This window comes from Vibrio astriarenae (genome assembly GCF_010587385.1).
GTDB classification, from domain to species: Bacteria; Pseudomonadota; Gammaproteobacteria; order Enterobacterales; family Vibrionaceae; genus Vibrio; species Vibrio astriarenae.
The window spans coordinates 461,371-519,041 of record NZ_CP047476.1 but is presented as its reverse complement, the minus strand read 5'-3'; the positions used below and the strand labels follow the sequence as shown (position 1 = coordinate 519,041).

The 57,671-nt window shown below is 46.5% G+C and carries 15 protein-coding genes (2 of these 15 only partly in view); 6 read left to right on the top strand and 9 right to left on the bottom strand.

From position 1 onward, the window contains the following. The 8 genes from katG to GT360_RS16600 form a co-directional block, all read right to left on the bottom strand. On the bottom strand, window positions 1-1,584 hold the 5' portion of the coding sequence (gene katG, locus GT360_RS16635; RefSeq protein WP_164650084.1) for a catalase/peroxidase HPI. 597 nt of this gene lie to the left of the window's left edge; the window shows 1,584 of its 2,181 coding nt (coding positions 1-1,584); the start codon lies at window positions 1,582-1,584; the stop codon falls past the left edge of the window. Window positions 1,585-1,746: 162 nt separating this feature from the next. Continuing rightward, entirely contained in the window at window positions 1,747-2,400 is a 654-nt protein-coding gene (gene nfsB, locus GT360_RS16630) for an oxygen-insensitive NAD(P)H nitroreductase (protein WP_164650083.1), read from the bottom strand. A 113-nt stretch (window positions 2,401-2,513) separates the two neighbouring features. Continuing rightward, a complete protein-coding gene (locus tag GT360_RS16625) occupies window positions 2,514-5,612 on the bottom strand; it encodes an efflux RND transporter permease subunit (RefSeq protein ID WP_164650082.1) in 3,099 nt (1,032 codons plus the stop codon). A 2-nt stretch (window positions 5,613-5,614) separates the two neighbouring features. Then, entirely contained in the window at window positions 5,615-6,676 is a 1,062-nt protein-coding gene (locus GT360_RS16620; protein WP_164650081.1) for an efflux RND transporter periplasmic adaptor subunit, read from the bottom strand. Window positions 6,677-6,859: 183 nt separating this feature from the next. Further along, window positions 6,860-7,246, bottom strand: a complete 387-nt coding sequence (locus tag GT360_RS16615; RefSeq protein ID WP_164650080.1) for a hypothetical protein — start codon at window positions 7,244-7,246, stop codon at window positions 6,860-6,862. A 146-nt stretch (window positions 7,247-7,392) separates the two neighbouring features. Further along, window positions 7,393-8,880 (bottom strand): EAL domain-containing protein, encoded by a 1,488-nt coding sequence (locus GT360_RS16610; protein ID WP_164650079.1) that lies wholly within the window; start codon window positions 8,878-8,880, stop codon window positions 7,393-7,395. A gap of 212 nt (window positions 8,881-9,092) precedes the next feature. Further along, entirely contained in the window at window positions 9,093-9,665 is a 573-nt protein-coding gene (locus tag GT360_RS16605) for a lipid-binding SYLF domain-containing protein (protein ID WP_164650078.1), read from the bottom strand. A gap of 103 nt (window positions 9,666-9,768) precedes the next feature. Continuing rightward, a complete protein-coding gene (locus GT360_RS16600; RefSeq protein ID WP_164650077.1) occupies window positions 9,769-11,763 on the bottom strand; it encodes a peptidase U32 family protein in 1,995 nt (664 codons plus the stop codon). Window positions 11,764-12,010: 247 nt separating this feature from the next. Here GT360_RS16600 and GT360_RS16595 point away from each other — a divergent pair, with 247 nt between their 5' ends. Further along, window positions 12,011-14,299, top strand: a complete 2,289-nt coding sequence (locus GT360_RS16595; protein WP_164650076.1) for a glycoside hydrolase family 9 protein — start codon at window positions 12,011-12,013, stop codon at window positions 14,297-14,299. 145 nt (window positions 14,300-14,444) lie between these two features. Here GT360_RS16595 and GT360_RS22020 read toward each other — a convergent pair whose 3' ends face one another. Continuing rightward, entirely contained in the window at window positions 14,445-50,675 is a 36,231-nt protein-coding gene (locus GT360_RS22020; protein ID WP_420825461.1) for a tandem-95 repeat protein, read from the bottom strand. A 157-nt stretch (window positions 50,676-50,832) separates the two neighbouring features. Here GT360_RS22020 and GT360_RS16585 point away from each other — a divergent pair, with 157 nt between their 5' ends. From GT360_RS16585 to GT360_RS16565, 5 genes are all read left to right on the top strand, one after another. Next, entirely contained in the window at window positions 50,833-51,159 is a 327-nt protein-coding gene (locus GT360_RS16585) for a hypothetical protein (protein WP_164650075.1), read from the top strand. A 19-nt stretch (window positions 51,160-51,178) separates the two neighbouring features. Further along, the gene (locus GT360_RS16580; protein ID WP_164650074.1) at window positions 51,179-52,528 is read left to right on the top strand and encodes an HlyD family type I secretion periplasmic adaptor subunit; all 1,350 of its coding nucleotides are present in this window, start codon (window positions 51,179-51,181) and stop codon (window positions 52,526-52,528) included. 113 nt (window positions 52,529-52,641) lie between these two features. After that, the gene (locus GT360_RS16575; protein ID WP_239502683.1) at window positions 52,642-54,768 is read left to right on the top strand and encodes an ATP-binding response regulator; all 2,127 of its coding nucleotides are present in this window, start codon (window positions 52,642-52,644) and stop codon (window positions 54,766-54,768) included. Further along, complete coding sequence (locus tag GT360_RS16570; RefSeq protein WP_164650073.1) at window positions 54,743-56,131, top strand: TolC family protein; 1,389 nt, start codon at window positions 54,743-54,745, stop codon at window positions 56,129-56,131. Before GT360_RS16575 ends, GT360_RS16570 begins: the two co-directional genes overlap by 26 nt. A 22-nt stretch (window positions 56,132-56,153) precedes the next feature. Continuing rightward, a protein-coding gene (locus tag GT360_RS16565) for an ATP-binding cassette domain-containing protein (RefSeq protein ID WP_164650072.1) crosses the window boundary here: on the top strand, window positions 56,154-57,671 show its 5' portion. 117 nt of this gene lie beyond the right edge of the window; only the first 1,518 of its 1,635 coding nucleotides appear in the window; the start codon lies at window positions 56,154-56,156; its stop codon lies beyond the right edge, outside the window.

Below are 57,671 nucleotides of genomic sequence, written 5' to 3'. Positions count from 1 at the left end.
ATCCGCCATACTCATAGATGTGCCTGTAGACTGTTTAATAGATTCTAATTCAGTGAGAACTCGGGCCAACCGTTCGGGCTCGTTACCTACCCATTGATTTTGGGGAGCAAATCGAATTCGCGCACCATTTGCGCCACCACGACGATCAGAGTTTCGATAGGTACGTGCGCTATCCCACGCCGTCGCGATAAACTCGCTATCAGGGATGTCTGACTCTGCAATCCTCTTCTTCAACTGTTCAATATCATCATCGGTTAGACGACACTCCGCTGACGGCACAGGATCTTGCCAAATCAAATCTTCTTCTGGAATCTCTGGGCCCAAGTAACGCGCTTTCGGCCCTAAGTCGCGGTGGGTGAGCTTGAACCACGCTCTTGCAAATACCTCAGAGAAATAGTCAGGGTCTTTGTAGAACTTGTCAGCGATTTTTCTGAACTGCGGATCGAACTTAAGAGCCATATCCGCATCGGTCATAATTGGATTGTGACGCTTACTGCTATCTTCTGCATCAAGGGGTTTGTCTTTTTCATCAATGACTACGGGTTCCCACTGCCAAGCGCCAGCAGGGCTCTTCGTCGTCCACCAATCATGATTCAACAATAGTTCAAAGTATCCGTTATCCCACTGCGTCGGATTGGTTGTCCATGCCCCTTCCAATCCACTGGTGACAGCGTCACTACCTACACCTCGTTTGGATTTATTTAGCCAACCTAACCCTTGGTCTTCGATGTCAGCCCCTTCAGGTTCTGGGCCTAAAAGACTCGCATCACCATTACCGTGACACTTACCCACCGTATGTCCACCCGCTGTCAGAGCCACGGTTTCCTCATCATCCATCGCCATACGTTGGAAGGTTGCACGCATGTCGCGCGCCGTTTTAATCGGATCAGGTTTGCCATCGACCCCCTCAGGGTTCACATAGATCAACCCCATCATCACTGCAGCAAGTGGGTTTTCAAGGTCACGCTCTCCAGAATAACGCGTTCCCTCTCCCCCACTTGGTGCCAGCCATTCTTTCTCTGAACCCCAATAGATGTCTTTTTCCGGATGCCAGATATCTTCTCGCCCAGCCGCAAAACCAAACGTTTTGAATCCCATTGACTCATAAGCCACGTTGCCAGCTAATATCATCAAATCGGCCCATGAAATTCCATTGCCAAATTTTTGCTTAATTGGCCAAAGTAATCGTCTTGCCTTATCTAAGTTGCCATTATCAGGCCAGCTATTTAAAGGCGCAAAACGCTGATTGCCACGACTAGAGCCTCCGCGCCCGTCGGCGATTCTGTATGTACCTGCAGAATGCCAAGCCATGCGGATCATCAAACCACCATAATGCCCCCAGTCTGCTGGCCACCAATCTTGGCTCGAAGTCATTAGGTCTGTAAGGTCTTGCTTTAGCGCTGAATAATCGATGGCATTAAATGCGGTGACATAATCAAAATCACCGCCCATTGGATCGGGTTTGGTGTCATGTTGGTGCAGAATATCGAGATTGAGGGTTTTGGGCCACCAGTCAAACTCTGTTCGGTCACTTGTGGTATGCGCACCGTGTGCGATGGGACATTGAGATTTTCTATCGGTCATGGCTTACGTCCTTATCTGAACTAACTCAATCAGTCTAGACAAGAGTTGACCATTACCATGTGGAATATGTCTCGATTTTGCGTCAATTTTTGTAAATTATACTGCCTATACATAGATAATTTGGCTCTGTTGAACTCTCAACAAAGCCAAATGTTCACTCGATTAGCACTCGGTGAATACGCGCTCTTCAGCCCAACGAGCTTTTGGAAGTTTAGCGTTAAAGTCTTCTTCCGAGCGATGGCCTAAAGCGACTAAAACCACAGATGTGTAACCTTGCTCTTTTAGACCAAATTCCGCATCCAATTTTTCAGCGTCGAAACCCTCAATAGGCACCGCATCAAGACCTAGCGTCTTAGCGCCCAATAGCAGCGTACCTACATTCAAATACACCTGTTTTTGCATCCAATGTTCTGCATCATTAAGTGTCTCACGATGAAGTCCAACGAAGAAACTGCGCCCAGCATTCACCGTTTTCTTCACGTCTTCGTTTGGATAGCGCCCTGCCTGATCCTCTAGCTCCGCGAGTGCGGCGAGATATTCATCGTCAATCGAGGTTTTTGCGCAGAATACAACGACATGAGAGGCATTCTTTACTTTCGTGTCGTTAAATGCAAAACCGTCTTGTGTCCCTTTGGATACACGCGCCTTGCCCTCTTCCGTCCCGGCAATGATAAAGTGCCAAGGCTGAGAGTTTACACTCGAGGCACTGTGACGAATCAACTCTTTTACTGCCGTAACTTGTTCTTCTGTCAGTTTTTTAGAGCTATCAAACGCTTTGGTTGAATAGCGAGACTTAGCTGCTTCTACAATATGCACGACCTTCTCCTAATTAGTAAACGTATGTATTCAGTCGATGATGAAAAATCACTCTACCCCTTGTTAGCACAGAGATAAAGTGACCTATCAACAAAGTTATAGCTTACCCACAGTTATGACTCTGCATGTTGGGCCAACACCTCATTGACTTCGCTCACTCTCGCTTCTGGTGAACGACTGTGACCACCAATCAACAGATAAAGACTTGGTATCACATATAACGTGACCACCGTCGTTAACAGCATGCCGCTGAATATCACAACCCCCACTGCAAACCGCGTCTCTGAGCCTGCACCGGTCGCGATTAACATCGGAATCGAGCCAAGCAAGGTTGTCATGGCAGTCATCACGATTGGGCGCAAACGCTGCTCTGCCGCGTTAACAATGGCTTGCTTAACTTCTTGTCCTTGGTCGCGCAGCTGATTGGCAAACTCGACAATCAAAATACCATTCTTAGTGGCCATACCGATGAGCATTAACATACCGAGCTGTGAATAGAGGTTGAAACTTTCTCCCGCAATCAGAATGCCTGCCAAGCCTCCAAGTAGACCAATCGGCACCGTTAACATAACAATGGTTGGACTAACAAAACTTTCGAACTGGGCTGCCAACACGAGATAAGAGACAAACAGAGCGAGTACAAAGATCAACCAAACCTCTCGTTGGTTGTCGTAGTAGTCTTTCGATTCACCTGCGTAATCATAGGTGTAGCCAGGTGGTAACATCGGCTGAACCGCCTCTTCTAAGTAACTTAACGCCTCTCCAAGCGTTACGCCTTCAACCAGATTCGCTTTAAGGTTAATCGACTTCTTACGTTGATAATGGAACAAGCCACGCGCTGAGGCGACATCGTTCACGGAAACCAAAGTATCTAGAGAAATCAGCGCGCCGCCGTTTGAGCGCAAGTAGACTTTGCTTAAGTCAGCTGCAGAGTTGAAATGCTCTTCATTGGCTTTCAAATAAACATCATACTCTTCACCAGCCTCTTCAAAACGCGTCTCTGTCGCGCCACCCAGCAGAACTTCAAGTGTTGAGGCAATATCATTGACACTCACTCCTAAGTCTCTCGCTACCTCACGATTGACGGTGAGCAGCATTTCCGGTGTTGTTGGGTTGTAATCAAGCTTCGCACCGTCCATTTTGCCACTCGCTTCAGCAAGCTGCTCTAACTCTTTCGCAATCTCATAAATGACATCATAGTCTTCCCCTTGGAGTACAAACTGTACAGGCTCTCCCATTCCACCACCAAAGCCCGGTTGATATGGGAACACTTGTACGTCGGTCACGTCTCGCGTCAACTCTTTAATGAGATTCACAACTTGCGTCGCGTTCATATCACGGTCGTCCCAGTGTTTCAGGCGGATAATAAAGAAGCCTTGGTGATCAGCCCATGTTCCGAAAGCAGGTGTTGAATAGTTGAGAGAGGCGACAGGTCCATCTTCATCGGCAAGCGGCATTAAACGATGATTGATTTGCTCCATACTACGAACCATACGCTCATAGCTGGTCGCCTCGATACCACCGACATACACGTTGACTGCGCCTCTATCTTCCACCGGAGCGAACGCTCGTTGTTGTGCACCGTACGAAAAGTAGAGTCCAACCGAACAGAGGGCCAATACAAATAGTGAGAAGGTTTTCCACTTGAGGACACCCTCAAGTGTCTGCCTATAACCCATTTGAGTGCGTACCACACTGGCATCTACCCACTGACATACTTTGCTTGGGGTTTCCAACTCATTCCTAAATAGGCGTTCACTTAATACTGGTCCGAGGGTTAGCGCGGCGATTGATGAGAATCCAACGGCCGCGGACAAGATAACAGCGAACTCAGCAAACATGTTACCAAGTTTCCCTTCCAAAAAGATCAATGGAAGGAAAGTCATGATGAGCACTAGAGTCGTTGCGATGACGGCAAAGTTGAGTTCTTTCGTCCCTCTAAAAGCAGCCACCATTGCAGGTAAACCATTTCGACGGTGACGTACAATGTTCTCAACCACCACGATGGCATCATCTACCACTAATCCGATAGCGAGAATAAGTGCCATCAGAGTCACTAAGTTGATTGAGTAACCACATAGATATGCTACAGAAAATGCTGAAATGAGTGACACAGGCACGGTAATAGCAGGTACAATTGTAGTAGACAGTCGCCCAAGGAACAGATACAAAACAGAAATCACCAACACCGCTGTGATCGCAAGCGTTATGTAAACCTCTTTGATTGCTTCTCTGATAAAAACGGTACTGTCGTAATCGACTTCAAGCTGAACACCCTCTGGGAGAAAGTGTTGCAACTGTTCAAGTTCACGCTGAACGGCATCAGATACGGTTAACGGGTTAGCTTGTGACATTGCAACGATGCCAAGTCCCATACTGTCGACATTGTTTGCCTTGAAGGTCGTTGTCTCTTTCTTTGCCCCAACGTAAACTTTCGCAATATCCTTTAACAGCACAGATTCACCATCTTTCTCAACGATCTGCAGCTGCTCAAAGTCATCGACTTTTTGATACAAACGCTCTAATCGAACCACGACATTAAGTGACTCATTTCGAACGTATCCAGCAGGAAGCTGTAAGTTCTCAGCTCTGAGTGCACGAGTCACGTCTGTCGTTGTGAGTTCTCGTGCTGCAAGTTCTATCGGGTCTATTTCAACATAGAGCACACGCTCGATAACACCGGATGTGTTAATCGAACTCACACCAGGTAACAAGCTTAGACGTTCAATCAAAATGCGTTGCGCATAGTCGCTGAGCTCAACACGATCGTGTTTGGTACTCGTTAGATTGAGCCACATGAAGGGGTCACCTTCACTACTATTCTTACGCACAACAGGCTCATCAACATCATCGGGCAGTCTTCCCCTTGCACGTCCAACGGCGTCGCGAACATCACTGACCGCCTGGATCATGTCGTAGCCCGGCTTAAAGGTGATATTGACACCAGACCAACCATCCCAAGAAGATGACCAGATATAGTCTATGCCATCAATGCCACTTAATTGATCTTCGATCGGTTTAGTGATCTGACTTTCAACAATGGATGAAGCACTGCCTCGATAGGGCGTGCCTACCGAAACAACACTACTTTCGACATCTGGCATCTCGCGAACCGCAAGCATGCTTGCGCCGACTAAACCAAAAACAATAAAGAGTATATTAAGGACAACCGCCGACGTTGGGCGGTACATAGCAAAATCTGACAGCTTCATTGTTACTGCTTACCTTGTGTTGATTCAGTATCAATGGTTTCAATTACTTCGATTTCTGCGCCGTCACGTAACTTCACTGTTCCACGATAGACGATCTCTTCGCCAAGATCCAATCCAGACAAGACTTGAACCTGCTCGCCAGTGCGCTCCCCGAGGCTAACAGGTCTTTGCTCGACGACAGAATCATGAACTACGTAGACGTAGCGCTGATGGCCCCGATAGACCACAGACTGCAGCGGGATCGTTACTTCAACTTGAGAAGGTAACGTCAACTCACCCATAACTAAGCTACCCGGTGTTAGACCCGCTTTATGGTTATCAATTAAGAATTGCGCCTGAATACTCTGAGTTTGATTACTCACACGTCCATCTAAACTGGTTAGGGTAGCGGTCACTTTGGCACTGTCTTCAACACTGGAAAGATCAGTGGACTGGCCAATGGATAGCTGACGTAAATAAGAAGCTGGTATCGCTACGTTCAATCTCAGCTTGCTTGGGTCATCGAGTGTGGTCAGCACGGTATCTGAGTCGACATTTTGACCGACACTGACATCCACCAAACCAAGGCGACCACTAAATGGCGCTGTGACTTGCTTGTCTTGTAGATTTGCCGTTGCAATATCGAGTTCTGCCTGCTGCATTTCGACGAGTGCTTGTGCTGCATCGACATCCGCTTGTGTGACGGCACCATTTGGCAACAAACGCACTAAATTATTGTATTGTCTCTCGATTTCTTTGAGGTTGGCTTGCTCTCGCTGAACGACAGCGCGTTGATGACGGTCGTCTAGGCTAAACAGAAGTTCTCCTTTCGCTACTAACTGGCCGGAACTCACCAAAACTTGAGTAATTCGACCTTTTTCTTCTGGTTTTATCTCTATCGATTGGTGTGCGAACGTATTACCCAACATATGGACACTACGTTGTAGGGTCTGCTGATGACTAAAGGTCGTATCGACGGTTAACGTTGTAGATACTGAAGGCTCTTCATTTTCAGAAGTATGGAGTGAGAATGCGGTGAAGCCTGCTAGAGCGGTGACACCGGCGAAAAGCGCATATTTTTTCATTGCTGACGAAAACGGTTACAAGAAGCAAAAAGAGAACGCCATTTTACCCGGAGTGCAAGCCAGAAGACCTAGCAGGCTTCAAACTATCGGCATTTGTAATAAATATTTATGAACAAATAATGCTACAGAATGTAAACAAGAGGATTCAAGAGCAAAAATCGATTCATAATTTATTGCAGTTTATTAGAAATAGACACGCAGTCCCGCGCGTGCTTCCCAGTCAAATTCCATTTCATCCAAGTAAAAACTTGGACCTAAGTCAATATAAAAGCCCAGTGGGTTTGCGTTGATTTCGACACCAATGCCTGGGGTCAGAGCAATATTGTGCTTATCTCGATCGACGTAATGACCTCCCGCAAACACGTAAAAAGGAGTATTGTTAATACCGAAAACTTTGTTTACCCCGACACCAAAGTTGTCATCAAGGCTCACATTCATTCGTAATGAATTGTGTTTTAACTCAAGTCCCCAATACGGATTACCAACCATCACACCAACGCCCGTTTGTGCGATGGCAGGCTTGATAGACAGAACTGAAATGAGTAAAGCGAGAGAAGTGATTAAACGCATAGTGTACCTTAGTTCATCGTAAAGACGCGCAAACTAACAGATAACGATACGAATAGAATGTGGCGTTCGTGAGTTTGACGAAACACTCACATAACTGGCTATCTAATCAACTATGTCTGTGAAAAACCAAACATAGCTGATTGTAATCACAACACTTTTCTAAGCTGAGTTAAATTTAAAGGTTTGTAAAAGTAGTACCCTTGCAGATATTGAACACTCGCAGCATCTAGATAGTCGACCTGCTCTTTAGTCTCAACTCCCTCCGCAACAATATCGACACCCAATCGGTGCCCTAGCTCTATGATGGTTTGCAATACGGGAGTGTTGACTGAATCGATACCAATGGTGTCTACAAAGCACTTATCGACTTTTAACACGTCAAAACTAGTTTGCTGCAATACAGCCAGTGAAGTGTGCCCCGTACCAAAATCATCGATTGATACTTTGATGCCGATATCTCTTAATTTGGTTAGCGATTGACGCGCATTTTCATCTAGCAATTGACGTTCCGTGACTTCAACACACAAGGTAACGCCTAACTCTTTGAGTCCATTTTGAATTTCTCTAAGGTGGTCTAAATGTTGTGATTTGTGTAAATACTGAGGTGGTACGTTAACACCAATATATTCGACGCCCACTTCTTCCATGCCACACAAGTCTCTGTACACACGGTCCAACACATAGGTTGTGAGTTTATTAATCAAACCATGTTCTTCGGCCAAAGGAATGAATACATTGGGACCTATGAGGCCCATCTTCACATGCTCCCAGCGGGCTAAAGCTTCTAGTGCAATGATCTTTTTAGCTTCAGAAGCGATGACAGGTTGGTAAACCAAAAACAATTCATCTCTATCAAGGCCACGTTTCAAGTCTTCGACAAGAGAATCGCGTTTAGTGAAATAGCGCCTAAATGCGACGAACGATGATGACAACAATAAAGAAAGAACAATTCCTTGAAGAATGACATAGCTAATCATGTGTTGAACAAACGAAGTTTTTGCTTCTACAATAATTTCATAGCTATATTTGTTGGATTTTGCTTCAACATGGTGTTTGTCTGACGTAAAAGCATCGTATTCTGGATAGGTTTGTTTACCAACACGAAACTTCAACTGCCCGACTCTGTCACTCACCTGCCTGCCAATATTCGCTTGCAAATACTCGCGATCAATGACCGAAAATACACCGGAAAACGCATCATTTTCATCAACAGTGGCAACGACCAACGAACGCTTTGATGGGTCACCAGCTCTGTTATAGAGATACTCGCCTGTCTTGACCCCTTTAGACCCGAATAGATGGCGAAGATCGACGTGAGCAGAACCTACGCGAGACGAACAAATGACAATTCCATCTTGAACAAAAAACATCTCACGATAAGTACTGTCAAAAAACAGCTCATCAGTAAAATCCTCACAATTAAAACTAACACCCTTAACTTGCTCATGTTCGAAGTAGAGCTCTTCGACAATACCGTCCACTCGACGAACAAAGCTATCTGCATATTGCTCTAAGGAGTCCGTCACTCGACCTAGTGCAATAGCAACCGAACCAGGGACTATGATAAGCAGCGGGAATATCAGGATAACGAGCCAGGATTTGAGTTCTAAAGTGAATTGTCTATCTGGATTCATAACTGTCGAACACCAATGTCGTTAAAATAATAACTAGGCGAAATATTGTCTTACAAAGTAACTGGAATAGAAAGGCTTGAACTATTTATTTTTCAGTGTTTTAACAAAAATATTAGTACAGTAAGAGTGTTCTACTTAGATTCGGGTAAAATTGAGCCAAAGTCCATGCTTTAAAATATTAGAGGCCTCGTTGATGAGGCCTCTAATGATAATTACTCTGAATTTTCTATCACATCATCAGTAAAGTCTGTTTGCCAAAACTTGTAACCCTGAACGGTAGCTTGTGCGGCGGCACCCCATAACGCGCTTTGATATATCTTCACACCTTCAACATCGAATGAAGTGTTTGCGGCTGCTTGCCCGCCCTCACCTTCGGCTTGTGCTGTCGCATCTGCTTTGGCACCTGCATCCCACCCGGTCTCTTCAAAGCGTTTCATAGCTGCAGCATCATGATAGGCATAAACGAACGCAATCTTCTTAAAGCCGATCCCAACGCCTGCCCCCAGTGATGCAAAGCGGTAATAGTCGATACTTCCACCTTTGTGGTAAGTACAAATACCACCACCTGATGCAGCAGCAAACAAGTAGCTATCTGAACCCGTGCACACTAAATATGAAAGCGCTCCTGAAACTGCCGCTTGAGCACCATCATGTTCAGCATAAATCTCTTGAAGGGCTGACTGCGTCTCAGCACGGGCATTCTTTTTTTTGGCTTCTGGAGTATCCCCAGTCGCACAGCCCGCAACAACAGTCAGTATACTTATTGCCAACAACGCTCTCTTCATGTTCCCTCCTTGGGAAAGGTGATAAGACTCAATAACATAGTAGTACATGCTATGAAGAGTGCGAGTTATATGACGTTATTTACAACATTCGGCGGTCTTAATACTACGAGACACCTTTCTCGTATTGTTTATTGGTCGTGTTCAGCAATACATCCGTAACCGCCTGTTCATCGCACTCTCCTTTTAGCAGCGATGTAAACAGTTCAATTAGACGAGCTTCGTCAACCAATATGTTGGTTTCTGTCTTTATTTTCCTCAAATCGATGTTGAAGTGAGTAAAGGTAGAACGTAGGTCTTCAAGTGCCGCTAAATTCAATGTGTTTTTATCACTGTAAAGACTATTAAATGAACCCGCTTTTTTATCGATAATATAAGGGTTATCTTTGAGGTTTAAAATTGAGGCATGTTTTGAACAACGCTTCATACACCCGCGGTTCATTCTCTGCTTCTTGCACCCGACACTCTGAATAAACAAACACTGACGGCTAGTCAGTAGGGTCAAAGGTTGATAGAGCGTGTAGTACAACTGGAAATTTTCAGGTCGATATAAACGCTTCATCTGATTTTTATTGAGTTCAGATGATACATAGGCTCCAGCACCGTGTAGCTCATCATTAATACACTTGAATGCAAATGAGTTGGTGAGATTAAGCTGTGGACCTGCCACCCATTCGATATTTAACTCAATGGCCAGCTGAGCAACACCAAGGTTGTTAGTCACAATTTTATCCGGACGCGCACTTGATAAAAGTTCCCTCGCCGCTTCAAAGTGCTGGCTAATCAGTACAGCTGGGAATACTGGAACCATACGAGGGTGTCGTTTCAATTGACGTTTGGTCACATCGACAAAGTCAGCCAGAGCGTCAGGCAGTTGATACATAAACTCTACGTCTGGGAACTGGTCGATGAGTTCACACTGGTGAACATCGGAGATCAAAACAGATAAAGTGTGTGTTTGGTCCGTGTATTTGTCGCTGCACGGAGATGGCATTTCAAAACCATCAATTTCAATCGCACCTTTTAGGCTACGCCTACTGGCCGTGGTAATTTCCATCTCCGCCGTCGCTCTATCTACTGCATTGATGATGTCGGTTTTTTTGTCATACAAGGCCTGCTTAACCGATTTTATTTCCAACGGAGTGTCGGCTTTAGCCAGACGGCTAAAGTGTGTCGGTGCAAAATCTCTCGGGTTATCGATGTACATATCACGATGGATATCGCCCTTGAGGTAGCCATTAGTAAAGTCACGGTTAAATACCGTATACAACTCTTGAGTGTCTTCTGATAACGATTTGTCACTACAGAGTGCATCGATCTGTTGGCGCCAATTATCGACCACTGTATAAACGTAGTGTGACTTCTTGATACGACCTTCCACTTTAAGAGAGTACACACCTGCTGCAGCCAGTACCTCAAGGTCTCCGAACGCAGAATTGTCTTTCATATTTAACGGGTAATCTTTACCCATTTCTGTTTGTTGATATTGCTCACGACAAGGTTGACTGCAACGACCACGATTCCCAGATGCTCCATTTCGCGCTGAACTGATGTAACACAAACCTGAAAAACCAATACAGTAAGAGCCGTGAACAAACACTTCCATTAACACGTTATGCTCACGCCCAAACGTTGCTAGTTGTGCAATTTCATCAATGTTTAACTCACGAGATAGGTTAACGCGGCTAGCACCTAGCTTACCCAATAGAGCAATTTGACCTTCGTTATGCGTGTTCATCTGCGTGGATACATGCATATCTAATGCTGGGAAATGGTGCTTCAAGATATACGCCAAGCCTAAATCCTGCACAATCACGCCATCAATCTTTGTGTCGAGAAGTTGCTGTAGCAAACGAACGATCGCTGGTATTTCGCTTTCCAATACCACAATATTGAGAGTGAGGAAGATTTTGCAGTCATATTGATGAGCAAGCTCGAGTACGCTATCAAGTACATCAAGCGTTATATTTGCGGCACGGTTACGCGCATTGAAACGATCTAGACCGCAATATATAGCATCCGCACCAGCGGCAATTGCCGCTTTAATGGATTCTAAATCACCACCAGGGGCCAGAAGTTCAAATTGCTTTTTGTCGTACACAAGGCTTACCTACTAAAGAGAACTGCAAAAGTTCGGTATTGTAGCGATCTAGTTCACATATTTCGACCCTATCACCCAAATATAGCCCGTGAAACTTCACCATGAAATTAATGAGATTTGTTCAGGTAGTCACGATTCCCTATTCATGTAAGGGCTTTCATCACACTTCATTCTTTCGTCCGCTATTCGGTATGAACCTATGCACAGTACATTATTTAGGTTAATGGATAAGTACCAAGGAACAGATATGAAGAAGAGTAAACTGCACCTGTGTATCCTCACGAGCATTTTGATTTCGAGTGGTCATGCGTTCGCCGATGAGATGATCCGCAATGGGCAATTTAATGGCATTGATGGATGGTGGACTGCCGGTGGACAAGTGAGTACAGACGATAACCAAGCTTGTATGAAAATAACTAACCCTGGTAGTGACCCGTGGAGTGTTATCTTAGGTCATGGCGGCGTGGGATTAGCGGAAGGCGAGACCTATACCATCTCATTCAATGCTTATGCGGATGTTAACACTCAGGTCAAGACTCTGATTCAACATGAAGGTCCTCCCTACACTCACTACTTTATCAATGACACAAAAATTAGCACCGAAAAGCAAAAGTTCACCTTTGAGTTTACACAAGATAAACCAAGTGATGCCGGGGGTGAGTTTCAATTCCAAATGGGCGCACAAAAACCCGCTACCGTTTGTATCAGCGACATGTCTATACAAGGTAAGCCTTATGTTGAAGTCGTTGAAAACTCGCCTATTCGACACAATCAGCTAGGCTTCCTCCCTCAAGCCGATAAGTTTATCTTCATTGCGAGCGACTCCAAAGAACCGTTGCGCTGGACCCTAAGCAACGCTGAAGGTATCAATGTTGACATGGGGCGCACGGAACCTTTTGGCACGAATAAAGCTTCAGGTGAGGGGCTTCACCGAATCAACCTAAGTCACTATAAATCTGAAATGAGTGGACTGACCGTTGCGATAGAAGATGATAAAGGTGTTCCTTTTGACATTTCTAGTCAAATTTACAATCGCTTAAAATACGATGCCCTCTCCTATTTCTATCAAAATCGAAGTGGTATTGAAATCAAACCCGAGTTTGTACAACGCGACGATTTGGCTCGCCCTGCTGGACATCCTTCTGATGTCGTCACCTGTTTTGACAAACAAGACTCTTGGGGTAATGACTGGCCGGGCTGTGATTTTACAATCGATACAACCGGCGGCTGGTATGATGCTGGCGATCATGGCAAATATGTCGTTAACAGCGGCATCTCAACTTGGACATTGTTAAACCTATATGAACGCGGGCTGTGGTTAGACAATGCCCAAACACCATTTAACAGCGGTAATGTCACCATCCCGGAACAAGGTAACGGTGTAAACCCACTCCTTAGTGAAGCTCGCTGGAACATCGAGTTTATGCTTGCGATGCAAATACCTGAAGGAAAGCGTGTTTATGCGCCTATTGGTAACCAATCGAGTGACCAAAGCTTGAAACTCACCGAGATAGACGCATCAAACCTCGCATTCCATAAAATCGCTGATGAAGCATGGACTGGAATGCCACTGCCACCACATATGGACACACAGAAGCGTTATGTTGGGCAACCAAGTACTGCTGCAACTTTAAACCTAGCTGCAATCGGCGCACAATGTGCCCGCATCTGGAAAGAGATAGATCCAGAGTTTTCTAAGCAATGCTTGAACGCTGCTGAAAAAGCTTGGCAAGCAGCTGAAAAACACCCTGAGATTTATGCCTATGATAATTTCAACGGTTCGGGCCCTTATGGTGACTTCGAACTCGCTGATGAGATTTACTGGGCAGCGAGTGAACTGTTTATCACAACAGGAAAAGACAGTTATAAACAGGTCGTTGTAGACTCGCCTCTCTATTTAGATACACCTAAAGCAAATCTTGAGGCGGATGGAGACATCTTTTGGCAATACACTGCACCCCTTGGCACGATCAGTCTTGCGGTCGTTGAATCCAAACTCGACAAAAAAGAAGTCGAAAAAGCGCGTAAAGCGATCATAGAGACCTCTGATAACTATGTGAGCCAGTTAGCAAACGAAGGGTATCACATACCCTATACCGTAGAGGAGTACCCTTGGGGTTCCAATTCAAACCTTGTCAATCGCGGTATTTTCTTAATCTATGCGAATGACTTTACTGGTGATACGAAATATATCAAGGCAGCAGCTAACGCAATGGACTATGTGCTGGGTGCTAACCCGATGAACATCTCCTACATCACTGGTCACGGTACGAATGCAGCTCAAAATCCACACCACCGATTCTGGGCAAAAGCTGCTGATGAAAACTACCCCGCTCCAGCACCAGGAGCACTCATAGGTGGGCCAAACTCCATCAGCTTTAGTGACCCAGTCGCCGCACCTTTGAAGGGAAATTGTATTGGGCAAACCTGTTATCGTGACAACATCAACGCATGGACGTTGAATGAAATCACTATCAACTGGAATGCACCTTTGGTTTGGGTAGCCAGCGCTTTGGATGAAGGGAAACTCAACTGATTTTCAACTTTCAAACGTTGTACCAAAAAAAACGCCCCATATTAGGGGCGTTTTTGTGTCGCATAGGTAACTTGTGCTGGAAACTGGGAACAACTTCCAGCCGCTTAGAGAGGAGCGAAAAGTAATGCTCCTCTCTATTGGTGCTTTAGAACGAGTTACTATCTATGTCGTTTTCGTAGTGACCACCTCCAGATTGGTCATTGTCAAAGCTGCCTGAGTCATCATTGAAATCAACACCCGCATCTTGACCACCAGATGATGTCCAGTCGCCGCCAGCACCATCTCCTGAATCCATCTGATTCGCATTTGGATCTTGGTTTTGACTTGCCGACATCGCGTGTTGGTCATCCACCTCAACAGATACTGAGGCTTGCGCTCCATCAACTTGACTGCCTAACTCGTCATAGCCTTGGAAGCCGACATCCATATCCCCTTCGAAGCCCTCCGGTAGCTCGATAGAAACGGGTTGCGATAAATCACCACTAATCGTGTAATTTCCATCACCACTATCTAGCGCACCGCTAACGTTCGCACCGTCAGGAAGACCACTCATTTCAACATGGTCAACGCCTTCAGCTTGAGTTACGTCATCCGGAATCGAGATATTGATTGTGTCACCCGGTGCCGCTGTCATATCTGCATCAGCTTCTGCGTCTTCGGATGATTCATCCGCAACCACTTCTTCTTGAGCTGGCGCTGCTTGCTCTTGGCTTTCAGCTGCTATTTCTTGCTCTTGAGTCTGAGTTGCTTCCGTATCAGCAGGTTCAGTTTGCGCTTGGACTGTTAACGAATGCTCTTCTACGTTGCCATTATCGTTGACTTCAACTTTCATTGGTACTTCACCGCTAAAGTCGTCGTTTGGCCAGAAGGTCCATTCGTTTTCACCAGAGTCTACGAAGAAGCCAACATCACCTGTGTCCGTTACATCCAACACTTCAGCTGATGGACTCAAATCAAGTTCATTCAGAAGCTGCTCTTCCGCAAAGACGATTGAGCCATCTTCACCTTGAACATATTCGTCACTCACTTCACTAGAGCCCTGTAGGTTGACATTAAACTGGCTTTCTATGCGGTTTTCACCGTCTGTCGCAATAAAGCCAATTTCAACGGGACCCTCATATCCTTCTGCCGGAGTAAATTGATAGTTGCCTGCACCATCCGATTCAACGATACCTTGGCCTTCCATCATGCTCACCGATTCAATGGATAATGAATCACCGTCAGCATCAGACAAGTTAGCCAGCATATCTGCATCGGTAAACTCAAGTGTTGAGCCAGCCTCTAGGTCAGTTGTTGCAATGGACTCAACCTCAGGGGCTGCATTTTCAGCCTCTCCAGGTTCATTAACAACAATGCCTGTTTGCTCATCGTGTAGTACACCATCTTTGTCTATCACATAAGCAATATCCACCTCACCCGTAAAGCCTGGAGCAGGATTGAACGTCCAAGTACCATCACCATTATCGACAATTTCACCTTGGCTTCTATCAGTTAGGTGAACCATCTTGACCTCATCGCCTGCGTCAACATCTACGTTCTCAGCAATCGCCATTAAGTCATCGGCACTCAGGATAACCGACTCTCCCGCCACTGTTTCAAAGTCACCTGAATCAATACCATCTTCAAATGCTTCTGGCTCATCACCGTAGTCGACGGTTGTCGCTGATACGGTCACGTTGAAACTACCAGTGAAGTCTTGCGGTGGAGTAAGTTGTAGATCATCCATGTTCCACTCTGTGATATCAATGTACTGGTCAGGTGACGTAACGATAATTGTATTCACGCCATCAGATACTTCGAAACCAACTGGGAAACCAGTCATCACCAGATTACTCAATGTTTCAGAGTCATCAATTAGGTCAACATTCAAGCCTAAATGACCAGTGCTGTCCTCGCCAATAACGAGTGGACCATCATGTTCAGTTGTAATTACAGCACCATCAGCAACAGGTCGTACGTAAACAGGTACATCCAATGCCGTCTCAAACTCACCATCACTAACAACCACTTGTAGGTCAGCGAGACCTGCAAAGTCTTCGGTCGGTGTAAACGTCCAAGTTCCGTCACCGTTATCAGTAATCTCACCGCCGTCTTCACCTTCTGGGGTGATGATTCTCGATACCACAAGGTTCTCAGTATCAATATCATCGAACAGGTTCATCAGGTCGCCAGCATCAAAGGTAAACGCTCCATCCTCATCGGTGGTCATGAATGCGTTGCCTGTATTGAATGGTGCATCATTGACTGGAATGACATCTACATTCAGCGATCCATCTACCGACTCTGTGCCATCTGTGACCGTGTAACCAAGCTCTACTAAACCATTAAAGTCTTGTGCTGTCACCAAATGGTACATGCCATCTGGTTGCTGCGTAATGGTCGCATTAGCAGGTGCTCGTACTGAGATATTCTCTAGGGAAATCTCATCGCCATCCAAATCATTGATTTGATTTGTGATGAAGCTCGGGTCAATAACCATGACCTGGTCTTCTTCACCTTGCATCTGAATTGATGGTGCATCAGGTGCATCGTTGACGGCTGCAATATCGATGTTGCCCGATACCGTTGTAGTCAATTCTCCATCATCTACTTCAAACTCCATCGGTACATCACCGTTAAAGTTTTCTGCTGGAGTAAATGACCAGGTGCCATCCTGATTATCAACTAAATCACCAAACTGCTCGTCGATTCTTAGACCAGTAGCACTCAACTCATCATGCGTGTTGTCAACGTCAGTAGCATTAGCCAGTAACATCTCTTGCGTGATTAGGACAGACGTATCTTCAGTGCCTTGAAGTTCAACATCGTCAGACTCCGGAGCATCATTCACAGGAATAAACTCTAGATTTGCCGATGTGTCTACGACATCCGTTCCATCCGTTACTTGGTAATCAAGTGTGACATCACCGTTAAAGTTTTCATCTGGTGTAAACTCGAAGAAGCGATCTACTTCAGCTGAGCCCGAGACGTCGACATCAACGTTACCAGATACGTCTTGAATTTCTCCATTTTGAACCTGGATGTCTAAAGCAATATCGTCTGATGCTTCACTCAATGGTGTACCAGCGGCTATCACCTCATCGTCAACTTTTTCATAGGCCATTGCAAAACCGGAAAGCTCAACATTTTCTAGTCCGGATTGACCATCAAGTGCGTCTGATGCCTGACCTATTGTCGGTTGAATGCCCTCTGGCATAATGATGCCTGGCTCTACATTCTCAGTTGCAACTAGCTCTCCATTGTCGAAGACGCTAACGGTTCCCTCTTCGCTGCTCCAAGTTAGAGTGATGTTATGCTCACCACCATCGTTCAAGTCAACACCATCAAACATAACGTTGTCTTGACCGTTCAAGTCTAAGCCTAAGCCACCATCTTCATTGCGAACATAGATAGATAAACCAGAACCGTCTTCGCCACCAAGCAAGATAGACTCAACGTTACCATCATGTTCACCTGTCGATGTATAGCCGAACTGAACAGTAAATTCATCATGCTCTTCTAGCGGTTCATCAATCTGTATTTCACCACTGCCATCAGCACCAAATTGAATCGTTCCAGTGTCAGCAATAGAACCATCATCACCAGAGTATTGGACATTGAGTACTTCTAGATTATCACCATCAATGTCACTTGCATTTTCAAGCAATTGTTCCGGTGTAATGCGCATCACTGTGTCTTCAAGTTCTGTGAACTCGGTCGAACCAGCGACTGGTGTGTCATTGACAGGGTCAACGGTGAGATCAACACCAACTTGAACGGTCGCGCCATCATTATCAATCAGATCAAACTGTAGGTCGATTTGACCATTGAAGTCAGCATCCGGTGTAATAGTGAAACTGCCGTCTTGGTTCTCAACAACCGTTGCATTATCCATTGCGGTCAAGTTAAGAGCTTCAAGATCGGTACTATCAATATCCGACGCTTGTGCTAGGAGCTGATCTTGGCTCAGCGTGATAGACCCGTCTTCAGCCACACTGTACGACAAGTTACCCGAGACTGGCGGATCATTGATTGGTAACACATCGATACTTGCTGTAGCAGTATCAGTTGCACCATCTTCATCTACGACAACCACATCCAGAGCCACTTCACCATTGAAGTTTTCGTTTGGTGCGAAGCTGAACGTGCCATCACCGTTATCCGTCAAGATACCATCAGCACCTGAGTAACTGACGCTGTCGAGTGCTACCTCTCCTTCAATGTCACTCGATTGTGCTAGCAACTGCTCAGCGCTGAACGTTAATACTTCGTCCTCGTTAACACTGTACGCTGTGTCACCCGCTACCGGTGGGTCATTAACTTCAATAACCTCTATGCCAGCGGTGGTATCAGCGGTTGCACCGTCTTCATCGACAACTGTGACATCTAGACTTATATCACCGTTAAAGTTTTCATTTGGTGAGAAGGTATAAGTGCCGTTTCCATTATCAACAAATACCCCATCGGTACCTGAATAGCTTACCGAATCAACGGCCACCTCACCTTCAATATCGGATGAGTTTGCAAGAAGCTGCTCATCACTGATTGTAATTGAGTTGTCTTCTTGAACCGTGTATGCCGTTGAGCCTGCGACAGGTGGATCGTTCACTTCGGTAACTTGAACATCAATGCTTGCTGTTACGGTATCGGTACCGTCTGTCACATCAAAGCTAAACTCAACATCACCAGAGAAGTTCTCGTTTGGAGCAAAGCTGTATGTACCATCACCGTTATCCGTTAAGACACCGTCAGCACCAGTGTAAGACACACCGTCAACAGATAGCTCATCGCCATCAATATCAGTCGCATTTTCAAGTAGCTGCTCGTCCGTAAACGTCAGCGTACCATCCTCTTCAACTGTGTAGGCTTTATCTTCTGGTTGTGGTAAGTCATTAACTGGGTTAACCGTTAAGTCAGCCGTTGCCTGAATCGTATCTGTGCCATCAGTAATATCGAAATGCATGTCGATATCACCATTGAAGTCGGCATCAGGCGTAATAGTGAAGCTACCATCATCGTTCACTGTTACTTCTGCATTACCATCTACCGTCAGGTTCGATGCCGTTAGCTCATCACCCTCTACATCCGATGCTTGCGACAGCAATTGCTCTTGGCTAATCGTAATCGAGCCATCTTCATTGACTTGATAAGACGTTGAACCTGACACTGGTGCATCGTTGATTGGCAGTACGTCAATGCTAGCTATCGCTGTATCTGTTGCACCATCTTCATCGACGACAACGACATCAAGCGCGACTTCACCGTTAAAGTTCTCATTTGGTGCAAAGCTGAATGTGCCATCACCATTGTCAGTTAAGATACCGTCAGCACCGGTGTAATTGACGCTATCAAGTGCTACTTCTCCCTCGATATCACCAGATTGTGCAAGTAACTGCTCTGCACTAAACGTCAATACTTCATCCTCGTCCATGCTGTAAGCAGTATCACCAGCTACTGGTGGATCGTTGACTTCAATAACCTCTATGCCTGCTGTGGTATCAGCAGTTGCACCGTCTTCGTCTACAACCGTCACATCCAGATTGATATCACCAGTGAAGTTCTCATTTGGTGAGAAGGTGTAGGTACCATTACCGTTGTCAACAAACACGCCATCAGTGCCTGAGTAGCTCACCGAATCGACGGCAACCTCTCCCTCGATGTCGGATGAGTTAGCCAGAAGCTGCTCATCACTTATCGTGATTGAGTTATCTTCTTGAACCGTGTAAGCGGTCGTGCCAGCAATCGGAGGATCGTTCACTTCTGTTACTTGAACATCAATGTTGGCGGTAACTGTATCGGTTCCATCAGATACATCGAACGTAAATTCTACGTCACCGTTGAAGTTCTCGTTCGGTGCGAAACTATAGGTACCATTGCCGTTATCCGTCAAGATACCATCGGTGCCTTCGTAGCTGATGCCTTCAACCGTTAGGTTATCTCCTTCAATATCTGTGGCACCTTGAAGCAGGTGTGCGTCAGTGAAGGTCAATACACCATCTTCTTGGATGGTGAACTCTTGGTCTTGTAGTTGCGGCAAGTCGTTAACTGGGTTAACCGTTAGGTCAGCACCTGAAGCCACTATGTTTTCGCCGTCAGAGACATCGAAACTGATATCAATGTCGCCATTCCAGTCCGCATCTGGGGTAATAGTGAATGAGCCATCGTCATTCACTGTCACTTCAGCATTGCCGTCAACCGATAGGTTCGATGCCGTTAGGTTATCGCCTTCTACATCAGAGACATTCGATAGAAGCTGTTCTTGGCTTAGGGTAATTTCACCGTCTTCATTGACTGTGTAAGACAGGCTACCTTCAACCGTTGGCGCATCATCGACCGGAGTTACCGACACATCAATATTAGCCGTGACAGTGTCAGTACCATCCGATACATCAAACGTGAACTCTACGTCACCGTTGAAGTTCTCGTTAGGTGCAAAGCTATAGGTACCGTTACCGTTATCCGTCAAGATACCATCTGTGCCTTCGTAGCTAATGCCTTCAACCGTTAGGTTATCTCCTTCGATATCCGTTGCACCTTGAAGCAAGTGCGCGTCAGTGAAGGTTAAGATGCCATCTTCTTGGATGGTAAACTCTTGGTCTTGAGGCTGTGGCAAGTCGTTAACTGGGTTAACGGTTAGATCCGCGCCCGAAGCCACAATGTTCTCACCATCAGACACATCGAAGCTGATGTCGATATCACCGTTCCAATCCGCATCTGGCGTGATGGTGAATGATCCATCGTCATTCACTGTCACTTCAGCATTGCCGTCAACCGATAGATTCGATGCCGTTAAGTTATCGCCTTCTACATCTGAAACATTCGACAGAAGCTGCTCTTGGCTTAGGGTAATTTCACCGTCTTCGTTTACTGTGTAAGACAGGCTGCCTTCAACCGTTGGCGCGTCATCGACCGGAGTTACCGACACATCGATATTAGCCGTGACAGTGTCAGTACCATCCGATACATCAAATGTGAACTCGACGTCACCGTTGAAGTTCTCGTTCGGTGCGAAGCTATAGGTACCGTTACCGTTATCCGTCAAGATACCATCGGTGCCTTCATAGCTAATGCCTTCAACGGTTAGGTTATCTCCTTCAATATCCGTTGCACCTTGAATCAGGTGTGCATCAGTGAAGGTTAAGATGCCGTCTTCTTGAACAGTGAACTCTTGATCTTGAGGCTGCGGTAAGTCGTTAACAGGATTAACGGTTAGATCCGCGCCCGAAGCAACAATGTTCTCACCATCAGACACATCGAAACTGATGTCGATATCACCGTTCCAATCGGCATCTGGGGTAATGGTGAATGAGCCATCGTCATTCACTGTCACTTCAGCATTGCCATCAACCGATAGGTTCGATGCGGTTAGGTTATCGCCCTCCACATCAGACACATTCGACAGAAGTTGCTCTTGGCTTAGAGTAATTTCGCCGTCTTCGTTTACTGTGTAAGACAGATTACCTTCTACCGTTGGTGCATCATCAACCGGGGTCACTGAAACGTCAATGTTGGCCGTGACTGTGTCCGTACCATCACTCACATCAAACGTGAACTCAACATCACCATTGAAGTTCTCATTTGGTGCAAAGCTATAGGTGCCGTTACCGTTATCCGTCAGAATACCATCAGTGCCTGTATAGGATATTCCTTCTACCGACAGATCGTCTCCCTCAACATCGGTTGCTCCGGCCAATAAGTCCGCATCCGTAAAGGTTAACGTACCGTCTTCTTCAACCGTAAACTCTTGGTCCTGTGGCTGTGGTAGGTCATTGACAGGGTTAACCGTGAGGTCAGCCTGCGCTTGAACGACATTGGCACCGTCAGAGATATCGAAGCTAATATCGATATCTCCATTCCAGTCAGCATCTGGAGTAATAGTGAAAGAACCATCATCATTCACAGTCACTTCAGCGTTGCCGTCAACAGACAGGTTGCTCGCAGTTAGGTTATCACCTTCTACATCTGACGCGTTAGATAGCAACTGTTCTTGGCTAAGGGTAATTTCTCCGTCTTCATTCACCGTGTAAGACAGGTTACCTTCCACCGTTGGTGCATCATCTACTGGTGTCACTGAGACATCAATATTAGCCGTAACAGTATCAGTGCCATCGCTCACATCAAACGTGAACTCAACATCACCATTGAAGTTCTCATTCGGTGCGAAGCTGTAGGTGCCGTTACCATTGTCCGTCAAGATACCATCAGTGCCTGTGTAGGATACTCCTTCTACCGACAGGTCGTCTCCCTCAACATCGGTTGCTCCGGCTAATAAGTCTGCATCGGTAAACGTTAACGTACCGTCTTCTTCAACCGTAAACTCTTGGTCCTGTGGTTGTGGTAAGTCGTTAACAGGGTTAACCGTGAGATCAGCACCCGACGCAACAATGTTCTCACCATCAGAGACATCGAAACTAATATCGATATCTCCATTCCAGTCTGCATCTGGTGTAATGGTGAATGAACCATCATCATTCGCAGTGACGTCAGCGTTGCCATCAACCGATAGGTTCGATGCCGTTACGTTATCGCCCTCCACATCAGAGACATTCGACAGAAGTTGCTCTTGGCTTAGAGTAATTTCGCCGTCTTCATTGACTGTGTAAGACAGATTGCCTTCTACCGTTGGTGCATCATCTACTGGTGTCACTGAGACATCAATGTTGGCCGTGACTGTATCCGTACCATCACTCACATTAAACGTGAACTCTACATCACCATTGAAGTTCTCATTTGGTGCGAAGCTATAGGTGCCGTTACCGTTATCCGTCAAGATACCATCTGTTCCACTGTAACTAATGCCTTCTACAGTTAGATCGTCACCATCGATATCAGTGGCACCTGTCAGAAGGTCAGCATCACTAAACGTCAACGTACCATCTTCTTCAACCGTAAACGCTTGGTCTTCTGGCTGAGGTAAGTCATTGACTGGGTTTACAGTTAAATCAGCTTGCGCTTGAACTACGTTGTTGGCATCAGAAACATCGAAGCTAATATCGATATCGCCATTCCAGTCTGCGTCCGGCGTGATAGTGAATGAACCATCGTCGTTCGCTGTGACTTCAGCATTGCCATCAACCGAAAGGTTGCTCGCAGTGAGATCGTCACCTTCTACGTCTGATACGTTCGATAGTAACTGCTCTTGACTTAGGGTAATTTCACCATCTTCATTAACAGTGTAAGCAAGGTTGCCTTCTACTGTTGGCGCGTCATCAACTGGTGTTACTGATACATCGACATTCGCAGTCACAGTATCAGTGCCATCGCTCACATCAAACGTAAACTCAACATCACCATTAAAGTTTTCATTCGGGGCGAAGCTATAAGTACCATCTCCATTGTCGGTTAAGATACCATCCGTTCCGGTATAGCTAACGCCTTCAACGGATAAATCATCACCGTCGATGTCTGTTGCTCCGGTCAGTAGATCTGCATCAGTAAAGGTTAGCGTTCCGTCTTCCTCTACCGTAAACGCTTGGTCTTCTGGCTGAGGTAAGTCATTGACTGGGTTAACCGTCAAGTCAGCAGTGGCTTGAATCGTGTCAGTGCCATCAGTAATATCGAAGCTTAAGTCGATGTCACCATTCCAATCAGCATCTGGTGTGATAGTGAACGAGCCATCCTCATTAGCCGTCACTTCGGCATTACCATCTACAGTTAGGTTCGAGGCCGTTAAATCATCACCCTCTACATCTGAAGTTTGAGATAACAGTTGCTCTTGGCTGATGGTGATGCTGCCATCTTCATCTACAGTGTAAGCTGTGCTACCCGAGACTGGAGCGTCATTGATTGGAAGGACATCAACATTGACAACCGTCTCAACCGTTGCTCCATCATCATCGGTAATGACAACGTTTAACTGAACCTCACCGTTGAAGTTCTCGTTAGGTGCGAAGCTACACGTACCGTCTCCATTAACCGAGAAAATACCATCTGGACCGTCATAGCTGATTTCAACAAGTTCAACTTCACCGTCAACATCAGAAGCGTTTGCAAGTACTTGAGACTCACTAAATGTTAATACGCTATCTTCATCGATCGTGTATGACGTTGGTCCCGCAACTGGTGGATCATTCACCTCAGTGACTTGAACATCAATGTTTGCTGTTACGGTGTCTGTGCCATCACTGACGTTGAACGTAAAGTCGACATCACCAGAGAAGTTTTCATTCGGAGCAAAGGTGTATGTTCCATCACCATTGTCACTCAACACACCATCAGTACCAGTGTAAGAAACACCCTCAACTGTTAAGTCATCTCCATCAATGTCTACCGCATTTTCAAGAAGCTGCTCATCAGTGAAAGTTAAAGTGCCATCTTCTTCTACGGTATATGCTTTGTCTTCAGGTATCGGAGCATCATTAACTGGATTAACGGTTAAGTTAAGGTCCGTCGATACAATTTGGTCGCCATCCGAAACATCGAACGTAAACTCAATGTCTCCATTAAAGTCCGCATCTGGGGTTAAGGTGTAGGTACCATCTCCATTATCGGTAATAGTGACATTCTCATCATCAGTTGACAGATTGAGAGCAGTTAGATCATCCCCATCCAGATCTGTCGCATTCGCCAATAGATCCTCTTGAGTAATGATAATGGAACCATCTTCGTCAACCTGTGCCGAAACTGCATCAGCTTCAGGAGCATGTTCTATGTCGATAGTAATCGTTTGACTTACGGTTTCAGCATCATCGTTAGACAACTCTGTTGCTGTCGCACTAACAGTAATATCAAATGTCTCTTGCACATCCTCTGGCAAGACGAATTCGATGGTTTGGTCGATAGCCGTTGTTGGGATAACAACGCTGCCGTCTTCCCCTACGGTAACCTCACCACTATAGATCTGACTGTTGACCTCACCGACATCAATAGTGAAGTTGAAGTCGGTGTAATCCGCATCACCGCCACCATACAGATCCTCGAAGCCGTAAACTAATTCGCCATCTTCATTGATCGTTGTGCGAGTATGTTCTATTCCATCTTGGTTAAGGTCTGAGCTTGAGCCACCATGGAATACCGCATCACCAAACTGACCTTGAACGACTGTAACGTCACCATCTTCTCCGACAAACACAAGTTGCGGGTCGACGGTATCCATCGTCGCCGGTTCGCCATTGGCATCTCTGAATTCGAAGCTACCATCTTGCATTGCATCAAAGTCATTATGATTGAAGCCATTTGGAATCAAGAACAAGTTGAAGCTTTCACCCTCTTCGATTGGGAAGCTAAATGAACTTTGCCCTGGTAGCAGATCACCACCGCCACCGACTTGTGAGGCATTCTCGTATACCACTTCTACGCCCGTGATATTGCCATCTTCATCAACTTTGTAGTAACCCGCTGCATTTTGGAATCCAGCCGTTTCACCTTCAAAAGTGACCGTAATTTCGGTGTCATTGAAGCTGGTAATACCGTTGTCTTGGTCGTTAAGTACCGACTCATTATCGTAACGAACCACGGTACCTTCAGGGATACCATCAACCTCGACAGTCAATGTTTCTGACAGATCTTGGTCAACTAAGCTAGCACCAATATTAAGCTCTACTGTACCACCTGGTTCAGTGACAATAGTGCTGTCTCCAACCTCTTGGCCTTCACCATCAGTCACAACAAGGTCTGGGGCATCTGCCACTGCTTCAACATGGACATCTAGAGTTTGACTAACTTCCGCTTCGCCATCAGAGACAGTGAAACCTAGCTGTAGATCACCACTGAAGTGCTCGCTCGGTGTAAACGAGTATGTTCCATCGCCATTGTCAACCAGTTCACCCTGGTCTCCTGTGTAGGAAACATCACTAACAGAAAGGACGTCTCCATCGATGTCTGTTGCGTTTTCTAATAGCTGCTCATCCGTAATCAGTAATGTGCCATCTTCTTGCATTTCAAATGCAAGCCCTTCCGCTTCTGGCGCATCGTTGACAGGCGTAACATCAAGGTTAAGCTGAGTAGAAGTGCTCAATTCGCCATCATTAACTTCATAATCAAACTGGATTTGACCATTGAAATCTTCTGACGGTGTAACCGTAAACGTACCATCACCATTATCAACCACTGTTGCGTTAGGATCGTTGGTAGTTAGGCCTGTTGCATAGAGATCATCGCCATCAACATCATAAGCGTTCTCTAGAAGCATTTCTTGAGTCACCAAGATACTTCCATCTTCCTCAACAGTTGCTGATACAGCGTCAGCGTCTGGAGCGTCATTGACAAACTCAACGGTAAGATCAATGTTTGCCGTAACAGTATCTGTTCCATCACTCACATCAAAGGTTAAGTCAGCGTTGCCAAAATAGCCCTCTTCCGTTGTAAGAGTGAATGTACCATCACCGTTATCCACTACCTCGACGTTGTCATTCAGACTAGTTACATTTACAGCGGTAAGATCATCACCCTCGATATCTGTCGCTTGAGCGAGTAGCTGATCTTGTGTCAACGTTATCGATTCACCATCTTGCGTTGTGAATGACAAGTCTGGGACATCAGGTAAGTCATTGACTGGATTAACTGTTAGATTCAATCCTGCAGAAACCGTCTCAATCGCATCAGTCACATCATAAGTGAACTCTATCTCACCAAAGAAGTTTTCACTTGGTGTAATCGTGAAGCTACCGTCCGCGTTTTCGACAATAGTTGCATTAGGATCATTGGTTTGTAGGTTGACCGCCTCAAGGTCATCACCATCTACATCAGAAGCGTTCTCTAGAAGCTCCTCTTGAGTAATCGTGATGGTACCATCTTCATCAACAACAGCATCCACTGGACCAGATACTTCAGGACCTTCATTGACCATCTCTACATCGATAGAGGCAGTACTTGGAGCACTTGCTATACCATCGCTAATATCGAAAGTTAGATTCACATCACCATGGAAATCTGTAGCAGGTTCAAAGGTAAAGGTGTTGTCACCATTATCCGTTAAAGTACCTTGGGTTTGGTCGACCAGCAGTAAGTTTTCAATGTGTAGAATATCACCGTCGACATCACTCGCACCAGCAAGAAGGTCTTTTGCTTCAATCACAATTGTGCCGTTTTCCAGCATCTGTGTATGAAGTGGTTCACCAGGGACTGGTACATCATTTACTGGAATGACGGTAAGATCTAGGTGTGTTTCTGTTGTGTCTTGACCATCGAACACCGCATAATCGATATCCACTTCACCATTGAAGTTTTCATTTGGCATAAAGGTATAAGAACCATCGCCATTATCGATTAACTCACCATTGTCACCACTGTAAGAAATGTCAGTAATTGACAGTTCATCACCTTCTACATCACTAGCGTTAGCCAATAGGTCTTCTGCATTGAATGTAATACCGACATCTTCATCGGTTGATAAAACAATTGGACCAGAAACTATAGGTGCGTCGTTCACTGATTCGAAGTTAATGTTGATAATGTTATCGTCAGTCAACTCCCCATCCGTCACTTGGTAACCTAGCTCAATCTCACCGTGGAAGTTCTCATCCGGTGTCACTGTCCAAGTGCCATCACCATTGTCAGTCAAGGTTGCGTTTTCAGCGTTGTCGCCCACTAGCTCGAGATTTTGAATATCGAGATTTTCACTATCAATATCCGTTGCTTGCGCCAGTAACTGCTCTTCTGTGATGACAACTGAGGCGAACTGAGTCGCACCTTCAGTATCAATCTCAATGTTTGGTAGCTCTGCGGTTAAGTCTATCTCGCTGTCACCCTCACGGATTTGCAGATTTACCGTCTCAGTGATTTCTGAACCATCAACACCAATCGACGTGAATATTGCTTCATCAGGACATGTTTGTGACACTGTCATGTTTTGAACAACATATGTACCATTCCCTTGAATAGTACCCAGCTCGAAGTACGATACTGGTTCGTCGACCGTTAAAGTGTAATCAGTTTCGTATGAACCACGATCTTCCTTGTGATAAGTCATCGAATCAATCACATCACCATCAGCGTTGAATGCTTTTATCTCAACTTCGGTGAAGTGACGTGATTCTTCCATAAACCAACCACCAAGGCCGTCCAAATGGAAGCTGATTTCGTTGATGTCTTGACCTTCCACCGTAACGGTAAGTTTCTCATCTCCACTTAAGCCTTGGCGGTCAGTATCACCAATACCATGCCCAATGTGAGTATTACCGTTCCATGCACCTAGTGGGTCATCATTACTCTGAACAGTAACTGTCAGGTCGCCATCGACAAACTCACGCGTATATGGGTCAATCTCGGTTCCCCAATCATCCACGCTCGCATTATCGTCAAATGTACCGACTTGCGTTGTATGAGTTCCTGCAGCGACATCGTCTTCATTCGCAACAAAGCGAACTTCCGTATCTGCAGGGATCTCAATACCTACTTCTAGCTCTACCCATTCATCGTTCAAGTGAGCTTCGATAATACCGTGCTCAGGCGCTTGATCTAGACGAATACTTGGCTCTTCTCTTAACGTCACGCCAACCGTCTGATCTTCCTCCGCTTGAATGAATATTTCATCACCCGCATCTGGAGCATCATTGACAGGGTTAACAGTTAAGTCGGCTGTCCCTTGAACAACGTTATTACCATCACTCACATCAAAGCTGATATCAATATCACCATTCCAATCAGCATCTGGTGTGATAGTAAATGAACCATCTTCGTTGGCAGTCACCGTCGCATTACCATCGACTGATAAGTTTTGAGCGGTAAGTGTATCGCCCTCTACATCAGAAGCATGGGTCAATAATTGATCTTGGCTCAGTGTTATCTGACCATCCTCATCAATGGTGTAAGCAAGGTTGCCGTCGACTGTCGGTGCGTCATCTACTGGTGTTACGCTAACGTCAACATTGGCCGTAACAATGTCAGTACCATCACTCACATCAAATGTGAACTCAACATCGCCGTTGAAGTTTTCATTCGGTGCGAAACTGTAAGTTCCATCACCGTTGTCGGTCAAAATACCGTCAGTGCCGCTGTAGCTTACACCTTCGACTGATAGATCATCACCATCGATATCCGTTGCATTCTCCAGTAACTGCTCATCTGTGAATGTAAGAATACCGTCCTCTTGCATGGTAAATTCATGGTCTTGAGGCTGAGGCAGATCATTAATTGGGTTAACCGTTAGGTCGGCCGTAGCTTGAATAGTATCGGTACCATCTGTGATATCGAAGCTTAAATCGATATCACCGTTCCAATCCGCGTCTGGAGTGATAGTAAATGAACCATCATCGTTAGCCGTTACTTCTGCATTACCATCTACCGTTAGGTTTGATGCTGTTAGATCATCTCCCTCGACATCAGAGGCTTGTGATAGAAGCTGTTCTTGGCTAATCGTGATAGAACCATCTTCGTCAACTTGATATGCAGTTGTGCCAGATACTGGAGCATCGTTAATTGGCAGCACATCAACGTTAATCACCGTATCAACGGTTGCACCATCATCATCTGTAACAGTGACGTTTAATTGAACCTCACCATTAAAGTTCTCATTCGGTGCAAAGCTACATGTACCGTCACCATTGACCGTGAAGATGCCATCAGGTCCATCATAACTAATCTCTACGAGCTCCACTTCACCATCAATATCTGATGCGTTGGCTAGTATTTGTGACTCGCTAAATGTTAAGACACTATCTTCATCAATCGTGTATGACGTAGGACCTGCGACAGGTGGATCGTTAACTTCTGTAACTTGAACGTCGATACTTGCTGTTACCGTATCGATTCCATCACTGACCTCAAAACTGAACTCTACATCACCCGAGAAATTCTCATTTGGTGCAAAGCTATAAGTACCATTACCGTTATCTGTTAGAACACCATCGGTTCCTGTATAAGACACACCTTCTACGGAGAGATCGTCGCCCTCGACGTCTGTCGCGTTTTCAAGAAGCTGATCATCAGTAAAGGTTAAAGTACCGTCCTCTTCGACTGTGTAGGCCTTGTCTTCCGGTTGAGGTAAGTCATTCACTGGGTTGACCGTCAAGTCAGCCTGTGCTTGAACAACATTATTACCATCGGAGATATCGAAGCTGATATCGATATCACCGTTCCAGTCTGCATCTGGCGTGATAGTAAATGAACCATCCTCATTTGCGGTCACTGACGCGTTACCATCAACAGATAGATTCGACGCGGTTAAGTCATCGCCTTCGACATCGGATGCCTGTGACAATAGCTGGTCTTGGCTAAGCGTAATTTCACCGTCTTCGTTAACGCTATAAGCCAGATCGCCAGAAACAGGAGCGTCGTCCACAGGTGTGACTGAGACATCCACATTCGCTGTCACAGTATCGGTGCCATCTGAGACATCAAAGGTAAACTCTACATCACCGTTGAAATTCTCATTCGGAGCAAAGCTGTACGTACCGTTGCCATTATCGGTCAAGATACCATCAGTGCCTTCATAGCTAATACCTTCAACGGTTAGGTTATCGCCCTCAATATCCGTTGCACCTTGAAGCAGGTGTGCATCAGTGAAGGTCAAGATGCCATCCTCTTGGATGGTAAACTCTTGATCTTGTGGCTGCGGCAAGTCGTTAACTGGGTTCACCGTCAGGTCAGCACCAGACGCCACAATGTTCTCACCATCAGACACATCGAAGCTGATGTCGATATCACCATTCCAGTCGGCATCTGGCGTGATAGTAAACGAACCATCCTCATTTGCAGTCACAGACGCGTTACCATCTACTGACAGATTCGAAGCGGTTAGGTCATCGCCCTCCACATCAGACACATTTGAAAGCAACTGCTCTTGGCTTAAGGTAATTTCACCGTCTTCATTGACTGTGTAAGATAGGTTACCTTCAACCGTTGGCGCATCATCGACTGGTGTGACTGACACATCAATGTTGGCCGTGACTGTGTCCGTACCATCTGAGACATCAAATGTGAACTCTACATCACCATTGAAGTTATCGTTCGGCGCGAAACTATAAGTACCGTTGCCGTTGTCCGTCAAGATACCATCGGTACCTTCGTAGCTGATGCCTTCAACCGTTAGGTTGTCGCCTTCAATATCCGTTGCACCTTGAAGCAGATGAGCATCGGTAAAGGTTAAGATTCCATCTTCTTGGATGGTAAACTCTTGATCTTGCGGCTGTGGTAAGTCGTTGACTGGGTTCACCGTGAGGTCAGCACCTGACGCCACAATGTTCTCACCATCAGACACATCGAAGCTGATGTCGATATCACCATTCCAATCTGCATCTGGAGTAATGGTGAATGAGCCGTCGTCGTTCGCTGTGACTGAAGCGTTACCATCGACCGATAAGTTGCTCGCAGAAAGATTATCACCATCAACATCAGTGACATTAGATAACAACTGCTCTTGGCTTAAGGTAATTTCGCCGTCTTCATTCACTGTGTAAGACAGATTACCTTCAACCGTTGGCGCATCATCGACCGGTGTGACTGACACATCAATGTTGGCCGTGACGGTCTCCGTGCCATCTGAGACATCAAACGTAAACTCGACATCTCCATTGAAGTTTTCATTAGGCGCGAAGCTGTAAGTGCCGTTACCGTTGTCCGTCAAGATACCATCAGTGCCTTCATAGCTGATGCCTTCAACGGTTAAGTTGTCGCCTTCAATATCCGTGGCACCTTGAAGCAGATGAGCATCGGTAAAGGTTAAGATGCCATCTTCTTGGATGGTGAACTCTTGGTCTTGCGGCTGTGGTAAGTCGTTGACCGGGTTCACCGTCAGGTCAGCACCTGACGCCACAATGTTCTCACCATCAGACACATCGAAGCTGATGTCGATATCACCATTCCAATCTGCATCTGGCGTAATGGTGAATGAGCCGTCGTCGTTCGCTGTGACTGAAGCGTTACCATCGACCGATAGGTTGCTCGCAGAAAGATTATCACCATCGACATCAGTGACATTAGATAACAACTGCTCTTGGCTTAAGGTAATTTCGCCGTCTTCGTTCACTGTGTAAGACAGATTACCTTCAACCGTTGGTGCATCGTCAACTGGTGTGACTGACACATCAATATTAGCCGTGACAGTGTCAGTACCATCCGATACATCAAACGTGAACTCTACGTCACCGTTGAAGTTCTCGTTCGGTGCGAAGCTATAGGTACCGTTACCGTTATCCGTCAAGATACCATCGGTGCCTTCATAGCTAATGCCTTCAACCGTTAGATTGTCGCCTTCGATATCCGTTGCACCTTGAAGCAAGTGTGCGTCAGTGAAGGTTAAGATGCCATCTTCTTGGATGGTAAACTCTTGGTCTTGTGGCTGTGGTAAGTCGTTCACTGGGTTAACGGTTAAATCCGCACCCGAGGCGACAATGTTCTCACCATCAGAGACATCAAAGCTGATGTCGATATCACCATTCCAATCTGCATCTGGAGTAATGGTGAATGAGCCGTCGTCGTTCGCCGTGACTGAAGCGTTACCATCGACCGATAGGTTGCTCGCAGAAAGATTATCACCATCGACATCAGTGACATTAGATAACAACTGCTCTTGGCTTAAGGTAATTTCGCCGTCTTCGTTCACTGTGTAAGACAGATTACCTTCAACCGTTGGTGCATCGTCAACTGGTGTGACTGACACATCAATGTTGGCCGTGACGGTGTCCGTACCATCTGAGACATCAAATGTGAACTCTACATCACCATTGAAGTTCTCGTTCGGCGCGAAACTATAAGTACCGTTGCCGTTATCCGTCAAGATACCATCGGTACCTTCGTAGCTAATGTTTTCAACGGTTAAGTTATCGCCTTCAATATCCGTGGCACCTTGAAGCAGATGAGCATCGGTAAAGGTTAAGATGCCATCTTCTTGGATGGTGAACTCTTGGTCTTGAGGCTGTGGTAAGTCGTTAACAGGGTTAACGGTCAAGTCAGCCTGCGCTTGAACCACATTGCTGCCATCAGAGATATCGAAACTGATATCAATGTCGCCGTTCCAGTCTGCATCTGGCGTGATGGTAAAGGAGCCATCGTCATTAGCGGTCACGGTCGCATTGCCATCAACCGATAGGTTCGATGCGGTTAAGTCATCACCCTCGACATCAGACGCTTGAGAGAGTAACTGCTCTTGACTTAGTGTGATTTCACCGTCTTCGTTAACGCTGTAGGCTAAATCACCAGAGACTGGTGCATCATCCACTGGCGTCACTGAGACATCGACGTTCGCTGTGACCGTATCGGTGCCATCACTCACATCGAAGGTAAACTCAACGTCACCGTTAAAGTTTTCATTCGGTGCAAAGCTGTACGTACCATCACCATTATCACTCAAGATACCGTCAGTACCGGTGTAGCTGACGCTTTCAACAGACAGATCATCCCCATCAATGTCCGTCGCACCTGTTAGAAGGTCAGCGTCTGTGAATGTCAGCGTACCGTCTTCTTCAACCGTGAACGCTTGGTCTTGAGGCTGTGGTAAATCATTGACTGGGTTAACGGTCAAGTCAGCCTGTGCTTGAACCACATTAGCACCATCGGAGATATCGAAACTGATCTCGATATCACCGTTCCAATCTGCATCAGGCGTAATGGTGAATGAACCATCGTCATTCGCCGTGACCGTGGCGTTACCATCAACAGCCAGGTTACTGGCCGTCAGGTCATCGCCTTCAACATCAGACGCTTGAGAGAGTAACTGCTCTTGGCTTAGCGTTATTTCACCGTCTTCGTTGACGCTGTAGGCTAAATCACCAGAGACTGGTGCATCATCCACTGGCGTCACTGAGACATCGACGTTCGCTGTCACCGTATCAGTGCCATCACTCACATCGAAGGTAAACTCAACGTCACCGTTAAAGTTCTCATTCGGCGCGAAGCTGTACGTACCGTCACCGTTATCACTCAAGATACCGTCAGTACCGGTGTAGCTGACACCCTCAACAGACAGATCGTCCCCTTCAATGTCCGTTGCACCTGCGAGTAGATCTGCATCGGTGAAGGTTAAGATGCCATCTTCTTGGATGGTGAACTCTTGATCTTGTGGTTGTGGTAAATCGTTAACAGGGTTAACGGTCAAGTCAGCCTGCGCTTGAACCACATTGCTGCCATCAGAGATATCGAAACTGATATCAATGTCGCCGTTCCAGTCTGCATCTGGCGTAATGGTGAATGAGCCATCGTCATTAGCGGTCACGGTCGCATTGCCATCAACCGATAGGTTCGATGCGGTTAAGTCATCACCCTCGACATCAGACGCTTGAGAGAGTAACTGCTCTTGACTTAGTGTGATTTCACCGTCTTCGTTAACGCTGTAGGCTAAGTCACCAGAGACTGGTGCGTCATCCACTGGCGTCACTGAGACATCGACGTTCGCTGTCACCGTATCAGTGCCATCACTCACATCGAAGGTAAACTCGACATCACCGTTAAAGTTCTCGTTTGGTGCGAAGCTGTACGTACCGTCACCGTTATCACTCAAGATACCGTCAGTACCGGTGTAGCTGACCCCCTCTACAGACAGATCGTCCCCTTCAATGTCCGTTGCACCTGCGAGTAGGTCTGCATCGGTGAAGGTTAAGGTACCGTCCTCTTCGACGGTGAACTCTTGGTCTTGAGGCTGTGGTAAGTCGTTAACAGGGTTAACGGTCAAGTCAGCCTGCGCTTGAACCACATTGCTGCCATCAGAGATATCGAAGCTGATGTCGATATCACCGTTCCAATCTGCATCAGGCGTAATGGTGAATGAACCATCGTCATTCGCCGTGACCGTGGCGTTACCATCAACAGCCAGGTTACTGGCCGTCAGGTCATCGCCTTCAACATCAGACGCTTGAGAGAGTAACTGCTCTTGACTTAGTGTGATTTCACCGTCTTCGTTGACGCTGTAAGCTAAGTCACCAGAGACTGGTGCATCATCCACTGGCGTCACTGAGACATCGACGTTCGCTGTCACCGTATCAGTGCCATCACTCACATCGAAGGTAAACTCAACGTCACCGTTAAAGTTCTCATTCGGCGCGAAGCTGTACGTACCATCACCGTTATCACTCAAGATACCGTCAGTACCGGTGTAGCTGACACCCTCAACAGACAGATCGTCCCCTTCAATGTCCGTTGCACCGGTCAGTAGGTCTGCATCGGTGAAGGTTAAGATGCCATCTTCTTGGATGGTGAACTCTTGATCTTGTGGCTGTGGTAAATCGTTAACAGGGTTAACGGTCAAGTCAGCCTGCGCTTGAACCACATTGCTGCCATCAGAGATATCGAAACTAATATCAATGTCGCCGTTCCAGTCTGCATCTGGCGTGATGGTAAAGGAGCCATCGTCATTAGCGGTCACGGTCGCATTGCCATCAACCGATAGGTTCGATGCGGTTAAGTCATCGCCCTCGACATCAGACGCTTGAGAGAGTAACTGCTCTTGACTTAGTGTGATTTCACCGTCTTCGTTAACGCTGTAGGCTAAGTCACCAGAGACTGGTGCGTCATCCACTAGCGTAACCGACACATCCACGTTCGCTGTGACCGTATCGGTGCCATCTGAGACATCAAAGGTAAACTCTACGTCACCATTGAAGTTCTCGTTCGGCGCGAAGCTGTACGTACCGTCACCGTTATCACTCAAGATACCGTCAGTACCGGTGTAGCTGATCCCCTCTACAGACAGATCGTCCCCTTCAATGTCCGTTGCACCTGCGAGTAGGTCTGCATCGGTGAAGGTTAAGATGCCATCTTCTTGGATGGTGAACTCTTGATCTTGTGGTTGTGGTAAATCGTTAACAGGGTTAACGGTCAAGTCAGCCTGCGCTTGAACCACATTGCTGCCATCAGAGATATCGAAACTGATATCAATGTCGCCGTTCCAGTCTGCATCTGGCGTGATGGTAAAGGAGCCATCGTCATTAGCGGTCACGGTCGCATTGCCATCAACCGATAGGTTCGATGCGGTTAAGTCATCACCCTCGACATCAGACGCTTGAGAGAGTAACTGCTCTTGACTTAGTGTGATTTCACCGTCTTCGTTAACGCTGTAGGCTAAGTCACCAGAGACTGGTGCGTCATCCACTGGCGTAACCGACACATCCACGTTCGCTGTGACCGTATCGGTGCCATCTGAGACATCAAAGGTAAACTCTACGTCACCATTGAAGTTCCCGTTCGGCGCGAAGCTGTACGTACCGTCACCGTTATCACTCAAGATACCGTCAGTACCGGTGTAGCTGATCCCCTCTACAGACAGATCGTCCCCTTCAATGTCCGTTGCACCTGCGAGTAGGTCTGCATCGGTGAAGGTTAAGGTACCGTCCTCTTCGACGGTGAACTCTTGATCTTGTGGTTGTGGTAAGTCGTTAACAGGGTTAACGGTCAAGTCAGCCTGCGCTTGAACCACATTGCTGCCATCAGAGATATCGAAGCTGATGTCGATATCACCGTTCCAATCTGCATCAGGCGTAATGGTGAATGAACCATCGTCATTCGCCGTGACCGTGGCGTTACCATCAACAGCCAGGTTACTGGCCGTCAGGTCATCGCCTTCAACATCAGACGCTTGAGAGAGTAACTGCTCTTGACTTAGTGTGATTTCACCGTCTTCGTTGACGCTGTACGCTAAGTCACCAGAGACTGGTGCGTCATCCACTGGCGTCACTGAGACATCGACGTTCGCTGTCACCGTGTCAGTGCCATCTGAGACATCAAACGTAAACTCGACATCACCGTTAAAGTTCTCGTTTGGTGCGAAGCTGTACGTACCATCACCGTTATCACTCAAGATACCGTCAGTACCGGTATAACTGACGGTTTCAACAGACAGATCATCCCCTTCAATGTCCGTCGCACCGGTCAGTAGGTCGGCATCGGTAAAGGTTAAGGTACCATCTTCTTCAACCGTGAACTCTTGGTCTTGTGGCTGTGGTAAGTCGTTGACAGGGTTTACCGTCAAGTCAGCAGTGGCTTGGACAACACTATTACCGTCAGAGATATCGAAGCTAATGTCGATATCACCGTTCCAATCTGCATCCGGTGTGATAGTAAACGAACCATCGTCATTTGCAGTGACTTCAGCGTTGCCATCCACAGATAAATTCGATGCGGTTAAGTCATCGCCTTCGACGTCAGAAGCCTGTGACAATAACTGCTCTTGGCTAAGCGTGATTTCACCGTCTTCGTTAACGCTGTAGGCTAAGTCACCAGAGACTGGTGCGTCATCCACTGGCGTAACCGACACATCCACGTTCGCTGTGACCGTATCGGTGCCATCTGAGACATCAAAGGTAAACTCTACGTCACCATTGAAGTTCTCGTTCGGCGCGAAGCTGTACGTACCGTCACCGTTATCACTCAAGATACCGTCAGTACCGGTGTAGCTGACCCCCTCTACAGACAGATCGTCCCCTTCAATGTCCGTTGCACCTGCGAGTAGGTCTGCATCGGTGAAGGTTAAGGTACCGTCCTCTTCGACGGTGAACGCTTGATCTTGTGGTTGTGGTAAGTCGTTAACAGGGTTAACGGTCAAGTCAGCCTGCGCTTGAACCACATTGCTGCCATCAGAGATATCGAAACTGATATCAATGTCGCCGTTCCAGTCTGCATCTGGCGTGATGGTAAAGGAGCCATCGTCATTAGCGGTCACGGTCGCATTGCCATCAACCGATAGGTTCGATGCGGTTAAGTCATCACCCTCGACATCAGACGCTTGAGAGAGTAACTGCTCTTGACTTAGTGTGATTTCACCGTCTTCGTTAACGCTGTAGGCTAAGTCACCAGAGACTGGTGCGTCATCCACTGGCGTAACCGACACATCCACGTTCGCTGTGACCGTATCGGTGCCATCTGAGACATCAAACGTAAACTCAACGTCACCATTGAAGTTCTCGTTCGGCGCGAAGCTGTACGTACCGTCACCGTTATCACTCAAGATACCGTCAGTACCGGTATAACTGACGGTTTCAACAGACAGATCATCCCCTTCAATGTCCGTCGCACCGGTCAGTAGGTCGGCATCGGTAAAGGTTAAGGTACCATCTTCTTCAACCGTGAACTCTTGGTCTTGTGGCTGTGGTAAGTCGTTGACAGGGTTTACCGTCAAGTCAGCAGTGGCTTGGACAACACTATTACCGTCAGAGATATCGAAGCTAATGTCGATATCACCGTTCCAATCTGCATCCGGTGTGATAGTAAACGAACCATCGTCATTTGCAGTGACTTCAGCGTTGCCATCCACAGATAAATTCGATGCGGTTAAGTCATCGCCTTCGACGTCAGAAGCCTGTGACAATAACTGCTCTTGGCTAAGCGTGATTTCACCGTCTTCATTGACGCTATAAGCTAGATCGCCAGAAACAGGCGCGTCATCCACTGGTGTGACTGAGACATCAATATTCGCTGTGACCGTGTCAGTACCATCTGAGACATCAAACGTAAACTCTACATCACCATTAAAGTTCTCATTCGGCGCGAAGCTGTACGTACCGTCACCGTTATCACTCAAGATACCGTCAGTACCGGTGTAGCTGATCCCCTCTACAGACAGATCGTCCCCTTCAATGTCCGTTGCACCTGCGAGTAGGTCTGCATCGGTGAAGGTTAAGGTACCGTCCTCTTCGACGGTGAACTCTTGGTCTTGAGGCTGTGGTAAGTCGTTAACAGGGTTAACGGTCAAGTCAGCCTGCGCTTGAACCACATTGCTGCCATCAGAGATATCGAAGCTAATATCAATATCGCCGTTCCAGTCTGCATCTGGCGTAATGGTGAATGAGCCATCGTCATTCGCCGTGACCGTGGCGTTACCATCTACAGCGAGGTTACTTGCCGTCAGGTCATCGCCCTCAACATCAGACGCTTGTGACAATAACTGCTCTTGGCTTAACGTGATTTCACCGTCTTCGTTGACGCTGTACGCTAAGTCACCAGAGACTGGTGCGTCATCCACTGGCGTCACTGAGACATCGACGTTCGCTGTCACCGTGTCAGTGCCATCTGAGACATCAAACGTAAACTCGACATCACCGTTAAAGTTCTCGTTTGGTGCGAAGCTGTACGTACCGTCACCGTTATCACTCAAGATACCGTCAGTACCGGTATAACTGACGGTTTCAACAGACAGATCATCCCCTTCAATGTCCGTCGCACCGGTCAGTAGGTCGGCATCGGTAAAGGTTAAGGTACCATCTTCTTCAACCGTGAACTCTTGGTCTTGTGGCTGTGGTAAGTCGTTGACAGGGTTTACCGTCAAGTCAGCAGTGGCTTGGACAACACTATTACCGTCAGAGATATCGAAGCTAATGTCGATATCACCGTTCCAATCTGCATCCGGTGTGATAGTAAACGAACCATCGTCATTTGCAGTGACTTCAGCGTTGCCATCCACAGATAAATTCGATGCGGTTAAGTCATCGCCTTCGACGTCAGAAGCCTGTGACAATAACTGCTCTTGGCTAAGCGTGATTTCACCGTCTTCATTGACGCTATAAGCTAGATCGCCAGAAACAGGCGCGTCATCCACTGGTGTGACTGAGACATCAATATTCGCTGTGACCGTATCGGTGCCATCTGAGACATCAAAGGTAAACTCCACGTCACCATTGAAGTTCTCGTTCGGTGCGAAGCTATAGGTACCATTGCCGTTATCCGTCAAGATACCATCTGTGCCTTCGTAGCTGATGCCTTCAACGGTTAGGTTGTCGCCTTCAATATCTGTAGCACCTTGAAGCAAGTGCGCATCAGTGAAGGTTAAGACGCCATCTTCTTGGATGGTAAACTCTTGATCTTGCAGTTGAGGTAAGTCGTTAACTGGGTTAACGGTTAAATCCGCACCCGACGCGACAATGTTCTCACCATCAGACACATCGAAACTGATATCAATGTCGCCATTCCAGTCAGCATCTGGGGTAATAGTGAATGAGCCATCGTCATTCACTGTCACTTCAGCATTACCGTCAACCGACAGATTCGATGCAGTGAGATTGTCACCCTCAACATCAGAAACATTCGAGAGTAGCTGCTCTTGGCTTAGGGTAATTTCGCCATCTTCGTTGACGGTGTAAGACAGGTTGCCTTCGACCGTTGGCGCATCGTCAACTGGTGTGACTGACACATCGATATTAGCGGTGACAGTGTCAGTACCATCCGATACATCGAACGTAAACTCGACATCACCGTTGAAGTTCTCGTTCGGTGCAAAGCTATAGGTACCGTTACCGTTATCCGTCAAGATACCATCGGTGCCTTCATAGCTAATGCCTTCAACCGTTAGATTGTCGCCTTCAATATCTGTGGCACCTTGGAGCAAGTGTGCGTCAGTGAAGGTTAAGATGCCGTCTTCTTGAACAGTGAACTCTTGATCTTGAGGCTGTGGTAAGTCGTTAACTGGGTTAACAGTTAAATCCGCGCCCGAAACCACAATGTTCTCACCATCAGACACATCGAAACTGATGTCGATGTCGCCATTCCAATCGGCATCTGGGGTGATAGTGAATGAGCCATCGTCATTCACTGTCACTTCAGCATTGCCGTCAACGGATAGGTTCGATGCGGTGAGGTTATCGCCTTCTACATCAGAGACATTCGACAGAAGCTGCTCTTGGCTTAGGGTAATTTCACCGTCTTCGTTTACTGTGTAAGACAGGCTGCCTTCGACCGTTGGCGCATCATCGACCGGAGTTACCGACACATCGATATTAGCCGTGACAGTGTTAGTACCATCTGAGACATCAAACGTGAACTCTACGTCACCGTTGAAGTTCTCGTTCGGTGCAAAGCTATAGGTACCGTTACCGTTATCCGTCAAGATACCATCGGTGCCTTCATAGCTAATGCCTTCAACCGTTAGATTGTCGCCTTCAATATCTGTGGCACCTTGAAGCAAGTGTGCGTCAGTGAAGGTTAAGATGCCGTCTTCTTGAACAGTGAACTCTTGATCTTGTGGCTGAGGCAAATCGTTAACTGGGTTAACGGTCAAATCGGCTCCTGACGCAACGATGTTTTCGCCATCAGAGACATCGAAGCTGATGTCGATGTCACCGTTCCAATCGGCATCTGGGGTAATAGTGAATGAGCCATCGTCATTCACTGTCACTTCAGCGTTACCATCGACAGATAGGTTCGATGCCGTAAGGCTATCGCCCTCAACATCAGACACATTCGACAGAAGTTGCTCTTGACTCAGGGTAATTTCACCGTCTTCGTTTACTGTGTAAGACAGGTTGCCTTCGACCGTTGGCGCATCATCGACCGGAGTTACCGAAACATCGATATTAGCCGTGACAGTGTCAGTACCATCTGAGACATCAAACGTAAACTCCACGTCACCGTTGAAGTTTTCATTCGGTGCAAAGCTATAGGTACCGTTGCCATTATCCGTCAGGATACCATCAGTACCCGTATAACTGACACTTTCAACGGACAGTTCATCCCCGTCAATATCAGTCGCACCAGTAAGAAGGTCTGCATCGGTAAAGGTTAACGTACCATCTTCTTCGACGGTAAACGCTTGGTCTTGTGGTTGTGGTAAGTCGTTAACAGGGTTAACGGTCAAGTCAGCCTGCGCTTGAACCACATTGCTACCATCAGAGATATCGAAGCTGATGTCGATATCGCCGTTCCAGTCCGCATCTGGCGTAATGGTGAATGAGCCATCGTCATTCGCCGTGACCGTGGCGTTACCATCTACAGCGAGGTTACTGGCGGTCAGGTCATCGCCTTCAACATCAGATGCTTGTGACAATAATTGCTCTTGGCTTAGGGTGATTTCACCGTCTTCGTTGACGCTGTAGGCTAAGTCACCAGAGACTGGGGCATCATCCACTGGCGTCACTGAGACATCGACGTTCGCTGTGACCGTGTCAGTGCCATCACTCACATCGAAGGTAAACTCGACATCACCGTTAAAGTTCTCGTTCGGCGCGAAGCTATAAGTGCCATCGCCGTTGTCAGACAAGATACCGTCAGTGCCGGTGTAGCTGACACCCTCTACAGACAGATCGTCCCCTTCAATGTCCGTTGCACCCGCTAGTAGGTCTGCATCGGTAAAGGTTAACGTACCATCTTCTTCGACGGTGAACTCTTGATCTTGTGGTTGTGGTAAATCGTTAACAGGGTTAACGGTCAAGTCAGCCTGCGCTTGAACCACATTGCTGCCATCAGAGATATCAAAGCTGATATCAATATCGCCGTTCCAGTCCGCATCTGGCGTAATGGTGAATGAGCCATCGTCATTAGCAGTCACGGTCGCATTGCCATCAACGCTTAGGTTTGATGCAGTCAAGTCATCGCCTTCAACATCAGACGCTTGTGACAATAATTGCTCTTGGCTTAGGGTGATTTCACCATCTTCGTTAACGCTGTAGGCTAAGTCACCAGAGACTGGTGCGTCATCCACTGGCGTCACTGAGACACCGACGTTCGCTGTGACCGTATCGGTGCCATCACTCACATCGAAGGTAAACTCAACGTCACCATTGAAGTTCTCGTTCGGCGCGAAGCTATAAGTGCCATCGCCGTTGTCAGACAAGATACCGTCAGTGCCGGTGTAGCTGACACCCTCAACTGACAAATCGTCCCCTTCAATGTCCGTCGCACCTGCGAGTAGGTCTGCATCGGTAAAGGTTAACGTACCATCTTCTTCGACGGTGAACTCTTGATCTTGTGGTTGTGGTAAGTCGTTAACAGGGTTAACGGTCAAGTCAGCCTGCGCTTGAACCACATTAGCGCCATCAGAGATATCGAAGCTAATATCAATATCGCCGTTCCAGTCTGCATCAGGCGTAATGGTGAATGAGCCATCGTCATTCGCCGTGACCGTGGCGTTACCATCAACAGCCAGGTTACTTGCCGTCAGGTCATCGCCTTCAACATCAGACGCTTGAGAGAGTAACTGCTCTTGACTTAGTGTGATTTCACCGTCTTCGTTAACGCTGTAGGCTAAGTCACCAGAGACTGGTGCGTCATCCACTGGCGTAACCGACACATCGACGTTCGCTGTGACCGTGTCAGTGCCATCTGAGACATCAAACGTAAACTCGACATCACCGTTAAAGTTCTCGTTCGGCGCGAAACTGTACGTACCGTCACCGTTATCACTCAAGATACCGTCAGTACCGGTGTAACTGATCCCCTCTACAGACAGATCGTCCCCTTCAATGTCCGTTGCACCTGCCAATAGGTCTGCATCGGTGAAGGTTAAGGTACCGTCCTCTTCGACGGTGAACTCTTGATCTTGTGGCTGTGGTAAATCATTGACTGGGTTAACGGTCAAGTCGGCCTGCGCTTGAACCACATTACTGCCATCAGAGATATCGAAGCTGATGTCGATATCACCGTTCCAATCTGCATCTGGCGTAATGGTGAATGAGCCATCGTCATTCGCCGTGACCGTGGCGTTACCATCAACAGCCAGGTTACTGGCCGTCAGGTCATCGCCCTCAACATCAGACGCTTGTGACAATAACTGCTCTTGGCTTAACGTGATTTCACCATCTTCGTTAACGCTGTATGCCAAGTTGCCTTCTACGGTTGGCGCATCATCCACTGGCGTGACAGAGACATCGACATTCGCTGTGACGGTATCGGTACCATCATTCACATCAAACGTGAACTCAACATCACCGTTAAAATTCTCGTTTGGCGCGAAGCTATAAGTGCCGTCGCCATTATCTGTTAAGATGCCATCGGTGCCGGTGTAGCTGACGCTTTCAACAGACAGATCATCCCCATCAATGTCCGTCGCACCCGTTAGAAGGTCAGCATCTGTAAATGTCAACGTGCCATCTTCTTCCACTGTAAACGCTTGATCTTGTGGTTGTGGCAAGTCGTTGACTGGATTCACTGTTAAGTCTGCAGTAGCTTGAATGGTATCTGTGCCATCTGTTATATCGAAGCTTAAATCAATATCACCATTCCAATCGGCATCTGGGGTAATGGTGAACGAGCCATCATCATTAACCGTTACTTCCGCATTGCCATCCACGGATAGATTCGAAGCGATTAAATCATCACCTTCGACATCTGAGGCTTGCGATAGCAGCTGCTCTTGACTGATCGTGATAGCACCATCTTCATCGACTTGATAAGCGGTACTACCCGATACCGGTGCATCGTTGATTGGTAGAACATCAACGTTTATCACTGTCTCAACCGTCGCACCATCATCATCTGTGACAGTCACATTCAACTGAACTTCGCCATTGAAGTTCTCATTCGGTGCGAAGCTGCAAGTCCCATCACCATTTACGGTAAAGATACCATCAGGCCCATCATAGCTAATTTCAACTAACTCAACTTCACCGTCCACATCCGACGCGTTCGCTAGGATTTGCGACTCACTGAAGGTTAGGACAGAGTCTTCATCAATTGTGTATGTCGTTGGGCCAGCAATTGGTGGGTCGTTCACCTCAATGACTTCAATACCTGCTGTCGTTTCGGCTGTCGCACCGTATTCATCGACCACCGTGACATCAAGGCTGATGTCACCTGAGAAGTTCTCATTTGGAGTGAATGTATAAGTACCATCACCATTATCAGCAAACACCCCATCGGTGCCGGAGTAAGAGACATCTTCTACGGCTACTTCACCCTCTACATCGGATGCATTCGCGAGGAGCTGCTCATCACTAATAGTGATTGAGTTATCTTCTTGTATTGTATAAGAAGTCGCACCCGCAACTGGTGGGTCGTTCACTTCCGTCACTTGGACATCTATGCTCGCCGTCACCGTATCGGTGCCGTCGCTCACCTCAAAGCTAAACTCAACATCGCCATTGAAATTTTCATTTGGCGCGAAGCTGTATGTACCGTCACCGTTGTCGGTAAGAACACCATCAGCCCCTGTGTAAGAGACACCTTCAACAGAGAGCGTATCACCATCAATGTCGGTTGCGTTCTCCAGAAGCTGCTCATCGGTAAAGGTTAACGTGCCATCCTCTTCAACGGTGTACGCTTTGTCCTCAGGCTGCGGCAAGTCGTTGACTGGGTTAACCGTCAGGTCAGCAGTGGCTTGGACAACACTATTACCGTCAGAGATATCGAAACTAATATCGATATCACCGTTCCAATCAGCATCCGGTGTGATAGTAAACGAACCATCGTCATTTGCAGTGACTTCAGCGTTGCCATCCACAGATAGATTCGATGCGGTTAAGTCATCGCCCTCGACGTCAGAAGCCTGTGACAATAACTGCTCTTGGCTAAGCGTGATTTCACCGTCTTCGTTGACGCTATAAGCTAAATCGCCAGAAACAGGCGCGTCATCCACTGGTGTGACTGAGACATCAATATTCGCTGTGACCGTATCGGTTCCATCAGATACATCGAACGTAAATTCTACGTCACCGTTGAAGTTCTCGTTCGGTGCGAAGCTATAGGTACCATTGCCGTTATCCGTCAAGATACCATCGGTGCCTTCGTAGCTGATGCCTTCAACCGTTAGGTTGTCGCCTTCAATATCTGTGGCACCTTGAAGCAAGTGCGCATCAGTGAAGGTTAAGACGCCATCTTCTTGGATGGTAAACTCTTGGTCTTGAGGCTGTGGCAAGTCGTTAACTGGGTTAACGGTTAGATCCGCGCCCGAAGCCACAATGTTCTCACCATCAGACACATCGAAACTGATGTCGATATCACCGTTCCAATCTGCATCTGGCGTGATGGTGAATGACCCATCGTCATTCACTGTCACTTCAGCATTGCCGTCAACCGATAGGTTCGATGCCGTTAGGTTATCACCTTCTACATCCGAAACATTCGATAGAAGCTGCTCTTGGCTTAGGGTAATTTCACCGTCTTCATTGACTGTGTAAGACAGGTTGCCTTCAACCGTTGGCGCATCATCGACCGGAGTTACCGACACATCAATATTAGCCGTGACAGTGTCAGTACCATCCGATACATCAAACGTGAACTCTACGTCACCGTTGAAGTTCTCGTTCGGTGCGAAGCTATAGGTACCGTTACCGTTATCCGTCAAGATACCATCTGTGCCTTCGTAGCTAATGCCTTCAACCGTTAGGTTGTCGCCTTCGATATCCGTTGCACCTTGAAGCAAGTGTGCGTCAGTGAAGGTTAAGATGCCATCTTCTTGGATGGTAAACTCTTGGTCTTGAGGCTGTGGCAAGTCGTTAACTGGGTTAACGGTTAGATCCGCGCCCGAAGCCACAATGTTCTCACCATCAGACACATCGAAACTGATGTCGATATCACCGTTCCAATCCGCATCTGGCGTGATGGTGAATGAGCCATCGTCATTCACTGTCACTTCCGCATTGCCGTCAACCGATAGGTTCGATGCCGTTAGGTTATCGCCTTCTACATCGGAAACATTCGATAGAAGCTGCTCTTGGCTTAGGGTAATTTCGCCGTCTTCGTTTACGGTGTAAGACAGGTTGCCTTCAACCGTTGGCGCATCATCGACCGGAGTTACCGACACATCGATATTAGCCGTGACAGTGTCAGTACCATCCGATACATCAAACGTGAACTCTACGTCACCGTTGAAGTTCTCGTTCGGTGCAAAGCTATAGGTACCGTTACCGTTATCCGTCAAGATACCATCGGTGCCTTCGTAGCTGATACCTTCAACAGTAAGGTTGTCTCCTTCAATATCTGTCGCACCTTGAAGTAGATGCGCATCAGTGAAGGTTAGGATGCCATCTTCTTGAACAGTGAACTCTTGATCTTGAGGCTGTGGTAAGTCGTTAACTGGGTTAACGATTAGATCCGCGCCCGAAGTAACAGTGTTCTCACCATCAGACACATCGAAATTGATGTCGATATCACCGTTCCAATCGGCATCTGGGGTAATGGTGAATGAGCCATCGTCATTCACTGTCACTTCAGCATTGCCATCAACCGATAGGTTCGATGCCGTTAGGTTATCGCCCTCCACATCAGACACATTCGACAGAAGTTGCTCTTGGCTTAGAGTAATTTCTCCGTCTTCGTTCACGGTGTAAGACAGATTACCTTCTACCGTCGGTGCATCATCGACAGGTGTCACTGAGACATCAATGTTGGCTGTGACTGTGTCTGTGCCATCCGATACATCAAACGTAAACTCTACATCACCGTTGAAGTTTTCATTCGGTGCAAAGCTATAGGTACCGTTGCCATTATCCGTCAGGATACCATCAGTACCCGTATAACTGACACTTTCAACGGACAGATCATCCCCGTCAATATCCGTCGCGCCAGTAAGAAGGTCTGCATCGGTAAAGGTTAAGGTTCCGTCTTCTTCAACGGTGAACGCTTGGTCTTGTGGCTGTGGTAAGTCATTAACAGGATTCACAGTTAGGTCAGCCTGCGCTTGAACCACATTGCTGCCATCGGAGATATCGAAACTGATGTCGATATCACCGTTCCAGTCCGCATCTGGCGTAATGGTGAATGAGCCATCGTCATTGGCCGTGACCGTGGCGTTACCATCAACAGACAGGTTGCTCGCAGTTAGGTTATCACCTTCTACATCTGACGCGTTAGATAGCAACTGTTCTTGGCTAAGGGTAATTTCTCCGTCTTCATTCACCGTGTAAGACAGGTTTCCTTCCACCGTTGGTGCATCATCTACTGGTGTCACTGAGACATCAATATTAGCCGTAACAGTATCAGTGCCATCGCTCACATCAAACGTGAACTCTACATCACCATTGAAGTTCTCATTTGGTGCGAAGCTGTACGTACCGTCACCGTTATCACTCAAGATACCGTCAGTGCCTTCGTAGCTAATGCCTTCAACCGTTAAGTTATCTCCTTCAATGTCCGTTGCACCTGCCAATAAGTCTGCATCGGTAAAGGTTAAGGTACCGTCCTCTTCGACGGTGAACTCTTGATCTTGTGGCTGTGGTAAATCATTGACTGGGTTAACTGTTAAGTCAGCCTGCGCTTGAACCACATTGCTGCCATCAGAGATATCGAAGCTGATATCAATATCGCCGTTCCAGTCTGCATCTGGCGTAATGGTGAATGAGCCATCGTCATTCGCCGTAACAGTGGCGTTACCATCAACAGCCAGGTTACTTGCCGTCAGATCATCGCCTTCAACATCAGACGCCTGTGACAATAATTGCTCTTGGCTTAACGTGATTTCGCCGTCTTCGTTGACGCTGTACGCTAAATCACCAGAAACGGGGGCATCATCCACTGGCGTAACTGACACATCGACGTTCGCTGTGACCGTATCGGTGCCATCACTCACATCGAAGGTAAACTCAACGTCACCGTTAAAGTTCTCATTCGGTGCGAAGCTGTACGTACCATCGCCATTGTCAGATAAGATACCGTCAGTACCGGTGTAGCTGATCCCCTCAACAGACAGTTCGTCCCCTTCAATGTCCGTCGCACCTGCCAATAGGTCTGCATCGGTGAAGGTTAAGGTGCCGTCTTCTTCAACGGTGAACTCTTGGTCTTGTGGCTGTGGTAAATCATTAACTGGGTTCACCGTCAGGTCAGCCTGCGCTTGAACGACATTGGCGCCATCAGAGATATCGAAGCTGATATCGATATCGCCATTCCAGTCCACATCTGGCGTAATAGTGAAGGAGCCATCGTCATTGACCGTCACTTCCGCGTTGCCATCAACGCTTAGGTTCGACGCAGTCAGGTTATCGCCCTCGACATCCGAAGCTTGAGACAACAACTGCTCTTGGCTTAGGGTGATTTCGCCGTCTTCGTTGACGCTGTAGGCTAAGTCACCTGAAACGGGGGCATCATCCACTGGCGTGACTGATACATCCACATTCGCTGTGACCGTATCGGTGCCATCTGAGACTTCAAAGGTAAACTCAACGTCCCCATTGAAGTTCTCGTTCGGTGCGAAGCTATACGTACCATCGCCATTATCAGATAAGATACCGTCAGTGCCGCTGTAGCTAATGCCTTCAACCGTTAGGTTATCTCCCTCAATGTCCGTTGCACCTGTCAGTAGGTCTGCATCGGTGAAAGTTAACGTACCGTCTTCCTCAACCGTGAACGCTTGGTCTTGTGGCTGTGGTAAGTCATTAACAGGATTCACCGTGAGGTCAGCCTGCGCTTGAACCACATTGCTACCATCAGAGATATCGAAGCTGATATCAATATCGCCGTTCCAGTCAGCATCAGGCGTAATAGTGAATGAGCCATCCTCATTCGCCGTGACCGTGGCGTTACCATCAACAGCGAGGTTACTTGCCGTCAAGTCATCGCCTTCAACATCTGACGCTTGTGACAATAATTGCTCTTGGCTCAGTGTGATTTCACCGTCTTCGTTGACGCTGTAAGCTAAGTCACCAGAAACGGGGGCATCATCCACTGGCGTAACCGACACATCCATATTCGCTGTGACTGTATCCGTACCATCACTCACATCGAAGGTGAAGTTTACATCACCGTTAAAGTTATCATTTGGGGCAAAGCTATAGGTGCCGTCACCATTGTCGCTCAAGATACCGTCAGCGCCTGTGTAATTAACACCCACAATTGACAGGTCATCCCCTTCAATATCGGTTGCACCTGCAAGTAGGTCGGCATCAGTGAAGGTCAAGACTCCATCTTCTTCAATTGAAAATGCCTTGTCTTCTGGCTCTGGGGCATCATTGATTGGACGAACTGTCAGGTCAATATTGCTCGTGATAGTCTCTTGTCCATCACTAATATCAAAGGTTAAGTCTAATTCGCCATTAAAGTTTTCATCTGGAATGACAGTGAACGTGCCATCTCCATTATCCACAACAGATGCGTTTTCACCTACAGAGAGATTGGACGCCGTTAAGTTGTCACCATCAACATCACTGGCGTACTCTAGCAACTGCTCTTGGTCGAACGTAATGGTGCCATCTTCATCCATGATGTAGGCAAGATCTTGAGAAGCTTCCGGAGCATCATTTTCACCTTCAACGTTCACGGCGAAAGTTGTACTGGTTGTCTCAGAATCAAAATCATCTTCTACTTCAGATACCGATTCATCACTGCTGTCCTGAACGTCTACAACAAAGTCTTCGCTCACGGTTTCTGAGTCAAAATCATCTTCAGCAGCTTCCTCGGCACCACCTCCAGAGGCTTGTGCTGCCGGTGCAGCAGCACCTGAACTTGCTGCTTGGGTGGCACCCTCAGCATCCGTTCCACCGTCTGAACCGGCTTGAGCATCACCGCCCACTGCCTGAGCACCAGCGCCAGCACCGGAGCCACCGCCAGAACCACCAGCATCCGCTCCTACTCCACTATCAGTCGAACCATCCACTGATTTCGACTGTGAGTCGCCACTACTACCGCCACTGGTATCAGCTTGGCTACTAGCTCCCGCTGACGAACCGGCACCTTCAGCACCTTCACCTGCTCCAGAAGGGTCGCTGGCCATATCTTGGTTTGCTTGCGCAGTGGCATCCTCAGACCCTGCAGCAGTCGCTGCTGCTGTCGCTGCAGTACTTTGTTGATTTTTATTATTCGCCTGCTGAGACTCACTCCCCGCATCCGGGGTCACATGCTGTTCTTCTGCATCATTAAGTTGGTTTTCTTGGTTTTTAGGATCGTTGTTATCGGCCATGACGCGCTCCATTGGGAAAAATCCATATACGTTCTTTGGCAGTAAAGAAAACAAATCGTAAACATCAAACTTTTTTCACCTTTTTCTAACAAAATAAAATTGAAAAACAGTCATGTAGCTACTTTATTACTTTCTGAGGTTCTAGATGGAATAGACGATGATTGATATGGAAGAGCTCTCCAAGTCCATGGAGTTTAATCATACGGGAATGCAACTACTGTTGGTTGACTACCTGACACACTTCAAGTGTCCTATTTCACACATCCAAACACTGTGTGAAAAGGAGGATTACTATCAATTAATGACCTACGCGAACCAGTTAAGATTGACCTTGATGCTGTTAAATGACAGCAAAACGCCTCTAGGACTCGCTCGCTTAGAGCACCTGGCCAAATATGAATTTTATCCGCCAGAAGATTTGATAAACGACATTAGTGTTGACCTTGATGTGATAGAGCAGCAAATCTTGCAATTAACACAATGACAATGAAGTTAGGTTAAGTGTGAATAAAAACCCAATAGAGCAACATCTCAAGAATGCCCTTATCTCAAGTAATAACCCTGAGGGTTCAGTTGTGGATGACAAAGTCGTTCTTTCAAGCACGATGACCCCTGTGCACAAAACCTTGTTGGTCATTTTCCTGCTGATCATCATCGCGGTTATAGTGGCTTCACAGGCTCGTATTGATATTGTCGTATCCGTACGCGGGGAGTTGCTACTCGACTCCGATATAGAAAAAGTTCAGCACCTAGAAGGTGGAATACTGGAAGAGCTGCTAGTGCAGAAGGGTGACCTAGTTTATGAAGGGCAGCCTATTGCACAATTGAAAGCACTAGAGCGTAATAGCCAACTAGACACAGTAAACACCGAACTCGTCCAATTGGAACTCGATATTATCCGCTACCAAAGTTTGCTCGATATGGCTGAGCCTGACTTTTCCCCATACCAGGAACGTTTTCCAGAGCTCGTCTCCACAAATCTAAACACGTGGCGCCAAGAGTTCAACAAAAACCAATCTAACGAGCTTCTAATTACCCACGATATTGATCATAAAAATGCACTCATCAGCTCGATGAAAAAGCGTCGCGTAAGCTCTGTCAATCAATTAAGTCTTATAAGAAAACAACTAGAGATCAAAGATACACTTTATAAAGAAGAGATGGCGTCCTATGTCGATGTGTTGAATGTGCAAGTTCAAGAGTCAAACATGGTTCGCGAAATTGAAAACCTTGATGAGTCATTAATGAATGAAGACTTTCAACTGCAAAAACTTGATAAACAGCTCGTCGATCTCATTGAAAACCGCAACGCAGAATATCAAGCCCAAATTATCCAAGCCCAAAAAGACATTCGTATAAAACAACTTCAACAGCCGCAGCACTCAGACAAAGTCGATCGACTGACTGTGTACTCTCCTATTGATGGCGTTGTTGATAAAGTCCATTTTAACTTCAAATCTGCGATTGTCCCCCCTGGAGAGAGCATCGCAGATATTGCGCCATTGAACAACACACTCCACGGGGAGGCTAAAATACCTCGCAAAGAAATGGGGTTTGTAGAAGTTGGTCAACAGGTGAAGGTGAAGTTAGACACCTACAACTTCGCCAAATACGGATTTATACAAGGTACTATCACCTCGATCAGTCGCTCATCCTATGAAGAGGAAGATACACAATTCTACTTAGCAGCCATTGAACTAGAAAATAATTACTTGGAACGATCTGGTGCAAAATACAACCTCTCACCCTACATGGAGTTTACTGCTGACGTGAAGACTGGCTCTCGACGCGTCATCGAATATGCAGCTAAACCCGTCATGTCAGCTATTGAAGATGCTTTCGATGAGAGGTAGTTAATGTGAGCTCACCTAAAGCATTATTCACACTCTCACTCTTTCGAGTTAGCCTTCTGGCATCGATAGTATTTTCGATCGTTTTCGTCATTCTGTTTTCTAAATGGAATGCCTTGAAGCCTTTTGAATCTGTACAAGAGAGTCCTCTTGTCATTAACTCTTTACTGCTCAATCAATCCATTGACGACGTCACACTGGATCTCCAGGACTGCCTCGTTGTTGAAGATTGTATGCACTCGACTATCAATGAAAAATTATCAGTTATCGAGCAGCGCCTTGCCTCGTTGATTTCCAGCGCTTCTTTGGACAAGAAGCAATTAAGCCTAGTTGGTGCGGTTGAGTATACAAATCTTCAATTGGCCCTAGCGCGACATCACAGCGTGTCACTTTCTAAAGAAAGTATAGAAACTCTCTACAATTCGCTCGTTACCGCTAGCGTTTTTCTGCATTCAAACCATCAAACGTTGGTAAGCTCTCTGCTTACCGCCAAGGTTGAAGAGAAAGAGCAATACACACTGTATATCAGCATTCTAATCCCAGGGCTTATTGTGTGCTTATTGATCGCGAGTACCTTGTTCTATCGAAAAATCAACTCGGTGAATCAAGGTTCAATTGGCGAAAGCGAACGGTTTGTCACTTTGTCCCAGCATATCGAACGAATGGACCCGGCGCCTATTCGAGAACAACTCAACGATACGAACCTTGACATCAGTATGCGTCGAGTTTATTCATTGCTGAAACAGATTTTTGAGAAGATCGAACACCAGAAACAGGTCAATGATCTGTACAAACAACTCTACGCTTTGATTGGCTACGAGATTCGTAGTATCACAACGACGATTAACGGCGGGATCCAATATCTCGTCCAAGAAACTGATGAAAACGGCGTTTTGATGGCGCGCGATATCACCTCCGCTGCCAAAACCTTGTCAGAGCTCGCGGACAACTATAACCGCCTTATCTCAAAAGGCAGTGAGAATGAGCGTTCAGAGTTTGCCCTACCAGATATTCTCTCTGAACTGATTATCCATTTAGGCTCAAAGACGAGTCGAGAAGACTCAAGGCTAGAGTGTTTCATTGATAATGGGATTCCTAACCGAGTAGAAGGCCAATCAACGAGGCTTTTCTGGATCTTGTTCTTACAGATGTCCAACGCAATGAAAGTTCAAACTAGCCCTCATCGCTTAGTTAAGGTTCAATCAGGCGCCGGTACCAGTGTTGAAAAAACGAGACTGACACTGTCGCTCTATTTCCTCACGACACCAAAAGTGACATTGAGTAAACTTGAACAGTTACACTGGAGTCAGCACCCTAACCCACCAACCAGCAACGAAGAGCTAGCACGAACACTGCTGAGCCAAGAGGGGCACTTTTCAATCAATTGGAAACAGTCTGGCCATCAACAGTGTTTCGAGATCTCAATCGATCTCAAGGTAAAGAGCTTCCTCTCTGAAGAAACAGATCTGAGCCCTTACCATATTTTAATGTTGTCAGATTCACCGCTTCAAATTGATACGCTAACCGCAACACTTGAGCATACAAAAGGCAAAGTGACCGCTGTTCAATCAGCCAACGAACTGTTCAAGTTAGCGGGTACATTCAAAAATTACAGTGCAATCCTACTCTCGGACAGTATTGAACAATCAAAGCTTGCAAGCCTTTGTAAGACGGTTAAGTCGCAATTAAAAGCAGCCCCTGACACAAAGCTGTTTATATCTGTATCATCTGCTCAAGTTGCCCAAGAGGCTGTCTCTTTTGTCGACAAAATCTTCTATTCGCCTTTTCTAGGCTTCGAGTTTATTCCAACTCTTAAAACCGCACTTGAGTCTGAGGTAAGCGAAGACAGCGCCCAAAACAGCTCATTTCTTATTGTTGAAGATGACCGAGTTCAACAAATACTTCTTAAACGAATCCTTACCAACCAAGAGTACGAACCAGACGTTGTCAATGATGGCTCGATTGCAGTAGAGCATTACAAAGATAGTCGGTCAGATATTATCTTTATGGACTGCATCATGCCGGGTATGAATGGAATGGAAGCGACAAAACTCATTCGTACTCATGAAAAAGAACAAAACATACCGCCTTGTACCATCATTGGCGCTACAGCCCTCACTAGTAGCCAAGAGCATCAGGCCTGTATAGAAGCAGGTATGGATTTTGTAATTAGTAAGCCCTATAAGAATGATGAAATCGTAAAAGTGATCAATAAATATGTTGCCGTACAGAAGCTTAACTAACATTAGCTGGGCAACGCTTATGTTGCTCATATCACCGAGTCATGCCAACACGTTGTTGGAGAGTGTTGAGTTGGGAATACAAAACAATTTAACGCTAAGAGCAAGTGCAAAAGGGTTGGAAGAGAGCGAACTGAACATTGGTGTCAGCCGCTCAAAGTTCTTACCTTCTCTTACCGCTACTGCAAACACAAATTGGAGTGAAAACAACGCAATTAGAAGTGGCGAAGTTGATGACTCTACTCACTCGCAAACTAGTGGTTTGGGCTTGTCATTGTCTCAGTCGCTTTTTAATCTTGGGGATATTTACAAATACCAAACGGCTAAACTCAATTTTACTGCAGAGGAGCTGTCGCACGAAGATCAAATCCAGAACATCATCGTGCAAATTGCAACCAATTACTTTGAATACCTTAAAAACAACGCACAGATAAAAGCAACAGAGGTAGAGCTAAGATCCTCTGAGTCACGTGAGCGCCAGATGCGCAGAAATGTGGAACTCGGCAATACAGCAGGTAGCGAATTGTATGAAGTCACCGCTCAAAAAGAAGAGGTAAGTAATCGATTAAGAAGCCTTCGCAAAGATCGCGACGCACTCACTAATGACCTATCACTATTAGTTCAGTACCCTATCGTTCCTAGCCAAGACTTATTTAGCCGTGCTGAATTGGATGGTTTTGACAAGCTGCAAGTACAAACTTTGATCTCAGATGCGCTCAAATTTAACAGTGACGTTCTTATTGCCAGAAACACGCTCGAAGTGACAAGACAAGGGCTAAAAGAAAGCGCCGCGAACTTTGTACCGACACTACAACTGACTGGCGGCTACAACTATGACTATACCCATGGTTTTGAAGACCCATCAGATGTTGCTGCAACAGGAAAAAGCGACTCAGCCAATGTGGGTCTAAACCTAAGCATACCTATCGCTTCAGGTGGCTCTGACTACTATGAATATCAAAAATCGGCAAAATCAATAGAAAGACAAGAAATTCTATATCAAGAGACGCTTTTTACGACTAGAAACGATGTTAACAACACCTTAATGGACATCAACGACCTTTCGCAATCGGTTGAGAGTTATGAACGTATAATCCGAGCAAACTATGCATCCTACCGTGGTATACAAAGAGCTCAACAACTAGGTACACGTACCATCACCGACTTATTGGCAGCAGAAAGTAAGCTGTTTAACGCCGTTCGTGACTATCAAAACACACGCTATGACTACGTTATAAATCTGATAAACCTGGAAAAATCAACTGGCATGCTCTCGCTAGATTCCGTGCAAAAACTTACTAACCTGATGGTCGAAATGAACCCTGAGACCGATGAGGAACTGATTCCAATGCACCTATTGGAATGAGGTCATAAAGGGAGAATATACGATGGAAACCAAACACTTTTCACAAAAAATCAGCTTGGCAGACAAGTTTTACCTAACAGCATCAACGATCTTAACGACTCTACTAGGGCTCGTCCTCCCCTTTTCGATACTTATCATCTTTGACCGCGTCTTACCAAACCAAGCAAAAGATACACTTTTTCTACTGTTTTTTATCATTCTGGCTGCGATATATCTCGACTACTTACTCAAAGGTCAAGAAGAGAAAATCTCTTCAGCAATCATGAAGACATTTGAAAGTAATCTAACGAATAAAGTATTCAGCTCTGTCTGCTTAGCCGAATTTTCAAAGTTTCGTAAACGTGAACCTGGCGAATATCTCGAACGTATCGCCACAATTCCTGAAATCAAGGCGTTCTTCGGAGGAGAGTCCGTTCGAGCATTGATCAACCTAGGTGTCAGTGTGCTGACTATTCTTTTGATCGGCATTATTAACCTTGGCGCTGGGCTAACCCTCATTGCGGCTTCTGTTGTCCTGGCAGTCGCTGCGATTCGGCTCTCAGATCAAAAAGTCGCTAACCTGCAAAGTAAATCTGATATTGAAGGTCTAACAACATCAAAGATCATCGAAATCGTGTCAGCTCCGTTGGATATTAAAGCCCGCAATATGGAGTACCGCATCGAAAGTCTCATGACGGAGATGATAAAAGAGCGAGAAAAGGAAGCCATCAACTATGAACAAATTGAGGCTCACTTTGGACTAATCCTATCTCTCATACAACAACTCTCCATCGCGTGCGTTGTCGTCTTGCTTGCCTCTGCTGTCATTAATCTCGAATCTAGCCAAGGTATTATGGCCGCTATTATTATGTTAACTAATCGCTACTTTGCGCCTTACCAGCAAGTTATGCGTACACTCAGCCGATGGAAACTGAACAAATTACATATCCAACGTATCGCGGAAGTTCTTGACCTTGTGAGTGTTCAACACCATGAGACAACGCAGCTTGACCCTCAGCAAATAGAGATTGAATTTCCCAATAAATCGCGCATCAGATTCGAGAAAGGCAACGCATACCTTATAACAGGCAAAAGTGGCTCAGGAAAAACGCATCTATGCTCTTGCCTAGCTCGTCAGCGTATCGACGATAACTTACAGATAAACATTGATAGCAGCCTAATTAATACTCTTAATTACACCGACTGGAAAAATAGCGTCATTCTCGTCAACAACCAAAGTACCTTCGTTGAGGGAACGATCATCGATAATTTGACCTGCTTTCAGCCAAAGTCTAATTCAGCAGCGTACTCACTCTGTGAGACCTTGGGGATTAAGGCTCAAATCGATAGTCTTCCAAACGGCTTTTACACCGAGTTAAGTGGCAACCAAAGAATGCCTTTTTCTCGTCAGGTCGTTTACTCCCTGTATATCGTCAGAGCTGTGCTTTCTGATAAGCCCTTGATCATACTCGATGACATTGATTGTGTTTACGAAGACATATTTATTAAGAAAGTGCTTGCTACACTGATCAGTCGAACACAAAACAAGATCACAATGATA

What these genes read in the sequence shown, in the direction of transcription:
- GT360_RS16625 (WP_164650082.1), bottom strand. Translation starts at nt 5,612, where the DNA reads ATGAAGCTGTCAGATTTTGCTATGTACCGCCCAACGTCGGCGGTTGTC.
- GT360_RS16620 (WP_164650081.1), bottom strand. Translation starts at nt 6,676, where the DNA reads ATGAAAAAATATGCGCTTTTCGCCGGTGTCACCGCTCTAGCAGGCTTC.
- GT360_RS16615 (WP_164650080.1), bottom strand. Translation starts at nt 7,246, where the DNA reads ATGCGTTTAATCACTTCTCTCGCTTTACTCATTTCAGTTCTGTCTATC.
- GT360_RS16610 (WP_164650079.1), bottom strand. Translation starts at nt 8,880, where the DNA reads ATGAATCCAGATAGACAATTCACTTTAGAACTCAAATCCTGGCTCGTT.
- GT360_RS16605 (WP_164650078.1), bottom strand. Translation starts at nt 9,665, where the DNA reads ATGAAGAGAGCGTTGTTGGCAATAAGTATACTGACTGTTGTTGCGGGC.
- GT360_RS16595 (WP_164650076.1), top strand. Translation starts at nt 12,011, where the DNA reads ATGAAGAAGAGTAAACTGCACCTGTGTATCCTCACGAGCATTTTGATT.
- GT360_RS22020 (WP_420825461.1), bottom strand. Translation starts at nt 50,675, where the DNA reads ATGGCCGATAACAACGATCCTAAAAACCAAGAAAACCAACTTAATGAT.
- GT360_RS16585 (WP_164650075.1), top strand. Translation starts at nt 50,833, where the DNA reads ATGATTGATATGGAAGAGCTCTCCAAGTCCATGGAGTTTAATCATACG.
- GT360_RS16570 (WP_164650073.1), top strand. Translation starts at nt 54,743, where the DNA reads ATGTTGCCGTACAGAAGCTTAACTAACATTAGCTGGGCAACGCTTATG.